Here is a 57,226-nt window from a genome sequence, read left to right as displayed (position 1 = left end):
TTGCCAATGCAAAGCATTGTTCTCCTGATGTGGCTTGCCTTGTGCACCGAACAAGATGTCCGTGAACGGCAGATTTCCAACGCCCTCACCCTGGGTGTCGCAACCTGCGCCCTGGCCTGGCTGTTCGCCACCGGCCGCACCTGGATCGGCGCCGATGCCAGCGAGGCCGGCTGGGCCCTGGCCATCGTGATGCTGCTGACACTGCCCGGCTACATGCTCGGCCGTTTCGGTGCCGGCGACGTCAAGCTGATGGCCGCCCTGGCCCTGGCCACCAGCCCGCAGTATGTGCTGGGTACCTTCATCGGCGCCGGCATCACCGTGCTGGCCTGGCTGCTGGGCCGGCGCCGGCTGTGGACCCTGCTCAACCCGAAACTGAAAAAACGCCTGCAGAAACTCGCTGAAGAAGTCGGCGACAAGCAGCCCTTTGCGCCATATGTACTGGCCGGCTTTCTCCTGACGGCAGTTTGGATCCAATGAAGACTGAACGTTCGGATAAGGTGTACAGTCCATGTACTTGATTGCAAAGTGCGACTACTTTCTTGTTGCCGGTGCCCACGGCCCGGCCGCAAGACCGATACGACAGGGAGTTGATCGTGAACAAGTCCGTCAGTGAAGTGAAAGTGCTGGTTGTCGATGACCAGCCGTTGATTGTCGAAGAATTGTGCGACTGGCTGGAAAGTGAAGGCTATCGCTGCGTCCCGGCCCATTCCACGGACCAGGCCATCGAGCAGTACATCGCCGACGAAGCCATCGGCCTGGTGCTCTGCGACCTGCATATGCCCGAGCGCGATGGCATCGAGCTGGTCCGGGCGCTGAAACAGATCTCCGGCAACCAGCGGCTGTTCGAGGCGATCATGCTGACCGGCCGCGCCGAAAAGCAGGATGTGATCCGCGCCCTGCGTGAAGGCTTCGCCGACTACTACCAGAAGCCCATGGACCTGACCGAGCTGCTCGAAGGCGTGCGGCGCCAGGAGCTCGCCTTGCTGGAGCGCCAGCGCAACTTCCGCGAACTGGGCAACCTCAACCAGCGCTTGCAGGGCCTGGCCGAGTCCATCGACGAGCTCTACCAGGACCTGGAAAAAGCCCGCGGCCAGGGCGTGCATCGCCGCGCCACGGACGTCGAGGAGGCCGAGCCGGAACTGCCGTCGGCATTCGAGAAGCTGTCCCCGCGCCAGATGGAAGTGGCAAAACTGGTGAGCAAGGGCAAGACCAACTACCAGATCGCCTGCGAGCTGGGCATCACCGAGAACACCGTCAAGCTCTATGTGTCACAGGTATTGCGCCTGACCCACATGCACAACCGCACGCAGCTGGCACTGGCGCTGGCGCCCCGCTCGTCGCCGCTGCACCAGCGCTTCACCACCCATTGACGGCCATCAGCCGCCATTGTTCGACGAGCTGATCTTGGTCCAGCGATAGAAGTCCGGAATCTCGTACTTGTAGCTGTCCAGCCAGCGCTGCATGGACTGGTCGCGCTCCTTGTCGGTCTGCTGCTGGCGCACCGGCGAGGCCTGCCGATTGCTCGCCTGCACCTGCAGCAGCGCCTCGGTGGCGGTTTCTGCCCGCGCTTGGCGTACCGGCTCCTCGGCCTGCGCCAGCAGCGGTGTGGCCAGGCAGGCCAGGGCTATCCAGGGCTTGAACATACTCACCTCCCGTTCAATTGATGGCCGCCGTCGGCGTGGCGCGGGCGGCAAGCGGGCCGCGCCCAGTAGCTCTGAGCTGCTGGGCCCGGGCCTGGGCTTCGGCGAACTGCTCAGGCTTGAGCCGCAGGCGCTTGACCAGGTCCTCGGCCTGGTTCCAGTTGTCCTGCACCAGTGACAGGGTCACCAGGTTGACCGCCGGCAATGGGTTGTCATCCTTCAGCTCAAGGGCCGTGAGAAATTCGAAGCGCGCCTGCTCATCGTTGCCCAGTTTCATCTGCACCAGGCCCAGGTCGTTGCGCACTTTTTCATCGGTCGGCGCCAGGCGCGCCGCGCGCTGCAGGTTGCGCAGGGCCTGTGTGTCGTCGCCCCGCGCCGCGGCTATCTGCCCCAGGCCATGCTCGCCCTCTGCCGCCAGGCAGCCCCCCAGCAGGCTGCGGTACAGCGGTTCGGCCTCGCTGCGGCCCAGCAGGCGCAGTACCTTGGCCTTGCGCAGGCGCACCTGGTCAAGGGTGTCCGGTAACTGCTCCAGGTGCGCCAACCCCGCATGCGGGCGGCCTTCGCCGATCATCTGGTCGGCCATGTCCAGGCTCAACTGCTGGTCGGCTGCGGGCTTGCCACAACTGCCGCCACCAAACAGCTGGGCCAGGCCTTCGGGCGGTTGCCCGGCACAACCGGTCAGCAGCAACAGGCCCGTCATCAGCACGATCGCTTTCATCCCTCTCCCCCTCAGGATCCCAATGCCCGCGCCAAGGCGGAAAATCCCGGCCCGGCCAGGACGATAAGCAAGGCCGGGAACAGGAACACCATCATTACCGCCGACATCTTTGCCGACATCTTCGACACCCGCTCCTGCAGGCCGGTCAGGCGCCGGTCATCCAGCAGTTCCTTGAGCGCCAGCAACGACTTCATCGAACCGCTGCCTTGCACCAGCAACTGCTGGAGGATCACGCAGGTGTCGATGAACTCGTCCACCGCCAGCAGCCGTGCGGTCTTTTCCAGCTCCGGCCCCAGCGCCAGGCCCGAGTCGACCCGCTGCAACACCAGCTGCAACTCGTCGCAGATGTTCGGCACCAGGCTGCGCCCCTCCAGGGCCAGCACGCGCAACGCCTGCTCCACCGCAAGGCCGGTCTCGAACAGAATGCGCAGCAACGGGATCATCAGGCTGACTTCCTGGGCGATCTTGCGTTGGCGCCGCGCCGCCGCCGCGGCAAGCAGGCGCTTGGGCACCAGGTAGCCGACACCCAGCGCACACAGCACCAGCACCATCCAGTTGCCCCGACGCTCACCCGGCAAGCCATGCACCATCACCAGCACCAGGCCGGTGGCCAGCAACGGCAGCCCGAGCTGCAGCGCGGCGAACAACGCCCGCTGCCGGCTGCGCCGCCAGCCCAGCCGATCCAACAGCACCTGGGCCTCGCCGTCGAGCCGCTGCAGGCGCCGCCCCAGCGGGCTGCTGCCCAGCCAGTGCAGCCAGTCACCCAGCCGTTCGTCAGGGGCCAAGCGCCCCTGCAGGCGACGCGCCACCCGCTGACGGGCGCGCAGCTGTCGCGCAGCCTGCAGCGCCAGCAGGGCAAAGCCGGCCAGCAGGCACAGGACGCTGAACAGCAAGGCAGCGTTCACAGGCGCCTCATCATGCGCCACAGCACCAGGCAACCGATGGCCTGCAGGGCGAAGGCCAGCAGCAACATCGTCTGCCCATGGCTGTCGCGCCACATGCCCAGCAGGTAACCGGGGTTGGCGAGCAGAAAGTAACCGACCATGCCCAACGGCAACGCCCCCAGGATCCACGCGGTGATTCGCGTTTCACCGGTCATCGCGCGCAACTGGCGGTCACCCTGCTCGTGCTCGCGGATCAGCTTGATCAGGTTCTCCATCAATTCGCTGGCATTGCCGCCATGGCGCTGGTTGATGCGCAGGCCAAGGGCAAACAGGCGCAGCTCGTCCTGGCGGTACAGCTCGGCCAGCTCACTGACCGCATCCTCCAGCGGCACGCCCATGCGCACGTTGCGCCGCACTCGCAGCATTGCCGAGTGCAGAGGCTCGCGCGTGCCATCGATACCCCCGAGCACCGCGTCGTTCAAGGTACGCCCAGCCTTCAGGCTGCGCACGCTGTAGTCCAGCAGGCCAGGCAGTTGCTCGACGATCTGCCGCACCCGTCGGCGGCAGCGCCAATTGAGGTAGGCATGACCAAGCAAAGGCAGGCCGAACAGCATCAGTAATGCCGCCACCCAGCCTCCGGCCAGGCCGGCGACCAGCACCAGGCCCAGCCAGGCCAGCAACCCGTAGTGCAGGCCACGCTCGCCCGGCGCCAGGCCGGCACGCTGCAGCAGCGGGTCGAGCCAGTCACGCCTGGCACTGGCACCTCGCACCGCGCGGTAGGCCCGCCCCAGGCGCTGCAGGATGCGCTCCTCACCACGCTTGTGCAGGGCCACACGCCACAGCAGCAACGCCATGCCCAGGCACAGCGGCGCCAGGGCCAGCAGCAGCGGGCCGATCACAGCAGGCCCTCGTGGCGCAGCTTGGCCCCTGCCGGGTGCGGCGCCTCGCTGAGGAACACATCGCCGCCGCGCCGGTCGAGGCGGAACAAGGTATTGGTCACGTACACGTCGTCACGCACGCCGACCACTTCCAGCACTTCGCTCACACAACGGCGGCCATCGGCCAGGCGGGTCAGCTGGATCACCACATCCAGCGCCGCGCAGATCATCTGGCGCAAGGTCTTCTCGGCCACCTGGCGGCCCGTCAGGCCAACCAGGGTTTCCAGACGCAGCAGGGCATCCTGCGCACTGTTGGCGTGCACGGTGCTCATCGAGCCATCGTGGCCGGTGTTCATCGCCGTCATCACATCGACCACTTCGGCGCCACGGATCTCGCCGAGGATGATGCGGTCGGGGCGCATGCGCAGGGCATTGCGGATCAACTCGCTGGCCTTGATCTCGCCATGGCCTTCGGCGTTGGGCGGGCGGGTTTCCAGGCGCACCACATGCGGGTGGTGCAGTTGCAGCTCGGCGACATCCTCGATGGTCACCAGCCGCTCCTGGGGCGCGATCATCTGACTGAGGATATTGAGCAAGGTGGTTTTGCCGGTACCGGTGCCGCCACTGACGAGGATGTTGCAGCGCCGGCCCACGGCGCGTTCGAGGAAGTCGTAGATGGCCTGGTCGATGGCCCGGGTGGCCAGCAGGTCGGCACTCTTGAGCATGTCCTGGCGAAACTTGCGGATCGACAGGCACGGCCCGTCCAGCGCCACCGGTGGGATGATCGCGTTAACCCGGCTGCCGTCGGGCATGCGCGCATCGACCATCGGCGACGACTCGTCCAGGCGCCGCCCCAGGGGCGCCAGGATGCGCTGCATCACCCGTTGCACATGGTGTGCGTCGATAAAACGCAAGTCGGTATGCTGCAGCAACCCGCCCCGTTCGACGAACACCCGGAACGGGCCATTGACCAGGATCTCGGTGACACTCGGGTCGCGCAACAGCACTTCCAGCGGGCCGTAGCCGGTCAGCTCGTCGACGATCTCTTCGGCCAGGCGCTCCATCTCGTAACGCGACAGGGCCAGGCGCAGGCGCGCCACATAGTCGCCCACCTGCTCCAGGACGAACTGCGCCAGGGCCGGGCGCGCGCCTTCGAGCAGGTTGCGGCCAGTGTCTTCGATGGCATCGATGACATGCCGGTGCAGGGCACGCTTGAGCACCTGCGGGTCGTTTGCCGCCTGCCGCGGCCCGCCAAAGGGTTCTTCGCTGCTCATCGGTTGCTCCACAGGCGGCGCAGCCAGGTGTGGGTGGGGGGCGCCAGGTTTTCCGAGCGCCGCGCCAGGCGCTCGCCGAGTTCTCGCAGTGCCTGGCTCAGCGCTTCGCGTGGGGCCAGCTCGAACAGGCTCAGGCCCTGATTCTTGGCATTCAGGCGCAGCTCCGGGCTGTAGGGCATGACCTTGAGCAGCTTCAAGCCATAGCGCTTGGCCAGGGCCTCGGCATCCGGCGCCACATGGCGCATGAAGCGGTCGACCAGCAGGCTGGCATGGTCGAGCTTGATGCCGCGATCACGCCACTGCTCGAGCAGCTCCAGGTTACGCCGGCAATCGAGGATGTTCTGGTCGGTGTACAGGATCAGCTTGTCGCAATGGCTGACCAGGGTGCGCAACGCTTCGCTGTCGGCCTGCCCGGTGAGGTTCAGCACGATGTGCTGGAAATGCTGGCGCAAGGCACTGAGCAGCATGTACAGCTCGGCGGCGCTGGTCTGCTCCAGCGCCTCGTCGGTGGCGGCATAGGCAAGAATGCGCAGGCCCCCTTTGTCGCGGGTGAAGGCGCTGTCGATCAGGGTGGCGTCGAGCCGGCGCAGATGGCGCAAGGCATCGCCAAAGTGGAACGACGCCTCCAGCCCCAGCAGCGCCAGGCTGTCGCCACGAGGCAGGCCCAGGTCGAGCAGCAGAGTCTGCTGGCCACTGTCCTGCACCACCCGCGCCAGGTGGGTGGTCAGCAACGCACCGTCGGCCCCGCGCTGGGCACCGTAGAGCACGCTGAGCCCACCCAGGCTGGGGTTGCTGGCCACGGTCGGCAGGCGTTTGCCCAGGCGCCGTACCAGCCCGGCCACTTCGCTGGCCCGCGAACCATAGGCGACGAAGTCGCGGGCGCCAGCGCGCATGGCATGCAGTACCAGCTGGTTGTCCATGCCATCGCCAAGCGCGACGATGGCCAGCATCGGCTTGGCCTCCAGCACCCCTTCGATCAGCGCGCACTGGGCGATCAACTGCTCGCGGTCGAGGCCGATGAACACCAGGTTGCTGAAGGTCATGTCGACCAGCGCCAGCAACTCGTCGAGGCTCGGGCCATTGGCGCCGATCACCTGCCCCAACGGCGCCAGGGCGCCCTGCAGCCAGTGCAGGTCGTCCTGGTTGCGGGTCAGGGCCAGGTAGGTCTGGTTATGGCTTTCGTTCATCGGGACAACCCGCCTTGGCCTTCGAAACTGCCGTTTTCCATGAAGAACAGGCGACCCCAGCTGGGGTCGTAGGTGCGCAGCGCCTCGCCCGGCAGCTCCGGCAGGCGCGCGTCGGCGGCCAGCGGCTGGACCAGGTGCGGGGTGACGATCATCAGCAGCTCGGTCTCTTCACGGTTGAGCGCCGACTGGCGGAAGAACGCGCCGATGATCGGCAGGCTGCCCAACCCCGGCAGCTTGTCCACGGAAGAGCGGACGTTGCTGCTGACCAGCCCGCTGATGATGAAACTCTCGCCATCGGCCAGGGAAATACTGGTGTCGGTGCGCCGTACGCTGAGGGCCGGCACCTGGGTGCCGGCGATGGTCACCGCGTTGCTGTAGTCCAGCTCGCTGACTTCGGGGGCCACCTTGAGGGTGATGCGGTTGCGGCTGACCACCGTGGGGGTCAGTGCCAGGCGCACGCCGAACTCCTTGTATTCGATCGAGACGTTGTCGCTGCCACTGCTGGGCACCGGAATGGGCACCTCGCCGCCGGCCAGGAAGCTTGCAGTCAGGCCGCTGAGCACGGTCAGGCTGGGGCGCGCCAGGGTGTAGGCGAAACCGCTGTTCTCGAGTGCGTTGATCATCGCCAGGAAACGGCTGCTGCCGCCGCCCCAGACGATGTTGAAGACGTTGTCGTTGAGGGGGATGCCTGGCCGCACATCAGCGTAGGTCACCGGGTTGGTGCCGTTCTGGATGCCCGGCACGTAGTCGGGGCGCACGAAGGTGTTGGGCACCGTGCCGGGCGAACCGAACAGGCTGTTGTTGGAGCCTTTGAAGAACAGCCTGGCGCCGGCTTCCTTGTATTTTTGCCGGCGCACTTCGACGAAACGGATATCGGCCTGCACCTGGATCGGCAGGGCGTCCTCCCCGGCGGCCGGTTGCGTCACCTCGGCCATGTCAGCGCTGGCCCGGCCCTTGACGAACAGCATGGCCCGGTGCGGTCGCGGGGCGCAGTCTGTCCACAGCATCACGCTGGTATTGCCCTGCCCCACCGAGGTCAACAGCACGGCACGTTCGCCGCTGGGCTGCACATCGGCCACCTTGGGGTCACCCACTGCGGCACGGATGATGGCCACCGGCAGGCGCAGCTCCTGCTGCAGGCCCTGGTCCATCTCGATCACCGAAGGCAGCTGGTCGAAGGCTGCACAGCCCTTGCCAGCCGCTTGCGCCACCGGCATCAACAACCACAGGGCCAGGCACAACAGCCAGGGCCGCTGCGCGGAGCGACGCCGCGTGCGACGCCAGGAACTATGCAAAGAACTACGCATGAAATGCATCCTTGCCGGGTCAGGGGGTCTGGTTCGTGTCGGCGGCCTGGGCAGCGCCACGAATGATCTGCATGGTGGGCACTGCCGCAACCGCGGCCGGGCCGGCCAGCGGCACCTGCGACAGCTGGCTGAAGCGGTAGAGTTCCCGGTTGGCGGCGTCCACTTGAGCGCCTGCGTCCTGGCCGGACCAGTAACGCGCCAGCAACTGTTCGTCGGCGCTGCGCACTGCCAGGCGCAAGGTGCCGGCCTGGGCGGCCAGCATCAGGCGGCTGGCCAGGGCCTGGGGCACAGCCAGGCCTACGGTGCGGGTAACGGCGCCGCCCGTCATCATCTGCTGGTCACGGCGGGCCTTCTGCTCTTCGGCGGTCTGCGCCGGGCGGCCGTCATTGGCCAGGCCCGTCTGCTGGTCGACGCTGAGCACACGCAGGGCCGGCAGCACCACCTGGGCAGAGGATTGCGGGTTGTTGGTCTCTTCGCGCAGGAACAGCAGCACATCGACATAGTCGCCTGGCCGCAGTTGCCCGGCGGCGCCCACCACATCGTCCACCGCCACCGCCACCGCGCGCTCGTGGCTACGGATCATCCGCGCCAGCGGGCCGCCTACCTGGAAGCTCGACTCGTCGAGCCAACTGCCGGCCTCAAGTGGCCGCGAACTGCTGCGCCCCAGCACCTGTTCAGGCTGCTGGAAAGCCCCGGCGGGCACCACCTGCAAGCGCTCGACCAGCACGTCCTCAGCGGTCAACGGAGTATTGGCCGGCACAGCCCTGCGCAGCACCAGGATGGGTGTGCGTGGCGGTTCCGGAGGTTGTACGGGAGCCGGGGCAAGCGCGGGGGTCGATGCCTCGGTGGGGGCAACAACGGCAGGCGTTGGCGCGGTCTGCGCCGGGCGGCTCAGGCGCAGGCCCCAATAGCCGGCCAGCAATGCAGCCAACAAAAACAGGCCAGCGAGGACCATGGTCAAGCGACTGCTCATTTCCGCACTCCCTGCGCCGGGGACCAATGCTGGCAAAAAGTAACTATTTCGCTATTGCAAGTTAGCGCAGCCCTGTCGAATCGCCATTTGTCGGGCTAGGTTTTTTAAGCCATGAAATTGACGCATAAAGAAAACAGGAACTTAGCCTCGCTGATTAAAGCTAATACTTTCGAATTAATGCTTTGTTACATTTGCAGGCCGCCACGGCTTGGCAATCCTGTGATGGCAAAGGGGTGTCACATTTCAAGCCCCGTGACCGGCGCCGACCGTGCGCAAGGAGACGTGCCATGCTGCTGAACCTGATCATCCTCCACTGCAAGAACTTCATTCAGCGCAAGGACGGCGCCTCCGGTATCGAATACGCGGTGATCGCGGCCATGGTCGCGGTCGTGCTGGCCGGGTTCGTCACCCCCATCTCGGGCGAGGTGAAAGCCATCATGACCACCATCCAGACCGCGATCACCCAGTAACCCTGCGCTGCGTGCATGCCGATTGATCCAGACCTTCGGGAGCCGACCATGCCGACCTCTTCCTTGCGTCAACAGATACTGCTGGTCGATGACGAGGAGGAGGCCCTGCTGGAGCTGGCCGAACTGCTGGAAAACCAGGGGTTCTGCTGCCATACCGCCGGCTCGGTGAAGACCGCCCTGCAACTGCTCACCCGCCACCCGGATGTCGCCCTGGTCATCACCGACCTGCGCATGCCGGAAGAGAGCGGCATCGGCCTGATCAAGCGCCTGCGCGACCATACTGCCCGCCAGCACCTGCCCGTGATCGTCATGTCCGGGCACGCCGACATGGACGACTGCAGCGACCTGCTGCGCCTGCAGGTGCTGGACCTGTTTCGCAAGCCGATTTACCACGCCAGGTTGCTGGAGACGCTGGATAACCTGTTTCCCAAGGCACTGCTGCATGCGGTGAACTAAGTTCGCCGCAAGGTTTGTGGCGCTCGATCTCATGGGCGCCACAAAACCTTCGGCGAACACCTGTCAGCCCCCCAGCCCACCTCACAATTGAAAACCGAAGCTCACCATCAGCCTCGGCCGCCGACTGAGACTGTCCAACGCAATGTCCGACATCGGCTTGGCCACCTCGACGGCAATGCTGTAACCCCGCCCATCACCAAAGCGCAGGCCAAGCGCCGCAGAGGACATACGCGCCGACTGCACCTCCAGCTTGTTGAACCAGGCCCGCGCAGCATCCAGCACGGCATACGGCTGCAGCACTCGAAACCAATCCCCCTCACGCCTGAAGCTGTAGTTGAGCTCGTAAGCCAGCCCCCAGCCCTTGTCACCGCTGGCCTGGTCACGAGGGTAGCCACGCCCGAAATTCTGCCCACCGAACACCACCCGTTCACTGTCGGGCAGGCTGTCATTGCTCCAGTAACCCGCCGCCGAGGCCACGCCCTGCCAATGCTCGGTGAAGTCGTCGCTCTGCAGGCCAGACAGGCGCAAGCGCAGAAAGTCCAGGTCGTCGCCGCCGTTGCTGCGCGCACCGAAATGGTCCAGGCCCTGGTACACCCCGCCACTCACAATGCGCAGGCGCCGGGCCTCTGCCTTGCGCCAGTCGACCTCGAACGACAGCGCACGGACATTGGTCTCGCTGTCCATCTGCCGGGGCGCGCCCACCCACTGGTAGTCGATGCGGTCCTTGACCATGTAGATGCGCCCCACCGCCTCCAGCCACTCGTTCGCAGAAACGATCAGCGGCTGGCTCAGGCCAACCGAATAGCGCTCACTGTCCCGCTGCTGGAGCAAGTCATCGCCATTGGCCAGGCGAATCCGCGTGCGCGGTTCACTGCGATAGCGCGAGGCCGACAGCAGCAACTGCGAGCCTTCATCGTCGACGAACTGGGCATAGTCCAGGCGATAGTAGTGCGCCTTGTCCTCACCCGGCGGCAGCAGCACGCTGGCGCTCAGTTGCTCGGCGTAACGGGTCTGGGCATTGCTGCTGGCTCCCAGCAGTGCCTGCAGGTCATCGCGGCTGCCGTCGTTGAGCTGGGCAGTACCGGTGAACGGTTTGCGCAGGGCCCGGACAACCATCCGGGCGCGCCCGTCGGCAGTGCCCGGCGCAAGGACCTGCGCCTGGGCAGTGACACCGGGGATACGGCCGATCAGGCCGGTATAGCGCTCCAGGCTCGCCCGGGTCAGTGGCCGCTCGGTCATCAGTTTGTCCATCAACTGAGCCAGGTAGCCGCGCGCCGGGCCGATGTCGCCCTCGATCTGGTAATCGCCAATGTAGCCTTCCACCAGCACCACCCGCACTCGCCCCTCGCTGAAGTCCTGGGGCGGCAGCAAGGCGTATGAAAGCAGATAGCCGTCCTGCCGATAGCGCTGGGTAAGTCTGTCGGTCAGCCCGACCAGTTCGCCCAGGCTGACCTGCCGGCCGATCAACGGCTGGTAGTGTTCGCGCAAGTCGCTCAAGGGGTAGACGGTGCCCCCTTCGAAACGCACCTTGTGCACCTGCACCGGCGTGCTCGTCGCCAGCGCTGGCTGCTGCAGCGCACTCGGCGCGGGCAATTGCAGGGCCGGCGCAGCGGGGCGGTAGGCATCCATCGGCAGGTTCGGCGTGGGCAGGTGTGCTTCGATCCGACTGCTGTCGAGGAAACCCGGCAGCGGGGCAGCGCGGACCAGGCAGCCCCAGCACACCAGTAACATCACCAGCAGTGGACGCATGCGGACGCTCCCTGATCCCGAAGGTGCGAGAGTGCCCGTTGCTCACCCCCGCCACAGCAAGCGTAGGTGCCGCGATTGCAATCAGCCACCAGGCCAGGCCCCGCTGGATCACTCGCTGACCTGGAACTCCACACGCGCGGTTTCGCCGCTCTCGTCCAGCGCACTGAGCTCGATGCGCCCGGCCTGTTCGAAGCGCACCAGCAAGCTGTCCTGCCCGCGCGTTTCGCCCAGCGGCTGGCCATTCATGAACCACCAGCGCTGCCCGCCACCGCCCAGCGCCGACACCCGCACCTGCAGCGGCTCGCTGTTGGTGGCCGGGCGGCGCAGGTTGTCACCCGGGCGCACACCAACGATCGACAGCGGCGGTGCGCTGGCCGCCACCTGCGGTGGGCAGCTCGTGTCCACGGCCGGCAGCCGCGCCGCACGCTGTTCGATGCGCGGCAGCCAGGGCTCAAGCGGTGCCGGCCACAGGGCAATGTCACGGGCCTTGGCGCCCGGGCAACCGACATCGACGCGCAGCCCCTGGTCGTTGACCCATACCCTGTCGCGCAGGCCCAGGCCCAGCGGCTGGTCGGCGGCCTGCAAGGTGGGTGGCGTGGTGTTGTCGAGGGTCCAGGCGAAGCGCTGGCGGCGGCAGTTTGGGTCCTGGCGGTTCATCGGCTGGCCCAGCGGCCAGCAGATCGCCGCAACGCCCACCGAGTCCGGCACGGCTTCCACCGGCAGGCGGATGCCGCGCTGGGTATCACGGTTGCTCAGCAGGTCGTGCACCTGCAGCATCAGCGGCGCCGCCGAGGCCAGGCCGAACTGGCCCGGTACCGGCGTGCCGTCGGGGCGGCCGATCCACACGCCGATCAGGTAGCGCGGGCCGACGCCCACCGACCAGGCATCACGAAAGCCATAGCTGGTCCCGGTCTTCCAGGCCAGTTGCGGGCGCTGCACCAGCTCGGCGTGGGGGTCGCGGTCAGGGCGTGCCAGGCCGCTGAGAATACGCCGGGTGATCCATGCCGAACCCGGTGACAGCAGGCGCTGCTCCAGCAGCGGGTCCTGCGGTTGCAGGCGGATCTTCGCGCTGCGCCCCTCACGGGCGAAGGCGGCATAGCCGCCGACCAGGTCTTCCAGCCGGCTGCCGGCCCCCCCGAGGATCAACGACAGGTTCGGCTCGGCCAAGGGTGGCAATACCAATGGCACGCCGCCCATGCGCATCTGTGCGGCGAAGCGTTTCGGCCCGTAGGCTTCGAGCAACTGCACCGCCGGCAGGTTGAGCGACAGCGCCAGCGCCGAGCTGGCCGACACCGGGCCACTGAAGCCCATGGAGAAGTTACCCGGGCGGTAATCGCCATAGCGCCGCGGCACATCCTGCAGCAGCGACTCGGAGTGGATCAGGCCATCGTCCATGGCCATGGCATAGAGGAAGGGTTTGAGGGTCGAGCCGGGCGAACGCAGGGCATGGATCATGTCGACATGCCCGAAGCGGCGCTCGTCGCCGATGTCGATCGAGCCAAGATAGGCACGTACCGCCATGCTCTGCGTCTCCACCACCAGCAGCGCCGCCGAGGTGCGCTCGGGCAGGCGCGCACGCCAGCCCAGCAGCAGGTCTTCCAGGCGCCGCTGCAGGGCGGCGTCGAGGGTGGTGCGGATCAATGGCGGGCTGTCCGGCGTGTTCAGGCGCCGGGCCAGCAGCGGCGCCAGCGCCGGTTCCTGGCGCGGGGCGAGCAGCAAGGGCTCCTCACGCGCCTCGGCAATGCGCTGTGCCGGCCACACCTGGTATTCGTCCAGGCGCTGCAGCACCTTGTCGCGGGCACGTTGGGCGCGCTGCGGATGGCGGTCGGGGCGCAACCGGCTCGGCGCCTGGGGCAACACCGCGAGCAACGCGGCTTCGGCCGGCGTCAAGTGTTTCGGTGATTTGCCCAGGTAAGCCCAACTGGCGGCCGCCACCCCCTGCAAGGTACCGCCGAAGGGTGCGCGGTTGAGGTAGATCTGCAGGATGTCGCGCTTGGACAGGTGCCACTCCAGCTGCGCCGTGCGCCACAGCTGGCGCAGCTTGCCCGCCAGGGTACGGTCATGTGGGTCGAGCAGGCGCGCCACCTGCATCGACAAGGTGCTGCCGCCGGACACCACGCGCCCGCCGCGCAGGTTGAGCCAGGCCGCACGGGCCAGGGCCATGGGGTTGACCCCTGGATGGTGATAGAACCAACGGTCCTCGTAGCCGAGCAAAGCCTCCAGGTACAGCGGCGAAACCTCGTCCGGGCTGACCGGATAGCGCCATACGCCATCGGCATCGGCGAAGCGCCACAGCGGTGTACCATCCTCGGCCAGCACCACCCGCGCCAGGTCGTCGCCCGGCATCGGCAGCGGCCAGATGCGGTCGGCCAACCACAACAGGGCGATGACCAGCAACAGGCCGACGGCGCCGCGCCGCAGGACGCTCATCAGGCGTGGCCGGGCTAAGCTTGGCATCGGGAACCGACCGGGCCGGGTGATGGCCAAAGGCTTGGAACCACCGATTCGTTCATCAGGAAGCAACTATGCATGTAGAAGGTTTTTTCGAGTGGCTGGGCCAGGTACTGGGGTCGGTGATCCGTTTCATCGTCGATGGCCTGAGCGGGTTATTCAACCTGCTGGCCAATGCCGGTGGCAACTTCATCGATGGCCTGGCACGCACCTTGGGCATGGACACTTCGCTGGTCAGCATCCTTGCCCTGATCGTTGGCCTGATGCTGCTGTACTCGGCGGTGCGCGCGTTCATGCGGGCATCGATCATTCTCGGGATCATCTGGGCGTTGCTGGGGTTGTGGGTGTTGAGTTGGGTGGTGCACTAGCGATACGCCTGTGAGTGCGGGCCTAGGTGGGAGCGGGCTTGCCCCGCGATAGCGTAAGCAGGAACGGCATCGTCGCCTGATATCACGCTATCGCGGGGCAAGCCCGCTCCCACGAGTTATTTCCTGTGCTGCCTCAGCGAGCGCGCACCACCATTTCGCCCTGGCTCTCGCCTACTGCCTGCACGTTCGGCCGGTACATCGACTCCACTTGCGGCGGCGGGATGCGGTAGCTGCCCGGGGTCACCGCACGCGCCAGGTACAGCAGGTGGGTGGTGCCGTAGCTGTCGAGCTTGAGCGCCGCCACGTAGCGGTCGTCGCGGTACTCCTGGTGCACTACGCTGGCGTTCTGCATCGACTCGCGCCACTGCTTCACCGCGCTGCTGGCGTTGTCCAGGCTGGCGGCGCTCTGCGCCAGGTTCTGGTTCTCAAGCTCCAGCCCCGCCGGCAGCAGGTCCACCACCAGAGCATCCGGCACGCGGTCCTGGGCCTTGAGCGCCAGGTGCACCAGCACCAGGTCGCCACTGCGCAGGCTGCGTACATCCAGCGCTTGGCCATTCATGCCCAGGTACTCGCGGCGGATTTCCAGGCCGTTGCCGCTGGCGGCCGGGGCCTGGCGCGGGTAGCCCGACAGTGTCAGCTGCTGGTACAGGGTGTCGCTGCCTTCGTTCTGCACCGTCAGTGGCGAGGCCAGCAGCGGGCCTTCGAGCTTCATGCCCGAATCGCTGTTGCTGAACTCACGCACCTCGCCGGCGCTGTCCAGGCGGGCCTTCCAGCTGCCCTCCGGCTTGCCCAGCAGGCCACGGCCGGCGAGGAACAGGGCATTGCGCTCCTGGGTCGACAGCCAGCGGTTGGCCGCCAGCTCGTCAGACAGCGCGAACAAACGCTGGTCGACCTGGTTACCCGCCAGGTTGTTCTCCTGCAACAAGGCGAGGATCAGCGCCTGGTCACGCAGCGCGCTGCCATAGTCGGCCATCCAGCCCTTGCTGCGGCTGACCGCCAAGCCCGCCTGCAACGCCTGCTGCGAACGCGGCTTGTCACCCATCTTGTCCAGCGCCACTGCCAGTTGCACCAACGGCAGGCCGGAGCGGGCATCGCTGCGCCGGTCGAACAGGCTGCGCAAGGCACCCAGCGGCGCCTGTTGGCTGCCCGCCAGCACCAGTGCGGCGTAGGCCTGCACGGCAAAGCGGGTGTGTTCGGCGTTCTGGCTGTAGTCGACCTCGATCAGGTTGCGCTCCTGCACATAACGCAGCAGGCGCTCGCTGGCCTTCTTCAGGACTTCGGCCGGCACCCCGTAGCCTTGCTCGCGGGCGCGCAGCAGGAAGTCGGTGACGTAGGCGGTCAGCCAGTACTCTTCCTCGCTGTCCGAACTCCACAGGCCGAAGCTACCGTTGTAGCGCTGCATGCCCAGCAGGTGCTCGATGCCCATTTCGATCTTGCGCTTGCGCACATCGGCCGGCTCGCCCTTGATGCCCAGGCGCTTGAGGCTGTCGGCATCGGCGTACAGCGAGGGGTACAGGCCACTGGTGGTCTGCTCCAGGCAGCCATAGGGGTAGGCTTCCAGGGCGCGGATCTGCTCGGCCAGGTTCAGCGGCGGGCGGCTCGACAAGGCCAGCGTGGCCTCCAGGCCCGCGGGCTCGAACTCGGCCAGGTCGCTGCCCGGCAGGCTCCACGGCTGGTCCTTGAGGGCCACGCGGTAGTGCTTGAGCATCGCCGGGTAGGCCGGGCGGATGCCCAGGGTCCATTCACGCTCGAAGGCGTTGGCCGGCTCGCCCGGCAGTTGCAGGCCATTGACCTGCACCCGCACCTTGCCCTGGCCGAGGCCGCCCTGGGCCTGTACCGGGATCATCAAGATGGTGCGCTGGCCTTCGCCGAGCGTGACGTTTTGCTGGGCCCCGCCCAGCAGATTCAACTGGCCTTCACCGATCACCTGCACCGCCAATTGCTGCGGGCGGCCAGACAGGTTGGCCAGGTCCAGCGCCAGGCTGGTGCGGTCACCACCGGCAAGGAAGCGCGGCGCCGACAGCTCGGCAATCAGCGGCGCGGCCACCACCGTCTTGCCTTCGGCCATGCCGAAGTGCTCCTCGGTCCAGGCCTGGGCCATCAGGCGCAGTTCGCCGTTGAAGTCGGGGATGTCGACCGTGGCCTGGCCTTCGCCCTTTTCATCCAGCGTCACCGGCAGGCTCTGCTGGGCAACGATGGTCACCGTGGTGTTGGGGCGCTTGCCGCCCTTGGCCATGGCCGCGTCACCACCGAATGCCAGGCTGGCCAGGCGGCCCTGGCCGGCTTCGATCAGCTGGCCGTAGATGTCCAGCTGGTCGGCGCCGTAGGCCTTGCGGCCGAACAGGCTGGCGAACGGGTCGGGGGTCTTGAAGTCGGTGATGTTGAGAATGCCCACGTCCACCGCGGACAGCAGCACATGCACCTGCTTGGGCACGCTGCCGTCGGCGTTGACGGCCTTGAACTTCACGGTCAGCGGCTGTTTAGGGCGCATCTTCTCCGGCGCCTGCAGGCTCACCGCGAGCTTGCGCTCGGCGCGGTCCAGCGGCAGGTGCAGCACACCTACGGCGCGCTTGGGGGTGGCATTGGCCTTGCGCTCGCCCGGGCGAATCACCAGGGCGCTGATGTACAGGTCATGGCGTGCCCACTTCTTGTCCAGCTCGACCTCGAAGGTCTTGCCTTCGGCCGGCACGTCGATTTCCTGCCACCACAGCGGGCCGTCGGCGGACTCGATCATCAGGTAGCCGGAGCCTGCGGCCGGTGGAGTGACGGTGACCTTGGCAGTACCCCCTTCCTTGTACGCAGGCTTGTCCAGGGCGATCTTCACCTGGTCGGGGCGCACCGCGCCGCCTTCGGCGTTGTCCTGGGCGCGGTAGCCCGCCCAGAAACGCGCACTCGACACCAGGCCGGTCTGCGGGTCTTCCACCTCGACGCGGTACGGGCCCCACTCCACCTGGAAGTTCAGCTTGGCGGTGGAGCCGGCCTTGACGCTGATGGTCTCCTCGTTCTGGGTGAGGAATTTTTCGTTGTAGTTGTAGCTCCAGCCGTCGCTCTGGGAGTAGTTCCAGTAGTAGTCGCGGCGCTCACGGATCAGGCGCACCTTGAGGTCGTTGGCGGCGAGCTTGTTACCGTTCTGGTCGGCGACCAGGAACTCGAACTCCACCGGGCCGTCGCCGTCGGTCTCTTCACCGTCGAACAAGCCACGCAGGCCCGGCAGGCGCTCGGCGGGCCAGATCGGCTGTTCCAGGCGGCGGGTGATCGGCCGGCCTCCGGACTCCTGCAGGCTGGCCTGCACGGTCAGTTGCAGTGGCGAACGCGCTTCGCTCCAGCGGCTTTCGATATCGATACGGGCCTTGCCGGCCTGGTCGAGGGTGACTTCGTCCAGCTCCAGGTCCTGGTTCAGCTCGGTCTCGGTGACCGCGCCGAACTGGTAGCCCGGCAGCGCCTTCACCGCTTCGCGCAGCGGGCGCACGTAGGCCTGGCCACTGAGGCGGTTGCCGGCCGCCGGGGCGCCGTAGAGGTAACGGCCATTGACCTGGATGGTGGCGGTCTGCTCGGGCGACAGCGGTTTGCCGCTGCCCTTGAGCTCCAGCGCCAGGCGCTCGGGGAGGAAGTCCTCGACGAGGAATTCGTAGACCTGTTTGCGGCCACCCCCTAAGTCCAGCAGCAGTTGCCAGCGGCCGGTTGGGGCTTCCGTGGCCAGTTGCAGCTGGTACTGGAACAGGCCGTTCTGGTCGGCCTCCCAGACGAACTTGCGGCTCACCTGCTCATCCGGGCGACGCACTTCGACGCTGACCGGCTGGGCCTTGACCGGCTTGCCGTCCTGGTCGCGCAACAGGCCGTTGAGCAACACGGTTTCGCCTGGGCGATACAGGTCGCGCGGGCCGAAGATGAAGAACTGCAGCGGGTTGGCCTGGGGGCCGGTGATGTCGAATTCGGCCAGGTCCAGCGCAGCGGTGTTCAGGCGCAGCAGGGTGGTGTGCACGCCCTGGGTGGCGATCAGGGTGTCGGCCTTGGCGGTGATCGGCAGTTGCGCGTGGCCGTCGCCGTCGGTCTTGGCCTGCGCCAGCAGCTTGCCCTTGTCGTCGTGCAGTTCGAGGGTCACGTCCTTGAGGGCCTTGCCGCCTTCCAGGGCCTGGGTGAAGACGTCCAGGCGGTCGCGGTAGCGGTGGGCAGAGACGCCGATGTCACTCAGGGTGAACAGGGTCGCCGGCTGCGAATAGTCGTAGGTGCCCGAGGCACGCATCACGGCGAGGTACACCCCCGGCTCCTGCAACGGCTTGATCCCGGCGATCGGCAGCAGCACGGTCTCGCGGGTGTTGCGCGCAGGGTTGAGGTCGAAGCGGCCGCCGTAGACCAGCTCGGCCATGTCCAGGGTTTCCTTGGACTGGTAGTAGTACAGGCTGCTGTTACGGCCCCAGTTGGCCAGGAAGGTCGAGAGCATCTCGGGCTTGACCCGGAAGAACTCGACATCGACCTTGGGCACGTTCAGGGCAATCACCGGCAGGCCTTCGGCCAGGCGGGTCGGCAACAGCGAGCCACGGCTGGCGAAGCCCACGGTGGGCTGCATGTCGCGGGTTTCGAAGCGGCTGACCGATTCGCTGGCGAGCGCATTGCCGTTGACCGCCAGCAGGCCCTTGTCGATGGTCAGGACCATCTTGCGCTGCGGTTCCAGGTGGCGCAGGCGCAGCTCCATCTGGTTGTCGGAGAGCTCCCAGGCGCCGTCGACCTTGCCCTTGACAGTGTCGACCAGGTGCAGCTTGGCGGCGAAGTCCTGGTTGGCGTCCAGCGGCGCGGACAGGCTGACCGACAGGGTGCTGGCACCGTCGAGCTGCACTTCCGAGACATCCAGCACGTTGAGTTCACGGCCGGCGTAGCGCTTGGCGAGCACCGCCGGGTCTTCGCGCTTGGCCGCCTTGGTTTCGGCGGGCGCGGCAGCAGTGGCGGCTTCGGTAGGCGCCTGTGGTTTCTCCGGTGTGGAGGAATCACAGGCACTGAGCAGGGCCAGCGCGCAGGCCAGCAACAATCCTTTGTTGAGCATTTGAGAGTGAACTCTTCGGCAGCGTGTACGTGAGGGGGGCAACTATAGCGCAACGCTGCCGGGGTTACCCGACCGCGCGCGGCAAGTGAGACCCTGTTCGCGCCGATTGGTTGCCGGGCCGGTACAATCCGTTCGGCAATCGCGGGGCAAGCCCGCTCCCACGCCATGCTGATGTCACTCGTGGGAGCGGGCTTGCCCCGCGATTGCAATACCGCACTCACGCAGGAGCCCGCATGCCCCCTCTGTCCACCGCCTGGCACCACCGCCCCACCCACCGCAAGATCTGGGGCCTGGCCGCGCCGATGATCCTGTCCAACATCTCGGTGCCACTGGTGGCGCTGGTCGACAGCACGGTGATCGGCCACCTGCCCCATGCCCATCAGCTGGGCGCGGTGGCCGTCGGCGCCACGCTGTTCACCTTCATGGTCGGCCTGATGGGTTTCCTGCGCATGGGCTCCACCGGCTTCGCCGCCCAGGCTGCCGGCCGTGCCGACGGCGCTGCGCTGCGCCAGGTGCTGGTGCAGGGGTTGTTGCTGGCACTGGCGTTCGCCGTGCTGATCGGCCTGCTGGCCCTGCCCTTCAGCCAGTTGGCGCTACAGGCGATACAGCCCAGTGCCGCCTTGCACGAGTCCACCGAAGCCTTCTTCCACACCCGCCTGTTCGGCCTGCCGGCAGCCCTGGCCAGCTACGCCCTGGTCGGCTGGTTCCTCGGCACCCAGAACGCCCGGGCGCCGCTGGCGATCCTGCTGACTACCAACCTGCTCAACATCGCCCTGAACCTGTGGTTCGTGCTGGGCCTGGACTGGGGCGTGATCGGCTCGGCCCGGGCCTCGGTGATCGCCGAATGGAGCGGTGCGCTGCTGGGCCTGGCCCTCACCCGCCCGGCGCTGCGCGCCTACCCCGGGCACATTGCCTGGGCCGCGCTGCAACGCTGGCAGGCCTGGCGGCCGCTGCTGGCGGTCAACCGCGATATCTTCCTGCGCAGCCTGGCACTGCAACTGGTGTTCCTGCTGCTGACCTTGCAGGGCGCGCGCCTGGGTGAGGCGACGGTGGCGGCCAATGCCCTGCTGCTCAACGGCCTTTTGCTCACCGCCTATGCCCTCGACGGCCTGGCCCATGCGGTGGAGGCTCTGTGCGGCCATGCCATTGGCGCGCGCGACCGCGACAGCCTGCGCCGTGCACTGGTGGTGGCCTGCGGCTGGTCGCTGATCGTCAGCCTGGGCTTTGCCGTGCTGTTCCTGTTGGGCGGGCATTTGTTCATCGACCTGCAAACCGATATCGCCAGCGTGCGTGAGGCGGCGTATCCGTACTTGCCGTATCTGGCGCTGCTGCCGCTGATCGCGGTGTGGAGTTACTTGCTGGATGGGTTGTTCATTGGCGCCACGCGGGCGCGGGAGATGCGCAATGCGATGCTGGTGTCGGTGCTGCTCGCCCTGCCCTTTGCGCTGGGGTTGAGCGGGTTGGGCAACCATGGGTTGTGGTTGGCCTTCTTGCTGTTCATGGCGTTGCGGGCGGTGACGCTGGGATGGGTGGGGTGGCGGTTGATGCTCAAGAAACAGTGGGTGTAAAAGCAAACAAATTGCAAAGTATATGGTATTGACTCAGACGTCCAAGAAGCTCAAAACGCAAGTCCCACGGAGGGGATCACCTATAAAACATTGAGCAAGGAGCCAACATGTACCCTCCTCCAGCCCCGCCAGGGGTATCCATTACCAGTAATCTTCACTCGGCCAGCATGGAAAGGCATTACTTCAAAAACGGTGGCACTGCATTTCTCTTGTCGTGGTTCTATAGCAAAGTACGCAACCGCGGCGAATGGGATTACAAGCAACACGGCCGCAAGTACGAAGCATTCGGAAATTTCAATTACGGTGCATGCGGGACGGCTGCTGGAATTTCACCAGAGACCTTGTTGAGGGGAGCGGGATGGGCCCAAGGACGTGCGGGAACAAGTAATCCAGCTTTCGGTAATTGGTGGGGAGACGTGCCGTATGGCGATGACCCGAGCGACCAAGAGTGGATCCAGGCAGGTATCGACTATGCAAAATCGTTGGGCTATTAAATGGCTGACTGGAGTGTTGGGAGGGGTAGCACTGGCACAAGCCCTATGGATCTGGATCCCGACAGCAGAACCACGGTTGGACAAGCTGATTCGCTCAACCCCCATCGGCACCCATAGCGCTATCTATGAAGTACTGAGCGATAGCAGTGGCGCGACAGTACCGCTAACTTACCTGTATTTCATTGCCAACCGCCAAGAAAACGAGCATCTGATACTCGAAGAGCTTCGGAAACGCTCTCCTTTCCTGATCACAAAACAAGCAGACGCAGTTAAAAAAGTCGAGGGTCTGAAAGTACAAGCTCGAACCCATGACACTGTTTATCGATACACGAGCATTGCCCTTCTCAAGGAAGGTGAAAAAGCGCTTCCCGTCATCATTGAGCTCACCGCTACAGCCGATACTGAGCAATAAAACCAAGGGGCCGCTATGCGGCCCCTTGGTTCATATCAGGAGGACAAGTACGAAGACCGGGTCAGCCCCAGGCGCAACGCATCCAGGAACTGGGTCCGCTCGCGCGCACTGATCTTGGCGCTGGCCACCTTGTCGCGGTAGTGAGTCATCAACTCCTCCGGCGACAGGTGCACGTAGCGCAGCATGTCCTCGATGGTGTCGTGGGTCTCGATACCGGCGTGGTACACGCTGCCATCGGCATTCTGGTAGATGTTCACCGAGTCGGTGTCACCGAACAGGTTGTGCATGTCACCCAGGATCTCCTGGTAGGCACCGACCAGGAACACGCCCAGCAGATAGTCCTCGCCCTCCTTGACCGCATGCACCGGCATGCTGGTCTCGATGCTCTGCTCGTCGACGTACTGGTTGATCTTGCCGTCGGAGTCACAGGTCAGGTCCTGCAGCACCGCGCGGCGCAGCGGCTCTTCGTCCAGGCGGTGCAGCGGGATGATCGGCAGCACCTGGCCGATGGCCCAGGTGTCCGGCAGGCTCTGGAACACCGAGAAGTTGCAGATGTACTTGTCGGCCAGCTTGTCGTTCAGTTCGTCCAGCACCTGGCGGTGCGAGCGCTGGCGGGCCTTGAGCGAGTTGTGCAGGCGGCGGCACACGGCGAAGTAGCACTGCTCGGCCAGGGCTTTCTCGGCCAGGGTCAGCTTGCCGTCAGCGTACTGCGCAGCCACGTCGCCCATGTAGTGGGTGGCGCGCCAGTAGGTCTCGGTGACCATCTCGATGTCGGTCGGGCCCAGCAGGTCGGCCAGCCACTGCACGGTCTCGGGCAGGCTTTCCTTGTTCTCGATGCGCGGCACTTCGTCGTTGTGGCTCTCGACGTCGGTCACCTGGATCACCAGCATGGCGTGGTGCGCGGTCAGCGAACGGCCACTCTCGGAGAAGATGTGCGGGTGCGGCAAGCCCTGCGCGTCGCAGAACTCCTTGAGCATGCCGACCACCACGCCGGCATAGTCGTCCATGTCGTAGTTGATCGAGCTGGCGTTGCGCGAGTGGGTGCCGTCGTAGTCGACGCCCAGGCCACCGCCGACGTCGATATGGTCCACCGGCAGGCCCAGGGCGCGCAGTTCGCCGTAGTAGCGAATCGCTTCCTTGAAACCGTGCTGGTAGTCGGCCAGGTTGGCGATCTGCGAGCCCATGTGGAAGTGCAGCAGGCGGATGCCCTGGTCCAGCTTGGCCTCACGGAAGCGCTGCACCACCGAGATCAGCTGAGCGGCGGACAGGCCGAACTTGGACTTCTCGCCACCGGTGTCGGCCCACTTGCTCGACGCCAGCGACGACAGGCGCACGCGCAGGCCGACCTGCGGCTTCACCTTGAGCTCGGCGGCCTCTTCGATCACCAGGGCGACCTCGGATTCCTTCTCGATCACGATGAACACGTTGTGGCCGAGCTTCTGGCCCATCAGTGCCAGGCGAATGAACTCACGGTCCTTGTAACCATTGCAGACGATGGTGCCGCCTTTCGGCGCCAGCGCCAGCACCGCCAGCAACTCGGGCTTGGAGCCGGCTTCCAGGCCGATGGAAACGTTCTGGGTGGCGATGATGTTCTCGACCACCGCCTCCTGCTGGTTGACCTTGATCGGGTACAGCGCGGTGTACTGGCTCTGGTATTCCAGGCGCGCGATGTTGGCGTCGAACGCACCGGTCAGCTGGCGCACGCGGTCCTGCAGGATGTCCGGGAAGCGCACCAGCAGCGGCAGCGACAAGCCGCTCTGGCGCAGTTCATCGACCTGTTCGAACAGGTCGATCGGGGCGCTGCCCGGGCCGTTGGGGCGCACTTCGACGCGCCCGGCTTCATTGATGGCGAAATAACCCGCGCCCCAATGGCGGATGCCGTAAACACTGCGGCTGTCCGCCACGGTCCATTGGCTACCATCGTCTTTGCGTGTGCGTCGTACGGACATTCAAGTCCCCTATGGATAAGTCGAAGACACTGCCCCGCAAGGGGCGGGCGCAGTGTAGAAGCTGAAAATGACGATTCGTCCGTGCCCGCAGGTAGACCGCGCGCACAGAACCGAGTTTAGAAAGCCTTGGGCAAAAATCCCGTGACGGCCTCAGCCGCCGGACTTTTTCGCCTTGAAACCCTGCTTGGTCAGCTCGCCGAGCAACAGCTCGACGTGGTCGCCCTGGATCTCGATGACCCCGTCCTTGAGCGCGCCGCCGGTGCCACAGCGGCGCTTGAGGGCGGTGGCGAGCTCCTTGAGCTGGTCCAGGGGCAGCGGCACACCAGTGATCGTGGTGACGGTCTTGCCACCGCGGCCTTTGCTTTCGCGGCGTACGCGGGCGATACCATCGCCTTCGGGGATGACGTGCTGGCTGCAGATGCAGGCGTCCACCGGCTTGCCACAGTCAGGGCAGTGCCGACCGGCATCGGTGGAGTAAACGAGACCGCCAAGGGCGGCGAAGGAAGAAGCTTTCTTGGTCACTTTTGTGCCTCTGTGCTGAGGACAAAAACTGGCCGACGGGAGCCGACCGCGAAGCCCCACTCTGGCAGGGGCGGCGCTACTGCCGCAAGGTTGTGCGGCAGCCCGAAAAGGGCGCGCAGTGTAACGATAAATCAGGCGCTTGCTAAGTACAGGATTGCGCCAATTTACGAATGTTTTGCGACCTCATCGCGGGGCAAGCCCGCTCCCACGTGGTCAAGCCACGACGTGGGAGCGGGCTTGCCCCGCGATCGGTCAGATCAGGCCAGCCTTGTAGCGCTGCAACGCCGCCAGCGAGTCCGGGCAATAGGGCAGTGACGCACTTTCCAGCTCGGCCTGTTCGACCGGGATGAACCGCGCCTCGCTCACCTCTTCGGGCTGCAAGCGCAGCGCCCCGTCCCACACCGCCGAAAACACCGCGCACCACAGCCGGTTGCCCGGCTGGTCGAAGTAGAACTTCTCGTGGAAGCGCAACGCAACGCCGCTCACCCCCAGCTCTTCTTCCAGTTCTCGGGCAGCCGACTCGGCATAGTTTTCATCAGCCCCGACCATCCCCCCCGCCGCCACATCCCAATACCCGGGATACAGTGCCTTGCTCAGGGTACGCCGGTGCACGCACAAGTCGCCGGCACTGTTGAACAGCAGGATGAAGGTACAGCGCCCGATCAGGCCGCGCTCACGCAGCTCGGCCCGCGGCAAGGCGCCGAGCGGCTGGTCGTGGTCATCCACCCAGGCCACTCGTTCGGCGTCGGAGGCCGCGCGGTGCGCGACCTCTTCAGGGCTGATGGTCATGTCAGCCCTGGGACAGCAGCTGGCGCAGGTCGATGACCGCGGCGTTAGCCCGGGAAATGTAGTTGGCCATGACCAGCGAGTGGTTGGCCCACATGCCGAAGCCGCTGCCGTTGAGCACCATCGGGCTCCACAGCGCTTCCTGGGACGCTTCCAGCTCACGGATGATCTGGCGCACGCTGACCGTGGCGTTCTTCTTCGCCAGCACGTCGGCAAAGTCGACCTCGATGGCGCGCAGCAGGTGCGACAGCGCCCACGCCTGGCCACGGGCCTCGTAGAACACGTTGTCGATCTGCAGCCACGGGGTTTCGACCACTTCTTCATCGACCTGGGGCGCCTGGCCCGGGGCCACCGACTCGGTCTTCAGGGTGTTGTTGAGCTTGACCCGGCCAACGCTGGCCGACAGCCGTTGCGACAGCGAACCCAGGCGGGTGGCGACGTCACCCAGCCAGTTGTTGAGGTTGTCGGCACGGGTATAGAAGATCGCGCCCTGGTCGCCCTTGGCCAGACGGTTCTGGTAGCGGCCAAGCGACTTGATGCCCTCTTCGAACTCCGACTCGCTCGACGGCAGGATCCAGCTCTTGTTGTCGAAGTTGAAGCGCGGCTCGGCCTTGGCCAGGTCGGCGTCTTCGGTGGACTGCGACTGCGAACGGGCGAAGTCCTTGCGCAAGGCGCGGGACAAATCGCGAACCTGGACCAGCACGCCATATTCCCAGCTCGGCATGTTGTCCATCCACAGCCCTGGCGGGAAGCGGTCGTTGGAGATGTAGCCACCCGGCTTGTCGAGCAGGGTGCCGGCCACGGTCTTGAGGGTTTCGACGGTGGTGTAGCCGACCACCATCTGCTGGCCGTTGCGCTCGGCAGCGGCCTGGGCATTCTGCTGCACCGGGAACAGTGCCGGCTCCTCGCTCCAGTACCAGCCCAGGCCCAGGCAGACCAGCAGGTACAGACCGATCAGGGTCCCCAAGGCGCGGCTCCAGAGGCCGCCAAGATAGCTACGGGTGGCCGAGCCACGGGCTTGCACCCGCTCGCGAGGCTCGGCTTTGGCCTCGCGGTTTTTCCAATCCAGCATGGCATTGTCCTTGATCAGTGAAGACGGTACAGGGCTTGGACCTCTGGTTGGCGCCAGGGTGCCACGGCAAGCCCGCGTGGCAGCACTATAAAGCAGACGCCGCCATTCGTATAAGCGACCAACGGGTCGGCAACTGAATAATCGTCCCCAAACACTTTGTTGACCCTGGGCACTCGCTTGTCGGAAAAGCGGTGCTAGCATAGAGCCATCACTGAACCTGCACCTCCTCTACTAACAAGCAGTCAGGACATGACCCAGCCAGCCGACCCGAGCCACGAGCGCCTCAAGCAGCATTTTGCCCAGCGGGTCATCCACCAGGCCCGGCAGATCCTCGAAATCTGGCAGCGCCTGCAGCGTGGGGAATGGTCGAGCGCCGGCCTGGGCGAGCTGGGCGAAGCCAACCTGCGGCTGCAGCGCTACGCCGAACGCTTCGAACAACCCGAGCACGGCAACCTGTCCACGGCCATCGGCCAGACGCTGCGGGCGATCGAAGCCAACAGCGCACGGCTCAACTCCGAACTGATCGCTGAACTCAACCGCTTGATGCAGCGCCTGTCGCGCACCGGCCTGCGCAAGGGCGACCAGCTCGACAATGTGCCGCTGCCGCCCCTGCGCAAACCGGTGTACATCGTCCTGCAGGACCATGAGCGCGCCGAGCGTCTGGCCCAGCAGCTGGAGTTCTTCGGCCTGACCGTGCAGGCCCTGTTCAGCGCCAACGCCTTCCAGGCGTCGATGAGCGAGCGCCTGCCGGCGGCCATCATCATGGACGTGGACTTCACCGGCCCCGGCGCCGGCCTGCAACTGGCGGCCCAGGCCCAGCAAGGGTTGGAGCAGCACATTCCGCTGCTGTTCTTCAGCCTGCACGAAACCGACACCCCCACCCGCCTGGCCGCCGTGCGCGCCGGCGGCCAGGAATTCCTCACCGGCACCCTGGAAGCTTCCAGCCTGCTGGAAAAAGTCGAACTGCTGACCAGCGCCACCCAGTACGACCCGTTCCGGGTGCTGGTGATAGACGACTCACGCGCCCAGGCCCTGCACACCGAGCGCCTGCTCAACAGCGCCGGGATCATCACCCGCACGCTCACCGAGCCGATCCGCACCATGAGCGAGCTGGCCGACTTCCAGCCCGACCTGATCATCCTCGACCTGTACATGCCCGCCTGCACCGGCCCGGAGCTGGCCAAGGTGATCCGCCACAACGACCGCTATGTCAGCGTGCCGATCATCTACCTGTCGGCCGAGGACGACCTGGACAAGCAGCTCGACGCCATGAGCGAAGGCGGCGACGACTTCCTCACCAAGCCGATCCGCTCACGCCAGCTGATCACCACCGTGCGCAACCGCGCCGCCCGTGCCCGCCACCTCAAGGCGCGCATGGTCCGCGACAGCCTCACAGGGCTGTACAACCACACCCACATCCTGCAATTGCTCGAAGACTGCAGCTTCCGCGCCCGGCGCGAGGAGCAGCCGCTGTGCTTCGCCATGCTCGACATCGACCATTTCAAGAAAATCAACGACCGCCATGGCCACCCCATGGGCGACCGGGTGATCAAGAGCCTGGCGCTGTTCCTCAAGCAACGCCTGCGCAAGACCGACTTCATCGGCCGTTATGGCGGCGAGGAGTTCGCCATCGTCATGCCCAACACCGGGCTGGCTGCCGCGCACAAGGTGCTCGACGACATCCGCCGGCGCTTTGCCGAAATCCATTACCCGGCGCAGCCCCACGACCTGCAGTGCACCTTCAGCGGCGGTGTGGTGCAGCTGGATGACCGCCTCGATGCGCTGACCATGGCCAGCGCGGCGGACGAAGCGCTGTACCGGGCCAAGCATGCCGGGCGCAATTGCGTGGTGCGGGTCGAGCCGTAAGCCGCGCCACCGACCCGTACCGGCACTGTGCCACTTATTTTTGGCGCCAACCCCGCGTCGTCATCACCTCGTCATAAAACCGCAATAACTTCAGGCACCTACCTCCACTCCCCGCAGGAAGTCCGCGGCTATGCGCCTGAAGTGGCTGACCAATTTCAACACCCTGTTGCTGGTAACCGTGTGCATCGCCCTGGGCGCGACCCTGTGGTGGTCGCAGCGTGCACTGGAGCGCCCCTATCAACTGATGGAGCGCTACCTGGGCCTGTCGCAGCAGTTCCAGAACGACGCCGCGCGCAACACCCAGGCCTACCTGGCCAGCGGTGACGCCCTGCGCCATGCCGCCGCCGTGGAAGCCAACCAGCAACTGCAAGCCGCCCTGGCCGACTGGCCCGAGGAGTTGTCGGGCACACTGCGCCCGAGCCTCGACAGCCTGCAGGCCTTCACCGCCAACGAACTGCTGGCCGCCGGCAAGCTGGCCGGCGACCCGCAGGCCCTGCTGTTGCAGGCCGAGCGCGAACTGGGGGCCAACCTTGAGCAACTGGCAGGCTACGCCCGCGACAGCGGCAGCGCCGAGGCCGGCCGCTACCTTGCTCCGCTGATGGACGCCACCCTGCACCTGGGCCGGCTGTCACTGGCACGCGACAAGCTGGTCAGCAGTGGCCGCGCGGAACTGGCCGATGAAGTGCAGCGCGAACTGCAGTTGATCGCCGCCCAGGCCCAGACCCTCGACGGCCTGCCGCTGCTGGGGGTGACCCGCGCCGCCGAATCCAACGCCGACGACTTCGCCGCCATGATGGGCCTGGACGCGCAAACCAGCGCCCAGCAGGAAGACATCGCGGTTGGCCTCAAGCGCGAGCTGCAAAGCCTGCTCAACCGTTACCCCGCCGAGCTGCAACGCACTCGCGAGCAGATCGAGCGGCGCGCCGCCCTCGCCGCCAGCACCGGCGAGCGTCTTGACGCCGTGCAGCAGGCCATCGCCGGGCTGGAGCCACAAGTGCGCGCCCAGCACGGCAAGATCGCCGGCGAAGTGCGTATCCTCCAGGGCCTGATGATCGGCCTGATCCTGCTCATCGCCCTGCTGATCGACACCCTGCAACGGCGCCTGGCACGCACCCTGACCGGGCTGGCGCCAGCCCTGTCGCGCTGGGCCGAGGGCGACTTCGCCCAGGCCATCGAGCTGGGCAAGACCAACCGCGAACTGCACGATATCCAGGAATCGTTGAACCGCCTGCGCCAGTATCTGGTGGAGTTGGTCGGCACCATCCGCCACAACGCCGAGCAGGTGGCCGGCAGCAGCCACGCCCTGGCCGGCATGAGCAGCGCCCTGCACGACGGCGCCGAACGCCAGGCCGGCGACACCGCGCAGATCCGCGATGCCCTGAGCGAGCTGGAGGCGACCATCCAGCAGGTGGCCGGCGATGCCAGCGCCGCCGCCGAGGCCAGCCACCACGCCGGGCGTGCCGTGGAACAGGGCCAGACGGTGATCGGCCAGAGCCTGTCCGGGCTGCGTTCGCTGGTCGATGAGGTACAGGGCAACGCCCGCATGATCGAACAACTGGCCGAGGAGTCGGCCACCATCGGCGGTGTGCTCACGGTGATCCGCGCGATTGCCGAACAGACCAACCTGCTGGCCCTCAACGCCGCCATCGAAGCCGCCCGGGCCGGTGAAATGGGCCGTGGGTTTGCCGTGGTGGCCGACGAAGTGCGCTCGCTGGCCCAGCGCACCACCGGCGCCACCGGCGAGATTCAGGCGCTGATCGACCGCCTGCAGCAGGCCGCCCGCGATTCGGTGGATGGCATGCGTGCCCAGCTGGAGCATGCCGAGGCCACCGCCAACCAGGCGCAATCGGCCGATGGCGCGCTGGACGAGATCGTCAGCGCCATCCGTACCATTGCCGACACCGCCGTGCGGATTGCCGATGTGACCGCGCAGCAGACCGGCGCGGTGAGCGAGATTCGCGGGCACAGCGAGCGGATTCACGAGCTGGGTGAGGACAACCTGCAGCGCATTGGCGAAGGGCGCGAGCAGGGGGAGCAGTTGCTCAAGCTGGGTGGCGAGTTGAATACGGCGGTGCGCCGATGCGACTTGCCCCGCGATGGCCCATAGCCTCGCCAACTCCGCTATGATGCCCGCCAAGTTCCACCTCGCGAGTCCGCCATGCGCCGCCTGTTTTTCCTGCTGTTCCTGCTGCTGGCCAGCCCCGCCTTCGCCAGCGGCCTGCTCGACAACCGCCCCAGCGCCACCCTCGGCGCCGCCTCGCTGTCCAACAGCGCCGACTTCCTGCCGGTACACGAAGCCTTCAAGCTCAGCCTGGTCCAGGCAGACGCGCAGACCATCAAGCTGCGTTTCGTCGCCACCGACGGCTACTACCTGTACCGCCACCGCTTCCAGTTTCGCACCGAACCTGCCGACATCACCCTGGGCGCACCGAACATCCCCAAGGGCGAGGCCAAGCACGACGAGTTCTTCGGCGACGTCGAGGTGTACCACGGCGTCCTCGACATCGAGCTGCCACGCACCGATCAACGTGCCTTCACCCTGCTGGTGGGCTACCAGGGTTGCGCCGACAAGGGCCTGTGCTACCCGCCGGAAACCGCACGGCTGAGCATCGAGGGTGAGGGCGGCACGCTGCCGGCCACCGCTGAAGCGGGCTGGAACTGGAAGTCCCTCGCGCTGTTCTTCCTGGCCGGCCTGGGCCTGACCTTCACCCCCTGCGTGCTGCCGATGCTGCCGATCCTGTCCGGGGTGGTGCTGCGCGGCCAGGTTGGCGGCCTGCGCGGCCTGTCGCTGTCGCTGGCGTATGTGCTGCCGATGGCGGCCAGTTTCGCCGTGCTGGGGGCGCTGATGGGCCTGTTCGGCGCCGGCCTCAATCTGCAGGCACGCCTGCAGTCGGCCTGGGTGCTGGTGCCGTTTGCCGGGTTCTTCGTGTTGTTCGCCCTGGCCATGTTCGGCCTGTTCGAGATCAAGCTGCCACAGGCGCTGGGTAACCGCCTGGAGAACGTCGCCAACCACACCCGCGGCGGCTCGCTGCTGGGTGCGGCGGTGCTGGGCGTGCTGTCGAGCCTGCTGGTTTCCCCCTGTGTTTCGGCGCCGTTGGCCGGTGCGCTGCTGTACATCAGCGCCAGCGGCGACGCCGTGGGTGGCGCGCTGAAACTGTTCGCCCTGGGCCTGGGCATGGGCGCCCCGCTGCTGCTGGTGGCCACCGGCGGCGCGGCCTGGCTGCCGAAAAGCGGGCCGTGGATGAACACCGTCAAGAACGCCATTGGCGTTCTGCTGCTGGGCCTGGCCATCGGCCTGCTCAGCCGCGTACTGCCGGGGCCGCTGACCCTGCTGCTGGTCGGCCTGCTGGCCGCTGGCGTGGCGCTGTTCCTGGGCGCCCTGGAGTTCGTGGTCAAGTCACCGCGCCAACGCCTGGCGCAACTGCTCGGCCTGGCGCTGCTGGTGTACGCACTGGCCTGCTGGTACGGCGCCCTGAACGGCCAGGGCGACCCGCTGCGCCCGCTGCCGGCACCGGTCGCGGCCACTGCCGCAACCCAGGCCAAGGCCGATGCCTGGCAGACCGTCACCACCCCGGCCGCCCTCGACGCGGCCCTGGCCGAGGCCAAGGCTGCAGGCCAACCAGTGCTGCTCGACTGGTACGCCGACTGGTGCATCAGTTGCAAGGTGATCGAGCACGAAGTACTCAACGCCGAGCCTGTGCTCAAACAATTGGGCGCGTTCCGCCTGCTGCGCTTCGATATCACCCAGAGCAACGCCGAACAGCGCGCCCTGCTCGACCGCTACCGCCTGTTCGGCCCGCCCGCGCTGATGTTCTTTGCGGCGAACGGCAGCGAAATAACCGCTGATCGGGTGATCGGCGAGATAAACGCCGGCGATTTTGCACAGGTTTTGGCGCGCGTGCGCGGCCAACTCGGTCTATAACTTCCCGCGACCGGTGAAAAACCGGTAACAAGTGACCAGAGTTAATCATCTGGTCACATACTTTGCGCGAATCTCGGTCATCGTGCTGGCTATTGCCGGGAACTGGACACTCATCGCTGCTTGCGGCATAGTCGCCGCGCTATGTCGAATTGCCCTACAAAATCAAGGAATCGCAGATGGCAACCCTACTGGTGCTGCACGGCCCCAACCTGAACCTGCTCGGCACCCGCGAACCGGGCCACTATGGCGCAGCCACGCTGGCGCAGATCAATCAGGACCTGGAGCAGCGCGCCCGCGCCGCCGGCCACCATCTGCAATACCTGCAGAGCAATGCCGAATATGAATTGATCGACCGTATCCACGCCGCGCGCAACGAAGGCGTGGACTTCATCCTGATCAATCCGGCCGCTTTTACCCACACCAGCGTCGCATTACGTGACGCATTGCTCGCGGTGAGCATCCCATTCATCGAAGTGCACTTGTCCAACGTGCACAAACGCGAGCCGTTCCGTCATCACTCCTACTTCTCCGATGTTGCCGTAGGGGTGATCTGCGGCCTGGGCGCCACCGGTTACCGGCTGGCCCTGGAGTCTGCGCTGGAACACCTGGCTGCCAACGCACAGCCCTGATGACACAAGGCCTTGGCCCACCGGCCAAGGCTCAGAAGAAACGTTTTCGACACGTTTTCAAATTAAGTCCCCGACCGAACCTTGGGAGTTGCTGATTAATGGATATCCGTAAAGTCAAAAAGCTGATCGAACTGCTGGAAGAGTCCGGCATCGACGAACTGGAGATCAAGGAAGGCGAAGAGTCCGTTCGCATCAGCCGTAACAGCAAGACCCCGGCCGCTCAACAGTACTACGCACCTGCTCCGGTAGCCGCGCCTGTCGCCGCCCCGGTTGCCGCTGCTGCCGCTCCAGCTGCCGAAGCCGCCGCTGCCGCCCCGGCCCTGAAAGGCACCGTGGTGCGCTCGCCGATGGTCGGCACCTTCTACCGCAAGCCTTCGCCGACCTCGCCGAACTACGCCGAAGTGGGCCAGACCGTGAAGAAGGGCGACACCCTGTGCATCGTCGAAGCCATGAAGATGATGAACCACATCGAATGCGAAATCGGCGGTGTGATCGACGCCATCCTGGTAGAAGACGGTCAGCCGGTTGAATACGACCAGCCGCTGTTCACCATCGTTTGAACCGCGGAGAGCCAACGATGTCTGGGAAGCTCGAAAAAGTCCTGATCGCCAACCGCGGGGAAATTGCCCTGCGGATCCTGCGTGCCTGCAAAGAACAGGGCATCAAGACCGTCGCCGTCTACTCCAAGGCCGACGTTGAACTGATGCACCTGGGCCTGGCCGACGAGACGGTCTGCATCGGCCCTGCGCCGTCCAAGGAATCCTACCTGCACATCCCGGCGATCATCGCCGCTGCTGAAGTGACAGGCGCCACTGCCATCCACCCGGGTTACGGCTTCCTCGCGGAAAACGCCGATTTCGCCGAACAGGTGGAAAACTCCGGCTACATCTTCATCGGCCCGAAAGCCGACACCATCCGCCTGATGGGCGACAAGGTGTCGGCCAAGGACGCCATGATCAAGTCGGGCGTACCGACCGTTCCGGGCTCCGACGGCCCGCTGCCGGAAGACGAAGAAACCGCGCTGGCAATCGCCCGCGAGGTGGGTTACCCGGTGATCATCAAGGCCGCCGGTGGCGGTGGTGGTCGCGGCATGCGCGTGGTGCACAAGGAAGAAGACCTGATCGAATCGGCCAAGCTGACCCGCACCGAAGCCGGTGCTGCGTTCGGCAACCCGATGGTCTACCTGGAGAAGTTCCTGACCAACCCACGTCACGTGGAAGTGCAGGTACTGTCCGACGGCCAGGGCAACGCCGTGCACCTGGGCGACCGTGACTGCTCGCTGCAGCGCCGTCACCAGAAGGTTCTCGAAGAAGCGCCGGCCCCGGGCATCGACGAGAAAGCCCGCCAGGAAGTGTTCAAGCGTTGCGTCGACGCGTGCATCGAGATCGGCTACCGCGGTGCCGGTACCTTCGAGTTCCTGTACGAGAACGGGCGCTTCTACTTCATCGAGATGAACACCCGCGTCCAGGTCGAGCACCCGGTTTCGGAAATGGTCACCGGCATCGACATCGTCAAGGAGATGCTCAGCATCGCCGCTGGCAACAAGCTGTCGTTCCGCCAGGAAGACGTGGTGATCCGTGGCCACTCGCTGGAGTGCCGGATCAACGCCGAAGACCCGAAGAAGTTCATCCCGAGCCCAGGCAAGGTCAAGCACTTCCACGCCCCGGGTGGCAACGGCGTGCGCGTCGATTCGCACCTGTACAGCGGTTATTCGGTTCCGCCGAACTACGACTCGCTGATCGGCAAGCTGATCACCTACGGCAAGGACCGCGACGAAGCCATGGCGCGCATGCGCAATGCCCTGGACGAGATCGTCGTCGACGGCATCAAGACCAACATCCCGCTGCACCGCGACCTGGTGCGTGATGAAGGTTTCTGCAAAGGCGGCATCAACATCCACTACCTCGAGCACAAACTGGCCAACCAGGAGTGATCGCGTTAGCGAGATGAAAGAACCCCGGCCCAGTGCCGGGGTTTTTTATTGCCTGCGAAAACCTGGGGCCGCTGCGCGTCCCAATCGCCGGCAAGCCGGCTCCCACAGGGACAGCACATGTCTCAGGCCTTGCACGCCCTGTGTGGGAGCTGGCTTGCCAGCGATGGAATGCGCAGCAGCCTCCTGATCCGTCTGCTAGGCCAGCAGTAGCGAGGGTGCCTGGTCGGACCAAGCCTGCTGGTAAGCCTGGATATACCCATGCAGGGCATCACCGGCATGACCCTGCTCCAGCAGTGCCTGCAGGTCCATCACATGATCGAACAGCACCTCGCGCAGGCGCTGCACATAAAGCGTCGAATCCAGCAGCTCGGCAGGGCGTTGCGACCAGTGGCGCCGCAGCGTGTCGTCATAGGCAGTGACGAAACGCACGCTGACACTTTCGATCACGATCTCCACGCTTTCATGCAGGCCTTCCGGCACCTGCTCCCGCCACGGCTGCTCGGCGCCAGTCGCAGCCTCTGCAAACAACCCGCTGGCACGCACGAGCGAGGCCTGGTAAAGCGCAGACAGCAGTTCCGGAGTGAGCGCCACTTCTGGCACCAGAAACTGGAATTCGACCGCAATCTGCTCTTCGATCACCGCCTGCAGCGGCATCTGCGTAGCCAGGCGCTCCTCGACGATTTCGCCCCATTGAGTCATCCGCGCGGCCAGTGTTTCGTTGGTCATCATCAGTACCTCACCGTGAAAGTGGCTGCAGTCTGACGCTGACCAGAAACGAATCCGCGGTATCTATTGCTATGCCCCGCTCGCTGCCTCACTCCCTTTTAGCGGCCGCCTGACGTAAACTGGCGCCCTTTCGCGCAGCCTCGGGCTGCCCCTGTCGATTTACCAAAGGTGCCCGCCATGCCCTGGCTGCAAGTACGCCTGGCCATCAGCCCGGAACAAGCCGAAACCTACGAAGACGCCCTGCTGGAAGTGGGTGCGGTGTCGGTGACCTTCATGGACGCCGAAGACCAGCCGATCTTCGAACCGGACCTCAACACCACCCCGCTGTGGTCGCACACTCACCTGCTGGCGCTGTTCGAGGCCGACACCCAGCCCGATGCGGTATTCGCCCACCTGACCCTGCTGACCGGCGCCGCATTGCCCGAGCACCAGGCCGAGGTGATCGAGGACCAGGACTGGGAACGCAGCTGGATGGACGGCTTCCAGCCAATGCGCTTCGGCCAGCGCCTGTGGATCGTGCCGAGCTGGCACGAGGCGCCGGAACAGGACGCGGTCAACCTGCTGCTCGACCCGGGCCTGGCGTTCGGCACCGGCACCCACCCGACCACCGCACTGTGCCTGGAATGGCTCGACGGCCAACAGCTGCAAGGCACCCAGGTACTGGACTTCGGCTGCGGCTCGGGCATCCTCGCCATCGCCGCGCTGCTGCTCGGCGCCCGTGAAGCGGTCGGCACCGACATCGACGTGCAGGCGCTGGAAGCCTCGCGCGACAATGCCCAGCGCAATGGCATCGCCGACGACAGGTTCCCCCTGTACCTGCCTGAGCACATGCCGGCCATGCAGGCCGATGTGCTGGTCGCCAACATCCTGGCCGGCCCGCTGGTGGCGCTGGCGCCGCAACTGTCCGGCCTGGTTCGCCCCGGCGGCTTGCTGGCGCTGTCGGGCATCCTTGCCGAACAGGGTGAGGAAGTGGCCGCGGCCTACGCCGCCGACTTCGACTTGGACCCGATTGTCGTGCGCGACGGCTGGGTACGGATCAGTGGTCGCCGCCGTTAAGCGCGCCTAGACTCAATACCTGCACAGCCCCCGGACCGCCGCATGACCGACAGTTTCGTCACCCAGTGCCCACATTGCCAGACCAGCTTTCGCGTCACCCATCACCAGTTGAGCGTGGCGCGTGGCGTGGTGCGCTGCGGCAACTGCCTGCAGGTGTTCAACGCCGCCAAGCAGTTGCTGGAGCAGAATCGCGCGGCCACGGGGCAGCCAGCCGCTCCGGCCGCCGAGCCTGAGCAGCCGGTCGAGCCTGAGCAGCCGGTCATGGCGCCGGCCATCGAGCCGGTGCCGCCGGTCAAGCAGGACTGGGCCAGCACCGCCGAGGCGCTGGAGGACTTCGACCTCGATCAGGAACTGGCTCGCCTCGAACGGCGCAGCCCAGGCGACCGGCGGGCCGCCACACCAGCACCCACCTTGCATGCCAGCCGTGACGAGCACGGCGTCGACGAACTCAGCGACGAGCCATTCGGCACCGCCACCGACGCCCCTGTCGAGCCTGTGGCGCAGCACACCGAGGCACCGGTACTGGTCGAACAGGAGCCGCTGGACCTGGAACCGGCTGCCGATGAACGCACCGAACCGACCCTGGGCAGCGCCAAGCTCGAGCTGGACGACGAACCGGCCGTCAGCCGCCCGCCACTCGATGATGACCTGGACGCGCCGGTCGAGCGCTTGTCCAGCCACGACGAGCCGCTCCCCGAGCCAGGCCTGTCGGCACTGGACGACGACCTGCGCAGCGAACGCCTGTCGGCCCGCGATGCCGACGAACTGGACGAACTGCCCGAAGAGCGCGTGGAGCCGAGCCTGGCGCTCAAACCCGAGCGCGCGCGCAAGGAACCGCTGGTCGATGTGGTCGACGATCCCTTGCAGCTGGGCTGGGAGAAACCCGCTCCGAACTGGGGCAAGCGCCTGTTATGGGGGCTGCTGACGCTGCTGGCGGCCGGTTTGCTGGCGTTCCAGTACATCTGGTACCACTTCGACGAAATGGCTCGCCAGGACCAGTACCGCCCGTGGTTCCAGCAGCTGTGCCCGATGCTCGGCTGCCAGGTGCCGACCCGCGTCGACATCTCACGGATCAAGAGCAGCAACCTGGTGGTGCGCAGCCACCCTGACTTCAAAGGCGCGCTGATCGTCGATGCGATCATCTACAACCGCGCGCCCTTCGCCCAGCCTTTCCCGCTGCTGGAACTGCGTTTCGCCGACCTCAATGGCCAGTTGATCGCCAGCCGGCGCTTCAAGCCCAGCGAGTACCTCTCGGGGGAGTTGGCAGGCCGTGGCGAGATGCCCAGCCAGACACCGATCCACATCGCCCTGGACATCCTCGACCCAGGGCCCAAGGCGGTGAACTACAGCCTGAGCTTCCGCTCGCCGGAGTGATCACCAAACCTGTGGCAGGTCATGCATTGGGCACGTGGGAGCGGGCTTGCCCCGCGATGGATGGTACCGGCTACGCCGGCATCGCGGGGCAAGCCCGCTCCCACGGGGTCCGCACCAACCCACACAAATGTCATAAGCCGACAACTGTTCAGATTTTATCCAAATCCTTCTTTATCCAGTCATCGAGAGCGGGTATCATGCCCACCCTTTTTCGACTCCAATGATTCGGCCCCACAACAGGGAACACCTATGTCGGCGGTACGCATCGGCCCATACACACTGCACAACAACCTGATCCTTGCACCAATGGCCGGGGTCACGGACCAACCTTTCCGTACGTTGTGCAAACGCCTGGGGGCGGGCATGGTGGTGTCGGAAATGGTGTCCAGCGACATGAGCCTGTGGAACAGCCGCAAGTCGAGCCTGCGCCGCATCCACGAAGGTGATCCCGAGCCGCGCTCGGTACAGATCGCCGGTGGTGATGCGCAGATGATGGCAGCCGCTGCACGGGCCAACGTCGAAGCTGGCGCCCAGATCATCGACATCAACATGGGTTGCCCGGCGAAAAAAGTCTGCAACAAGGCCGCCGGCTCTGCTTTATTGAGAGACGAAGCCTTGGTCAGCGAGATCCTCCACGCCGTGGTCGGCGCTGTCGAGGTACCGGTGACCCTGAAGATCCGCACCGGCTGGGACCGGGCGAACAAGAACGGCCTGAACGTGGCGAAGATCGCCGAACAGGCCGGAATCCAGGCGCTGGCGGTGCATGGCCGCACACGCGCCGACCTGTACACCGGTGACGCCGAGTACGACACCATCGCCGCTATCAAGCAGGCGGTGTCGATCCCGGTATTCGCCAACGGCGACATCACCTCGCCGGAAAAGGCCCGGGCGGTGCTGGACGCCACCGGGGTCGACGGCCTGCTGATCGGCCGTGCCGCCCAGGGGCGGCCGTGGATTTTCCGCGAGATCGAGCATTACCTGCGCACCGGCGAGCACCTGCCCGCCCCTGCGCTGGACGAAGTGGAACGTATTCTGCTGGAACACCTGGCCGCGTTGCATGCCTTCTACGGCGATGTGATGGGTGTGCGGATCGCCCGCAAGCACGTTGGCTGGTACCTGGCAACCCGACCTGGCGGCAAGGAGTTCCGCAGCCAGTTCAACGCTTTGCAAGACACACAAGCGCAGTGCGCCAACGTTCAGGCTTATTTCGCCGAACGTCGACAGAGCCTTGGGACAGAGGACGAACAAGGGGTGGCCGCATGACGATGATGACCGAGACATTAGTGAGTGGAACAACGCCCGTGAGCGATAACGCCAACCTCAAGCAGCACCTGAACACGCCGAGCGAGGAGGGCCAGACCCTGCGCGACAGCGTCGAGAAGGCGCTGCACAACTACTTCGCCCACCTGGAAGGCGCTACCGTCACGGACGTGTACAACCTGGTGCTCTCCGAAGTCGAGGCGCCCCTGCTCGAAAGCGTGATGAACTACGTCAAGGGCAACCAGACCAAGGCCAGCGAGATGCTCGGGCTCAACCGAGGCACGCTGCGCAAGAAGCTCAAGCAGTACGATCTGTTGTAAGGCCAGAACCCCAACCAAAAAGGCGCTCGTAACGAGGCGCCTTTTTTGCTGACTCCACCGCGTTATGGAATCTGAAATGACCGACCAGACTACCCGCCTGCCGATCCGCCGCGCTTTGATCAGCGTCTCCGACAAGACCGGGATCCTCGAATTCGCCCGTGAGCTGCAACAGCTCGGTGTCGAGATCCTGTCCACCGGCGGCACCTACAAGCTGCTCAAGGACAACGGCGTCAACGCGGTGGAAGTGGCCGACTACACCGGCTTCGCCGAAATGATGGACGGCCGGGTCAAGACCCTGCATCCGAAGATCCACGGCGGCATCCTCGGCCGTCGCGGCACCGACGACGCCATCATGAACGAGCACGGCATCAAGCCGATCGACCTGGTCGCGGTCAACCTGTACCCGTTCGAAGCCACCATCAGCAAACCGGGCTGCGATCTGCCGACCGCCATCGAGAACATCGACATCGGCGGCCCGACCATGGTCCGTTCGGCAGCCAAGAACCACAAAGACGTGGCCATCGTGGTCAACGCCAGCGACTACGCCGGTATCGTCGAAGGCCTGAAGGCCGGCGGCCTGACCTACGCCCAACGCTTCGACCTGATGCTCAAGGCGTTCGAGCACACCGCCGCCTACGACGGCATGATCGCCAACTACATGGGCACCATCAACCAGGCCAAGGACACCCTGAGCACCGAAGATCGCAGCGAGTTCCCGCGCACCTTCAACAGCCAGTTCGTCAAGGCCCAGGAAATGCGCTACGGCGAGAACCCGCACCAGAGCGCGGCGTTCTACGTTGAAGCCAAGAAAGGCGAAGCCAGCATCTCCACCGCCATCCAGCTGCAAGGCAAGGAGCTGTCGTTCAACAACGTGGCCGACACCGACGCCGCGCTGGAATGCGTGAAGAGCTTCGTCAAGCCGGCCTGCGTCATCGTCAAGCACGCCAACCCGTGCGGCGTCGCAGTAGTGCCGGAAAACGAAGGCGGCATCCGCAAGGCCTACGACCTGGCCTACGCCACCGACACCGAATCGGCCTTCGGCGGCATCATCGCCTTCAACCGCGAGCTGGATGGCGAAACCGCCCAAGCCATCGTCGACCGCCAGTTCGTCGAAGTGATCATCGCCCCGAAAATCTCCCAGGCCGCCCGCGACGTCGTGGCCGCCAAGCAGAACGTGCGTCTGCTGGAGTGCGGCGAGTGGCCAGCTGAGCGTGCCGCCGGTTGGGACTTCAAGCGCGTCAACGGTGGCCTGCTGGTGCAGAGCCGCGATATCGGCATGATCACTGCCGATGACCTGAAGATCGTCACCAAGCGTGCGCCGACCGAGCAAGAGATCCACGACCTGGTGTTCGCCTGGAAAGTAGCCAAGTTCGTCAAGTCCAACGCCATCGTCTACGCCAAGCAGCGCCAGACCATCGGTGTCGGCGCCGGCCAGATGAGCCGCGTCAACTCGGCGCGCATCGCTGCCATCAAGGCCGAGCATGCCGGCCTGCAGGTACAGGGTGCGGTCATGGCCTCGGATGCGTTCTTCCCGTTCCGTGACGGCATCGACAACGCGGCTAAAGTGGGTATCAGCGCCGTGATCCAGCCAGGTGGCTCGATGCGCGATGCCGAAGTCATCGCCGCTGCCGACGAAGCCGGTATCGCCATGGTCTTCACCGGCATGCGCCACTTCCGCCACTAAACAGATGCCTGGCTGACCCCCACCCCCTGTGGGAGCGGGTTTACCCGCGAATGCGATGCTGGGTTCACCGCCGTATTCGCGGGTGAACCCGCTCCCACAGGCCGGGGTCGCCGACAAACAGAGGTTTTGACATGAAAGTTTTGATCATCGGCAGCGGCGGCCGTGAGCACGCCCTGGCCTGGAAAGTCGCCCAGGACCCACGCGTCGAGAAAGTCTTCGTGGCGCCAGGCAACGCCGGCACCGCCACCGAAGCCAAGTGCGAAAACGTTGCCATCGACGTGACCGCCCTGGAGCAACTGGCCGACTTCGCCGAGAAGAACGTCGACCTGACCATCGTCGGCCCCGAGGCCCCGCTGGTCATCGGCGTTGTCGACCTGTTCCGCAGCCGCGGCCTGGACTGCTTCGGCCCGACCAAGGGCGCCGCCCAGCTGGAAGGTTCCAAGGCCTTCACCAAGGACTTCCTGGCCCGCCACAAGATCCCGACCGCCGACTACCAGAACTTCACCGAGATCGAGCCGGCCCTGGCTTATCTGCGTGAAAAAGGCGCACCAATCGTGATCAAGGCCGACGGCCTGGCCGCCGGCAAAGGCGTGATCGTCGCCATGACCCTGCAGGAAGCCGAAGACGCCGTGCGTGACATGCTCGCCGGCAATGCCTTCGGTGAAGCCGGCTCGCGCGTGGTGATCGAAGAGTTCCTCGACGGCGAGGAAGCCAGCTTCATCGTCATGGTCGACGGCCACAACGTGCTGCCGATGGCCACCAGCCAGGACCACAAGCGCGTCGGCGACCAGGACACCGGCCCGAACACCGGTGGCATGGGCGCCTACTCCCCGGCCCCGGTGGTCACCGCCGAGGTGCACCAGCGCGTGATGGACCAGGTGATCTGGCCGACCGTGCGCGGCATGGCCGAGGAAGGCAACGTCTACACCGGCTTCCTCTACGCAGGCCTGATGATCGACAAGGCGGGCAACCCCAAGGTCATCGAATTCAACTGCCGCTTCGGCGACCCGGAAACCCAGCCAGTCATGCTGCGCCTGGAGTCGAGCCTGGTGCTGCTGATCGAAGCCGCCTTCGCCAAGGCCCTGGACAAAGTCGAAGCGCAGTGGGACCCGCGCCCGAGCCTGGGCGTGGTACTGGCTGCCGGCGGCTATCCGGGCGACTACGCCAAGGGCGCTGCGATCAGCGGCCTGGACGCTGCCGCCAAGCTCGAAGGCAAGGTATTCCACGCCGGTACCGCGTTGAAGGATGACCAGGTGGTCACCGCTGGCGGTCGCGTGCTCTGCGCCACCGCCATGGGCGATACCGTCGAGGCCGCCCAGCAACAGGCCTACCGCCTGGCCAAGGAGGTCAAGTGGGAAGGCAGCTTCTACCGCAGCGACATCGGCTACCGGGCCATTGCCCGCGAGCGCGGTGAACACCAGCAGTAATGCTCAAGCCCAGGGCCGTCGCGCACGGCCCTCGGCTCGTCGGCAAGGCCCCCACGGGGCCTTGCCTTCGCCTTGGCGCGCCGCGCATAGTTGCTATCCGGCACATTAGCTAAGAAGGGATTTCGTCGTGCGTCGGCTTCGGATTGCCACAGCCCTGATCATCAGCCTGCTGACCCTGTTCTGCCTGTTCCCGGCTGCGGCCGAAGACGCTGGCGGCTGGTCGGTGCTGCTCGACGAACAGGCCAATCTGCAGCTTTCCGACGTGCGCTCCGAGCGTTACCGCAACCAGTTCAGCCCCCTGCCGCTCGACGAACTGGACGCCGCCCTCCCCGACCAGGCCCTGTGGCTGCACTACCGCCTTGAACCTGGCGAGCAGGAGCAGTTGCTGCGCATCTTCGCCCCCGACCTGTCACGCATCGACCTCTACGCCCTCGAAGGCGGCAAGTTGCTGCGCCAGCTGCACCACGGGCGCCAGGGCGAAACCAGCACCCTGTCGGTCAATGGCAGCGACCACGTGTTGCCACTGCCACGCAGCAGCCAGGCGGTGGATGTGTACCTGCGACTGGTGTCGGAACACCAGTTACGCCCGGCCATCAGCCTGGAACCTGCCGCCGTGGCCGCCGCAGACCAGCGCCAGCCGCTGCTGTTCGGCCTGCTGTTTGGTGGCCTGGTGATGCTGATCCTGCACAACCTGATCCGCTTCGCCTACAGCCGCTCCAGCACCACCCTGCTGCTGGCGCTCTACCACGCCCTGATGCTGCTCAGCGCACTCATTCTGCTCAACCTCAGCGGCCCCTGGTGGCACCTGTGGTACAGCGCCCAGACCCCAGCCGCCTACCTGACCCTGGTGCTGGCCGGGCTTTCCGGCCTCTACTTCACCCTGCATTTCTTCGCGCCCTGCAGCTCGGCACGCGTAAACCGCCTGCTGCACGCAGAGATGCTGGTGGCCGCGGTCAGTGGCCTGGTACTGCTGTTCGTCGACACCCTGCCGCTGAACCTGATGACCTACGCCCTGATGGCCCTGGGCAGCCTGAGCATGCTGCTGGTCAGCAGCTATCACTGGTACAAGGGCTACGGGCCGGCGCGGCTATTTGCCCTGGCCATGCTGGTGTACAACATCGGCGGCCTGGTGCTGCTGCCGGCCCTGCTCGGCCTCACGCGCACCTCCACACCCTGGCTGCTGTGCATCCTGATGGTGCTGACGGTGGTCAGCGGCCTGCTGCTCAACCTGGCCGTCAGCGAGCGCCTGCGGCGCATCAGCGAGGAGCGCTTCCGTGCCAGCCGTGCCCTGGCCGCCAGCGACGCCGAGATCAATGCCAAGGCCGAGTTCCTGGCCAAGATCAGCCACGAGATCCGCACCCCCATGAACGGCGTGCTGGGCATGACCGAGCTGCTGCTGGGCACGCCTCTGTCGGTCAAGCAGCGCGACTACGTGCAGACCATCCACAGCGCTGGCAACGAACTGCTCACGCTAATCAACGAAATCCTCGACATCTCCAAGCTCGAATCGCGGCAGATCGAACTGGACGACGTGCAGTTCGACCTCAACGCCTTGATCGAAGACTGCCTCAACATCTTCCGGGCCAAGGCCGAGCAGCAGAACATCGAGCTGATCAGTTTCACCCAGCCGCAAGTGCCACGGGTGGTCAGCGGCGACCCGACCCGCCTGCGCCAGGCCCTGTCGAGCCTGCTCGACAACGCCTTGAAGAACACCGAACAGGGCGAGATCCTGCTGGTGGTGGCCCTCGACCAGCGCGGCGACACCCCGCGCCTGCGCATTGCCGTGCAGGACAGCGGCGCCCCCATGGCGCCGGCCGAGCGCGACGCCCTGCTGCAGGCCGAACTGCACAGCCGCCACTTCCTCTCCAGCAACAAGCTCGGCGGCCACCTCGGGCTGGTGATCGCCAAGCAGCTGATCGGCCTGATGCAGGGTGAGTTCGGCATCAAGACCAGCACCAGCATGGGCAACACCCTGTGGCTGACGCTGCCGCTGGACCCGCACCGCCTGGAGCAACCGCCGACCGACCTCGACAGCCCGCTGCGCGACGCGCGGGTGCTGGTGGTCGACGACAACGACACCTGCCGCAAGGTCCTGGTGCAGCAATGCAGCGCCTGGGGCATGAACGTCAGCGCCGTGCCTTCCGGCAAGGAGGCGCTGGCCCTGCTGCGCACCAAGGCGCACCTGCGCGACTATTTCGACGTGGTGCTGCTCGACCAGAACATGCCCGGCATGACCGGCATGCAACTGGCGGCGAAGATCAAGGAAGACCCAAGCCTGAACCACGACATCCTGGTGGTCATGCTCACCGGCATCAGCAACGCGCCGAGCAAGGTCATCGCCCGCAATGCCGGGGTCAAGCGCATCCTGGCCAAGCCCGTGGCCGGCTACACGCTCAAGACCACCCTGGCCGAAGAGCTGGCCCTGCGCGGCCGCGAACAGGCCGCACTGCCATTGCCTGCGGGCATCCAGCAGCCGCTGGACCTGCCGCACGACTTCCGCGTACTGGTGGCCGAGGACAACAGCATCTCGACCAAGGTCATCCGCGGCATGCTCGGCAAGCTCAACCTCGAACCGGACACCGCCAGCAATGGTGAAGAGGCCCTGCAGGCGATGAAAGCCAAGCGCTACGACCTGGTGCTGATGGACTGCGAAATGCCGGTGCTCGACGGGTTCTCCGCCACGCAACAGCTGCGGGCCTGGGAAACCGCCAACCGGCGTCCGCGCACCCCGGTGGTGGCGCTGACCGCGCACATCCTTGCCGAACACAAGGAGCGCGCACGCCTGGCCGGCATGGACGGGCACATGGCCAAGCCGGTGGAGCTGTCGCAGCTGCGTGAGCTGATCCAGTTCTGGGCGGGGCAGCGCCAGGTGGTCACCGCGCCGCTGGAGTGATGCGACTGGCCCTATCGCCGGCAAGCCGGCTCCCACACCGGCCGCACTGACCTCAGGCCTTGTGCTGTCCCTGTGGGAGCCGGCTTGCCGGCGATAGGGGCGCGAAGCGGCCCCAACAACCGTCAAACCTGCTGATACACTTGCCCGCACCCACTCCCGCCGCGGACCCTCCCCCATGCTCCATGAGTTGTTCAGCGTCTACCTGAAAATGCTCGTGCTCTACAGCCCGTTCTTCGTGCTGTCGTGCTTCATCAGCCTGACCCGTGGCCACTCCAGCAAGGAGCGCAAGCAGCTGGCCTGGCGCGTGGCCATCGCCACGCTCATCGCCAGCGTGCTCTTGTACCTGTTCGGGCGAGTGATCTTCGGCGTGTTCGGCATCACCGCCGACGCCTTCCGTATCGGCGCGGGTTCGGTGCTGTTCATCTCGGCGCTGGCCATGGCCCAGGGCAAGTCGGCGATCCAGACCGACAACGTGCAGCAGGACGTAACCATCGTGCCGCTGACCATCCCGCTGACCGTCGGCCCGGGCACCATCGGTGCGCTGTTGGTGATGGGGGTGGGCCAGCCGCATTGGGACGACAAGCTGCTGGCTATCGTCAGTATTGCCCTGGCCAGCTTCACCGTCGGCCTGGTGCTGTACCTCTCGCACCGCATTGAACGCCTGCTCGGCGACCAGGGCCTGCAAATCGTCAGCCGGCTGATGGGCCTGTTCGTCTGCGCCCTGGCGGCGCAGATCATCTTCACCGGGATCAAGGGCTACATGGTGCCGTAACGCGCCTCAGATCTCGAAGGACAGGATCTGCTGCCGGACGATCTTTTCCAGGCGTTGTTCCACCAAGCTGCGATACGACTGGTCGAACAAACGCGTATTGAAGCGCACCAGCTCAGCCTGCACCCGCGTCGCTTCACGACTGCGAAGCAAAAAACCGGTGTTGAGCATGTCGCGTTCGCAGTGTTCGCGGTAGAGCACCAGATCCACATATCCCGGCTTGCTGGGTGCACACGGCAACAGCTGGAAAACCCCGCGTTCCCGGGTACGTTGCTCGAAGTTGAGCAACGCCCATTCGCTCTCGGCCAACCCCGTCATCGCCAGCCCCAGCGCAGTCGAGTAATGCTCGCCAGCCGTGGCTTCAATCCGTCGCAGCGCAGCATTGACGATGCCGGGGCGCTCGAGCCCAGGCCAGTGCTCCTGCTCGGCCGACAAGGCATCCCATCCGTAATACTGCAGCTGTCTGCGGTAATGGCTGAACCAGTCGGTCACCAACCCTTGGTCATGGTCGGTGCGCGTCACGCGCTCGGCCATCAACGCCGCCAGCTGCACCGCGCTACGCTGCGCGGCGGTAACCCCAGGCAAGAACGCGACCAGGCTGCTGCCCGCCACTGCCGCTCTATGCTTGTCCATGCTGCATGACCTCTTGTCAGCACCCGGCCCTTGCCTGCCGGGCAGGCCTGGCCACCACCACAGCGGACGGCGACCAAGGTTCATGGATCAGAAATCGTATTGCAGCACGTTCTCGAAACGACGTTCACCCAAGCGCTGCTCCACATGCTCGCGCACGCGGGCGTAGTGATCATTGTTGAAGGTGAGCAACGCAGTGCCCGAGTAGTGGTAGGTGTCGGTGTTTTTCCATTCGAAGGCCACGGTATCCAGGTCGCGGCTCATACCCTTGGTGCTGACCGCGGTCTGCACCATCATCAGTTGCCCCTCTTCATTTTCAAGGCAAGCCGCCAGGCCAATGGTCCCGACCAGCTTCTCCCTGAAGTTGTGCTTGAAGATGTCCTGGGCTTCGGTCACTTGCCCCAGGCCTTCGAGGGCAGCCTCGGCCAATTTGCCGATGGCCTCGGACACCGGCCCACCGAACGCGGCCTGACCAACAACGCGCATGGCCTTGAAGGCGACGGCGCCCAAGGTGAGGGACTGCGAGTCGGAGTGTTCGCGCTCGTAGGTACGACGCACCGTCAGCCAGCCCAGGTCCTCCATCACTTTCAGGTTCTGCTTGTACCAGGCCTCGCTCTGGTTCTCGCTGTCATAAAGCCTGGAAGCCACCAGCGAGGCAAACTGGTACGAATTCATGACATCGGTACGATTCTGCAGGCTCATACCGGCGGCGAAGGCCACCAGCGACTGCTCGACGATGGCAGCGGAGTGGGTATCGGAGATCAGGTTTTTGCTCATCATGCATATCCTTGAGTCAGAACCCGGCGGATGCCGGGTGAGACTCGAAGACTATGCAGGTGAGAATGTGCCGTTCAGCAGGCCAGCCTTCCTCGCTGGTCAGACTTTCGCGGGGTACCAGCGCGGCGTGTAGACCCACTGGCTGCCGTCGGCACGGGGGAAGGTGCAGGTGGTCGAGGAGCCGACCAGCACCATGGTGCGCATGTCGACCATCTCGGGCACCAGCTCGCCCAGCGTGACCGTCCTGAGGGTCTGCCCCGGGCGCCCGATGTCGCGCCCCAGCACTACCGGCGTATGCGCCTGGCGATGGCGGCGCACCACTTCCAGTGCATGGCCCAGCTGATGCGGCCGCGACTTGGAGATCGGGTTGTAGAACGCCAGCACCAGGTCGGCCTGGGCCGCGAGGTCGAGGCGTTTCTCGATGATCGACCACGGCTTGAGGTTGTCCGACAGCGACATCACGCAGAAGTCGTGGCCCAAGGGTGCCCCGGCCTGTGCGGCGGTGGCCAGGGAGGCAGAGACGCCCGGCAGGATCTCAAGGTCGACCCGCTGCCAGGCCGGGTCGGTGGATTCGTGCAGCGCTTCGAGCACCGCAGCGGCCATGGCGAACACGCCCGGGTCGCCCGACGACACCACCACCACCGAGCGTCCTTGCGCCGCCAGTTCGAACGCATGGCGGGCACGCTGCATCTCTTCGCGGTTGTCGGTGCAGTGCAGCACCTGGTCGTCGCGGAACGGGCCGGCCATGCGCACGTAGGTTTCATAGCCCAGTACATCCTGGGCCCGCGCCAGTTCGGCCTTGACCGCCGGCACCATCAACTCGGCGGCGCCAGGGCCCAGGCCGATCACGGCCAGGCGGCCACGTCGGCGACCCAGTTGCGCGCTGTCGACCGGCAGTGCGGCAACCGCCACAGCCAACCCGGCATGGGTTTCGACCCGAGCCTGCCCCAACGTATCGGCCAGCATCTGCTCAGGGCTGCTGGCAGCAGGGGCGAAGCGCAGGGCAACGTTCAGGGTTTGCGCAGCCTCCTGCAAGGCCGGCGCGGCCATGTCGGCTTCGCTTGCCAGCAAACAGGCCAGCGCCGCTTCGGCGATACCTGCCGCCTGCAAGGCTTCACGCACTTGCCGGGCCAGGTCGGCGCCACCAGCTGCAACCGCCACCACCACGCAACGGGCATGGATCACCAGCTCATCGCGGTTGGCCGGTCGCGCAGCACTGCCCACATGGAGGATGCGCTGGGCGTTGTCGCTGACCGGCAGTTGGGCATGCTCGAGCCAGGGTGCATCGCCTTCGATGCGCAGCGTTTCCCCGGCCAGCAGGTCGCTGACAAAGCGCTTGCCCTGCTCCAGGTCCGCCAAGGCATAGCCCTCTGGCGGGTTGAGCAGGCAGGTGCCGAAGCGCAGCTCACCGCTGGTGGTGATCGCGGCATTCACGCCCAGTGCCTCGGCGATTGCCCGGGCCATCACATTGACCCCGCCCAGCCCACCGAGCAACGGCACCACGGCGCTGCCGTCCTCGGCCACGGCCAGCACCGGCGGCTCGCTGCCTTTCTCGTCGAGCAGCGGCGCCAGGGTGCGAATCACGATACCGGCCGCGCACAGGGCGATGATCGGGGTGTCCTGCCGATACAGGGCCCGCAGGGTGTCGCCGAATGCGCTGTAGTAACGGTCGGCCCCCTCCACGCGCCCTTGCAGGCCATGGATCACGGCCTGTGGATAACGTTGCTGGATGCGCTGCGCGGTCGCCAGGCTGCCGGGGCCGAGAATGACGATGGCCGGTACGTTGTTCATCCCTGCCATTTTTCACCCGGCACGATGATCAGCGAGAAGTACGGCGAAGACTGTGGGTCGACTTCATCCAGCGGCACGATCTTCTGGTTGGCCATGGTCGCACGCTCGACGTACAGCGCGCGGCCATCCATACCCAGTTCGGTGAGCGCCTGGCGAACCTTGGGGAAGTTGCGCCCCAGCTTCATGATCACCGCCGCATCGGCATCGGCCAGGCGACGCTTGAGCTCGTCGGCAGGCAGCACGCCGGAGAGCACGGTCAGGGTCTGATTGCGATACACCAGCGGCGCGCCCAGCACCGAGGCCCCCCCGAGCATCGAGCAGACACCTGGGATCACCTGGGCCTCGTAGCGCGACGCCAGGCGGTCATGCAGGTACATGTAGGAGCCGTAGAAGAACGGGTCGCCCTCGCAGATCACCGCCACATCGCGGCCGGCGTCGAGGTGTTCGGCCACCTGCACGCTGGCTTCGTCGTAGAAGTCGCTGATCACCTGCTCGTAGGACAGCGGCGCCGGCAGCGCTTCGGTGGTCACCGGGTACACCAGCGGCAGCAGGGTCTGCTCGGCCTGCAGGTGCGCCTCGATGATGCCGAAGGCGTTGCCACGCTTGCCCTTGGCCACGAAGTACGCCACCACCGGCGCTTCACGCAGCAGGCGCAGGGCCTTGACCGTGATCAGTTCAGGGTCGCCCGGGCCCACGCCCAGGCCCAGCAGTCGTCCGCGTGCCTGCATCATTCCACCTCCGTGGCGAGGGCATTGACCGCTGCGGCGGCCATGGCGCTGCCGCCCAGGCGGCCCTGCATGATCACGAAGGGCACGCCGCGGCTGTCGGCGGCGAGCATGGCCTTGGACTCGGCTGCACCGACAAAGCCGACCGGGAAGCCAAGGATCAGCGCAGGCTTGGGTGCTCCGGCATCGATCATTTCCAGCAGGTAGAACAACGCGGTCGGCGCGTTGCCGATCACCACCACGCTGCCTTCCAGGTGCGGGCGCCACAGCTCCAGGGCCACCGCAGAGCGGGTATTGCCTTCGGCCTTGGCCAGGTCCGGCACGCTGGGGTCGCGCAGGGTGCAGATCACCGGGTTGTTCGCCGGCAGGCGCGCGCGGGTGATGCCTTCGGCGACCATGTGTGCGTCACACAGGATCGGCGCGCCCTTGGCCAGGGCTTCACGCCCGGCGGTGCCGGCACCCTCGGAGAACTGCAGGCCGTCAATGGCCTCGACCATGCCGCAGGCATGGATCACGCGCACGGCGAGCTTCTCCAGGTCGGCGGGAATGCGCTCGAGCCGGGCCTCCTCGCGGATGATGCGGAAAGAATTGCGATAGATCTCCTGACCATCGCGGATGTAGTCAATCATCAAGGTGCTCCGTCGGCAGGTCGAGCATGGCGCCTGCTTCTTCTGGGGTGAGGTTGGCGGCGCGCAGCCGGCCGAAACCCGGCAGGCGCGCATCGCGCAGGTAAAGGTCGTAGCGGCCCGGGGCGCAGGCCAGCAAGGTGGCCGGGGCGACATGGGCCACGGCGCAGGAACGGGGGCAGGCGGACAGGTGCACGCTGGCGGGGGCGCCATGCTGCAGCCGGGCAGCCAGGGTAACGGCGTCGGCCTTGGTGTCGGCCAGGGCCTTGGCACAGCCGCTGGAGCCGGTGCAGGCGGCGACACGGGCCAGCGGCTGGTCCGGGGCGCAGAGCAGGCCCAGCGCCGCGAGCTGATCGCGGGCCTGGCCGATGGATTCCTGGGCGACCGACGTCAGCACCAGGCTCTGCCAGGGGCTCAGGCGCAAGCTGCCGTCACCCCACTGCCGGGCGATGTGCGCAGCGCCACGCAGCATGGCCGGGGTCAGGCGGCCCAACGGCGGGGCCACACCGAGGGCCACACCTTGACCTTGCGCCAACACGCCCAGCCAGGCGCCCGGTGCCTTGGCACGCCGCCAGTTCAACACGGCATCGTCGCGGCGGATGGCCAGCCCGTCGATGAACTGCTCGACGCTGCAGGTCGCCAACAACTGACGCATGCGCGACTGCTCGGGCGTGGCCAGGTCGAGAAAGCGCGCAAGCACCGCCCTGACCAGCGCCAACCCCTGCTCCACCGGCACCGCGCCCACTGGCTGGTCGGCCGGGCAGCCGGCCAGGCCGAACATCAGCCAGGTGCGCTGCTCGAACTGCGCGGCGGACAGCCACAGGTCATGGGGGTGTTCGAGCATCGCCAGCCCTTCACCGCCATCGAGTTGCACGGCGAACTTGGCCGACAGCTCATGGAAGCGTGGCGTGCCTTCAAGCAGGTCGAGGATCTGCCCGGCCAACGGCCGGGTATCGAGCAGCATGCTCGGGTCGAGCCCCGCCAGCGGGCTGAGCATCAGGTTGCGCACATCGTCGCCGGCCGCCTCGCGCGGCCCCAGGCCCGCCGCCAGCAGGCATTCGACCAGCCCGCGGTGGTCGTTGCCGATGCCACGGATCTGCAGATTGGCGCGGTTGGTCGCCTCGATCACGCCGCCAGCGAAGCGCTCGGCGGCGTCGGCCACGGCCTCGGCCTGGTCGGCCAGCAGCAGGCCGCCGGGCAGCTTGATCCGGCAGATGCCGCCATCGCGCGCAGCGACGACGCGCCACAACCCCGGGCAGGCCGAGGGACGAGGCGTAATGTTGGGGGGCTGGGCCTGCTTCAAAGGGGCATCCGGCAATCGTGAAGGTGCGCTTCAGTGTAGAAGGCGCGGTATTATGCCTGCTTTGTCCGGCGGCATGAAAAGCCGGTGGTCGAGCATCTACTGCGATTGAGTAGAAATTCTGAACCGCGTCGCCTTCTTCGCGGGTAAACCCGCTCCCACAGAATCACGCTGCCCCTGTTGGCGGTGCTGTACCTGTGGGAGCGGGTTTACCCGCGAAGAGGCGCGAGCGGCTCCAACATTGGCGGAACGAAACACATGGCCCCCTGGCTCACAGTAATAGGCATCGGCGAAGACGGCTTCAGCGGCCTGGGCAAGCAGGCCCGACGCGCCCTGCTGGCGGCCACGCACATCGTCGGCAGCCCGCGCCAGCTGGCCCTGCTGCCCCACTGCGCGAGCGCCGAGCAGATCCACTGGCCCAGCCCGTTTTCGCTGGAGCCGCTGCTGGCCCTGCGCGGTCAGCCGGTGTGCGTGCTGGCCAGCGGCGACCCGATGTTCTACGGCGTCGGCGCCAGTCTGGCGCGCCAGTTCCCCGCCAGCGAGATGCAGGTGCTGCCGATGCCCTCCTCCTGTGCCCTCGCCGCCGCCCGCCTGGGCTGGCCGTTGCAGGACGTGCAGGTGGTCTCGGTGGTCGCCCGCCCGCTGGCCGCGCTCAATGCCCACCTGTTCAGCGGCCTGCGCCTGCTGGTGCTGAGCAACGACCAGCACAGCCCGGCCGCCATCGCCGCACAACTGTGCGAACGTGGCTTTGGCCCCAGCCGTCTCCAGGTGTTCGAACACCTCGGCGGGCCACTGGAGCGCCAACTGAGCGGTACGGCCGAAGACTGGCCGCACGCCGATATCGCTGCGCTGAACCTGGTCGCCATCGACTGCCAGGCCAGCGTCGATACCCTACGCCTGCCACGTGTCGCCGGCCTGCCGGACAGTGCCTTCCGTCATGACGGCCAGCTGACCAAGCGCGATGTGCGCGCCATCACCCTGGCCCGCCTGGCACCGCAACCGGGCGAGCTGCTGTGGGACGTGGGCGCCGGCTGCGGCTCGATCGGGATCGAGTGGATGCGAGCCCACCCCAGCTGCCGCACCCTGGCCATCGAGGCCGACGAAGGCCGCCAGGGCTTCATCGAACACAACCGCGATGCCCTGGGCGTGCCCGGCCTGCAGCTGATTCGCGGCAAGGCCCCGCAGGCGCTTGACGACCTGGAGCGCCCCGATGCGATCTTCATCGGCGGCGGCGTCACCCGCGAAGGCGTGCTCGACCTGTGCTGGGACCGTCTGCTGCCGGGCGGACGCCTTGTTGCCAACGCCGTCACGCTGCAAAGCGAAGTTGCCTTGGCGCAGTTCCGCGAGCAGCATGGCGGCGAACTGACCCGCATCCATATCGCCCACACCCAGCCGTTGGGCAGCTTCGACACCTGGCGCCAGGCGCTGCCGATCACCCTGCTCGACGTGGTCAAACCCCTCGATGCGTGAAGAAACTCGCGAACAGCCAGCGCCCCTGCGCAGCGGCCTGACCACCGGCAGCTGCGCCACCGCCACCAGCCTGGCGGCGGCGCGTCTGCTGCTGACCGGCCAGCATCACGACGCGGTGCACATCACCCTGCCCAAGGGCAAGGTGGTAGAGATGCGCCTGGAGTTCTGCCGAACCACTGCAGAGGGCGCCGAGGCCGGCACGCTCAAGGATGCCGGCGACGATCCGGATGTCACCCATGGCGCGCTGCTCTACAGCCAGGTGCGCCTGCTGGCCGAACCCGGCATCCGCTTTGTCGCCGGGCAAGGCGTGGGCACAGTGACCCGCCCCGGGCTGGTGCTGGGCGTGGGTGAGCCTGCGATCAACCCGGTGCCCCGGCGGATGATCAGCGAGCACTTGCAGCAGTTGGCAAACGAATGCGCCTACGCCGGTGGTTTCGAAGTCACGGTCAATGTCCGCGACGGTGAAGCCCTGGCCCTGAAGACCATGAACCCGCGCCTGGGTATCCTCGGCGGGCTGTCGATCCTCGGCACCAGCGGCATCGTCCGGCCGTTCTCCTGCGCGGCCTATATCGCCTCGATCCACCAAGGCATCGATGTTGCCCACACCAACGGCTACACCCACATCGCCGCCTGCACCGGCAATGCCAGCGAAGACACCATGCGCCGGGTGTATGGCCTGCCGGAAATCGCCCTGATCGAGATGGGCGACTTCGTCGGCGCCGTGCTCAAGCACCTGCGCAAGGTGCCGGTGCCGCGTCTGAGCCTGTGCGGCGGCTTTGGCAAGATCAGCAAGCTGGCCGCCGGGCACATGGACCTGCACAGCCGCCATTCGAGCATCGACCTTCCACAGCTGGCCGGCTGGGCCGCCGACATTGGCGCCGATGCGCCGCTGCAAGCAGCGATCATCGGCGCCAACACCAGTCAACAGGCCCTGGCCCTGGCCCACGCCGCCGGTATCGCCTTGGGCGACGAAGTCTGCCGCCATGCGCTGGCCTTCGCCCGCAGCGTGGTGCCGGCCCAGGTGCAGGTGGAGGTGTTCGCCATCGACCGCCAGGGCGGCATCGTCGGTAAGGCGGGTGTGCTATGAACGGACGCATCCTGCTGCTGGGTGGAGTGACCGAGGCCCTGGCCATTGCCCGTACACTCGGGCCGCAGCATGTCTATAGCCTTGCAGGCATTGGCCGGGTGCCCCAGGACCTGGCCTGCCAGGTGCGGGTTGGCGGCTACGGTGGCGCCGAAGGCCTGGCGCGCTATCTGCGTGAGGAAGGTATCGAGCTGCTGATCGACGCCACCCACCCCTACGCCGCGCAGATCAGCGCCAACGCTGCCCAGGCTGCGCGCAGTGCCGGGGTTGCCTGCTGGGCCCTGCGCCGGCCGGCCTGGAAGGCGCAGGACGGTGACGACTGGCGCGAGGTGGCGGACTGGGATGAGTTGATCGAGGCGCTGGCGCCGTTCCAGCGACCGCTGTTCACCCTGGGCCGTGAGCCGTTGCAGCACCTGGACGAAATCCCGCCGCACCAGTTCTGGACCCTTCGTGCCCTTGAGGCTTGCCCGGGCAATGAGCGCTGCGAGGTGATCGGTGCGCGTGGGCCATTCAACATTGACGATGAGCGCGCGTTGTTTGAACGCCGGCAGATCGATGTGCTGGTGAGCAAGAACAGTGGTAGTACGGCGACTGAGCCGAAGCTTGAGGTGGCGCGAGAGCGGGGGGTGCCGGTGTTGGTGCTCAGGCGGCCGGTGTTGCCGGAGGTGGAGCGGGTTTTCGAAAGTCCTGCGGTGCTGCTGGAGGCGCTGGAGGCAGATCGCGTCAGGGCTGACAGGTGTTCGCCGAAGGTTTTATAGCGCCTGTGAGATCGAGCGCCGCCCGCGCGGCGCATCGCTGGCAAGTCGCAGCGGCGAACCGCAGCTCCCACATCTGTTTCGGGCCAGTCTCTCCTGTGCCATTTCCTGGTCCGCCTTGTTGGCTCGACACAATTTCAGCGTGGGCGTTGCTGCCGCCCCACCTGACTCAAGGCATGCGCCAAGGCGCGCAGCGGTACTTTCACAGGACTCATTGGCCCGAAACAAACTGTGGGAGCTGGCTTGCCAGCGATGCGCCGCGCGGGCGGCGCTCGATCTCAAGAACACTGCAAATCCTTCGGCGAACACCTGCCAGCCCTAACGCAACCCCCATGAAACCCAAAGCCACACTCAACCAATGGCCCTATGCCTTGATCTTGCCGTAAAATCCCCTCCCCTCTACTGGAAGGCTCCACCCATATGGAAATGCAATGGTGGATCTGGCTCGTCTTCGGCGTGGCCCTGATCCTGCTGGAACTGGTGCTCCCCACCTTCTTCATTCTCTGGTTCGGCATCGGCGCCGTGCTGGTATCGCTCATCGCCCTGCTCGCCCCCAGCCTGCAACTGGATATGCAAGGGCTGCTGTGGGTAGTGTTCTCGTCCATCACCACCGTGCTCTGGTTCAAAGTGTTCCGCCGCAAGAAAGCAGACGTACGCTGGACCGCCGACAGCGTGATCGGCGAGGTCGGCTTGCTGACCGCCAGCGTCTCGCAGTTCCAGAAAGGCCGCGTGCGCTTCCAGAAGCCAATCCTCGGCAACGAGGAATGGACCTGCGTCGCCGACAGCGACATCCCCGCCGGCGAGCGCGTGCGCCTGGCCGCCATCGAAGGCAATACCGCCCGGGTCACCCGGGCTTGAATCAGTACTAAAAGGAAGTTCGCAAACATGACCAGCCTCATCGTCGTCGCCACCCTCGCCGCATTCGTCCTGATCACCGTGTTCAAGGGGGTGCGCATCGTGCCCCAGGGCGAGGAATGGATCGTCGAGCGCCTGGGCCGCTACCACAGCACCCTCAAGCCCGGCCTGAACATCGTCATCCCGTACATGGACGTGGTTGCCTACCGCCTGCCGACCAAGGACATCATCCTCGACGTGCAGCAGCAGGAGATCATCACCAAGGACAACGCGGTGATCGTCGCCAACGCCCTGTGCTTCGCCAAGGTCGTGGACCCACAGAAAGCGTCCTACGGTGTGCAGAACTTTTCGTTCGCCGTCACCAGCCTGACCATGACTTCGCTGCGTGCCATCGTCGGCGCCATGGACCTGGACGAAGCGCTGTCCAGCCGCGAGCAGATCAAGGCGCGCCTGCGTGAGGCGATGTCCGAGCAGACCGAAGACTGGGGCGTGACCGTGCGCTCGGTAGAGATCCAGGACATCAAGCCATCGCCGAGCATGCAAACCGCCATGGAGCGCCAGGCCGCCGCCGAGCGTGAGCGTAAAGCCGACGTGACCCGCGCCGAAGGCAACAAGCAGGCCGCCATTCTGGAAGCCGAGGCGCGCTTGCAGGCGGCCAAGCTGGATGCCGAAGCCCAGGTCAACCTGGCCGAAGCGTCGGCACGGGCGATCACCCTGGTGAAGGACGCGGTGGGCAGCGAGACGGTGCCGGCCATGTACCTGCTGGGTGAGCGCTACATCGGCGCGATGGAGAACCTGGCGAGCAGCGACAATTCGAAAGTCGTGGTGCTGCCTGCCGACCTGCAAGAGACCGTGCGCGGTTTGATGGGGCGCGGTAAAGCCTGAGCCCCCCAGCCCTGGGGGTACGACCATTGTGGGTGCGGATTCGTGGGAGCGGGCTTGCCCCGCGATGAGGCCTGCCCAGGCAACCTCGTTTCCAGGCCCGGCCCCATCGCGGGGCAAGCCCGCTCCCACGAAGTTGCGCCCTTGACGCGAGGTGCCCTACCCCAGGTGCGGCACTTCACCGCACCCCGGCATTTTTACCTATACTCCGCCGTACAATAGCCACCACGATTCCTGACCGGATCTCTCCATGCCCCCACGTCGGCACATCGCCTG

49 protein-coding genes are annotated in these 57,226 nt (G+C 65.9%); 27 read left to right on the top strand and 22 right to left on the bottom strand.

Features of this window, described 5'->3' with window-relative positions:
- Nucleotides 1–6 precede the first annotated feature (6 nt).
- Nucleotides 7–477, top strand: coding sequence for a prepilin peptidase (locus F6X61_RS05920; RefSeq protein ID WP_153785808.1), 471 nt, complete (start codon nt 7–9; stop codon nt 475–477).
- A 110-nt stretch (nt 478–587) separates the two neighbouring features.
- Entirely contained in the window at nt 588–1,370 is a 783-nt protein-coding gene (locus tag F6X61_RS05915) for a response regulator (protein ID WP_371923658.1), read from the top strand.
- Nucleotides 1,371–1,376: 6 nt separating this feature from the next.
- Here F6X61_RS05915 and F6X61_RS05910 read toward each other — a convergent pair whose 3' ends face one another.
- From F6X61_RS05910 to cpaB, 8 genes are all read right to left on the bottom strand, one after another.
- Nucleotides 1,377–1,643, bottom strand: a complete 267-nt coding sequence (locus tag F6X61_RS05910; protein ID WP_153785806.1) for a DUF3613 domain-containing protein — start codon at nt 1,641–1,643, stop codon at nt 1,377–1,379.
- 13 nt (nt 1,644–1,656) lie between these two features.
- Complete coding sequence (locus F6X61_RS05905) at nt 1,657–2,358, bottom strand: tetratricopeptide repeat protein (RefSeq protein ID WP_153785805.1); 702 nt, start codon at nt 2,356–2,358, stop codon at nt 1,657–1,659.
- 11 nt (nt 2,359–2,369) lie between these two features.
- Nucleotides 2,370–3,263, bottom strand: coding sequence for a type II secretion system F family protein (locus F6X61_RS05900; RefSeq protein ID WP_178125780.1), 894 nt, complete (start codon nt 3,261–3,263; stop codon nt 2,370–2,372).
- Nucleotides 3,260–4,141: a type II secretion system F family protein gene (locus F6X61_RS05895; protein WP_153785804.1), complete on the bottom strand. Its 882-nt coding sequence runs from the start codon at nt 4,139–4,141 to the stop codon at nt 3,260–3,262. The genes F6X61_RS05900 and F6X61_RS05895 overlap by 4 nt, the downstream gene beginning before the upstream one ends.
- A complete protein-coding gene (locus tag F6X61_RS05890; RefSeq protein ID WP_153785803.1) occupies nt 4,138–5,394 on the bottom strand; it encodes a CpaF family protein in 1,257 nt (418 codons plus the stop codon). The genes F6X61_RS05895 and F6X61_RS05890 overlap by 4 nt, the downstream gene beginning before the upstream one ends.
- Nucleotides 5,391–6,581, bottom strand: a complete 1,191-nt coding sequence (locus F6X61_RS05885) for a pilus assembly protein (RefSeq protein ID WP_153785802.1) — start codon at nt 6,579–6,581, stop codon at nt 5,391–5,393. The genes F6X61_RS05890 and F6X61_RS05885 overlap by 4 nt, the downstream gene beginning before the upstream one ends.
- Entirely contained in the window at nt 6,578–7,798 is a 1,221-nt protein-coding gene (locus F6X61_RS05880) for a type II and III secretion system protein family protein (RefSeq protein WP_256671307.1), read from the bottom strand. Before F6X61_RS05880 ends, F6X61_RS05885 begins: the two co-directional genes overlap by 4 nt.
- A gap of 109 nt (nt 7,799–7,907) precedes the next feature.
- Nucleotides 7,908–8,861, bottom strand: coding sequence for a Flp pilus assembly protein CpaB (gene cpaB, locus F6X61_RS05875; RefSeq protein ID WP_153785800.1), 954 nt, complete (start codon nt 8,859–8,861; stop codon nt 7,908–7,910).
- Between the two features lie 287 nt (nt 8,862–9,148).
- On the opposite strand from cpaB, the gene F6X61_RS05870 reads away from it, so the two are divergent.
- Nucleotides 9,149–9,331 carry a Flp family type IVb pilin gene (locus F6X61_RS05870; protein WP_153785799.1) on the top strand — a complete coding sequence of 61 codons (183 nt, stop codon included), beginning with the start codon at nt 9,149–9,151 and terminating at the stop codon, nt 9,329–9,331.
- 48 nt (nt 9,332–9,379) lie between these two features.
- Nucleotides 9,380–9,787, top strand: coding sequence for a response regulator (locus F6X61_RS05865; protein WP_153785798.1), 408 nt, complete (start codon nt 9,380–9,382; stop codon nt 9,785–9,787).
- A gap of 81 nt (nt 9,788–9,868) precedes the next feature.
- On the opposite strand, the gene F6X61_RS05860 is transcribed toward F6X61_RS05865, so the two are convergent.
- Both F6X61_RS05860 and pbpC read right to left on the bottom strand, forming a co-directional pair.
- On the bottom strand, nt 9,869–11,536 hold the full coding sequence (locus tag F6X61_RS05860; protein ID WP_153785797.1) for a ShlB/FhaC/HecB family hemolysin secretion/activation protein: 1,668 nt from the start codon (nt 11,534–11,536) through the stop codon (nt 9,869–9,871).
- 108 nt (nt 11,537–11,644) lie between these two features.
- Nucleotides 11,645–13,993 (bottom strand): peptidoglycan glycosyltransferase PbpC, encoded by a 2,349-nt coding sequence (gene pbpC / locus F6X61_RS05855; protein ID WP_153785796.1) that lies wholly within the window; start codon nt 13,991–13,993, stop codon nt 11,645–11,647.
- Between the two features lie 68 nt (nt 13,994–14,061).
- Between pbpC and F6X61_RS05850 the strand changes: the two genes are divergently transcribed.
- Nucleotides 14,062–14,355 carry a hypothetical protein gene (locus tag F6X61_RS05850; RefSeq protein ID WP_110735938.1) on the top strand — a complete coding sequence of 98 codons (294 nt, stop codon included), beginning with the start codon at nt 14,062–14,064 and terminating at the stop codon, nt 14,353–14,355.
- A 133-nt stretch (nt 14,356–14,488) separates the two neighbouring features.
- On the opposite strand, the gene F6X61_RS05845 is transcribed toward F6X61_RS05850, so the two are convergent.
- Nucleotides 14,489–19,393 carry an alpha-2-macroglobulin gene (locus F6X61_RS05845; RefSeq protein ID WP_153785795.1) on the bottom strand — a complete coding sequence of 1,635 codons (4,905 nt, stop codon included), beginning with the start codon at nt 19,391–19,393 and terminating at the stop codon, nt 14,489–14,491.
- Between the two features lie 233 nt (nt 19,394–19,626).
- Between F6X61_RS05845 and F6X61_RS05840 the strand changes: the two genes are divergently transcribed.
- From F6X61_RS05840 to F6X61_RS05830, 3 genes are all read left to right on the top strand, one after another.
- Complete coding sequence (locus F6X61_RS05840) at nt 19,627–20,961, top strand: MATE family efflux transporter (protein WP_153785794.1); 1,335 nt, start codon at nt 19,627–19,629, stop codon at nt 20,959–20,961.
- Between the two features lie 107 nt (nt 20,962–21,068).
- Complete coding sequence (locus tag F6X61_RS05835) at nt 21,069–21,455, top strand: polymorphic toxin type 44 domain-containing protein (protein ID WP_153785793.1); 387 nt, start codon at nt 21,069–21,071, stop codon at nt 21,453–21,455.
- Nucleotides 21,433–21,867 (top strand): hypothetical protein, encoded by a 435-nt coding sequence (locus tag F6X61_RS05830; RefSeq protein WP_153785792.1) that lies wholly within the window; start codon nt 21,433–21,435, stop codon nt 21,865–21,867. The genes F6X61_RS05835 and F6X61_RS05830 overlap by 23 nt, the downstream gene beginning before the upstream one ends.
- 35 nt (nt 21,868–21,902) lie before the next feature.
- Here the strand turns inward: F6X61_RS05830 and speA are convergent, their stop codons facing one another.
- From speA to F6X61_RS05810, 4 genes are all read right to left on the bottom strand, one after another.
- Complete coding sequence (speA, locus tag F6X61_RS05825; RefSeq protein ID WP_153785791.1) at nt 21,903–23,816, bottom strand: arginine decarboxylase; 1,914 nt, start codon at nt 23,814–23,816, stop codon at nt 21,903–21,905.
- A gap of 150 nt (nt 23,817–23,966) precedes the next feature.
- Entirely contained in the window at nt 23,967–24,338 is a 372-nt protein-coding gene (locus F6X61_RS05820; protein WP_153785790.1) for a translation initiation factor Sui1, read from the bottom strand.
- 252 nt (nt 24,339–24,590) lie between these two features.
- Nucleotides 24,591–25,127, bottom strand: a complete 537-nt coding sequence (locus F6X61_RS05815; protein ID WP_153785789.1) for an NUDIX hydrolase — start codon at nt 25,125–25,127, stop codon at nt 24,591–24,593.
- A gap of 1 nt (nt 25,128) precedes the next feature.
- Nucleotides 25,129–26,196: a DUF2333 family protein gene (locus tag F6X61_RS05810; protein WP_153785788.1), complete on the bottom strand. Its 1,068-nt coding sequence runs from the start codon at nt 26,194–26,196 to the stop codon at nt 25,129–25,131.
- A gap of 249 nt (nt 26,197–26,445) precedes the next feature.
- On the opposite strand from F6X61_RS05810, the gene F6X61_RS05805 reads away from it, so the two are divergent.
- The 6 genes from F6X61_RS05805 (at nt 26,446) to accC (ending at nt 34,546) form a co-directional block, all read left to right on the top strand.
- Entirely contained in the window at nt 26,446–28,062 is a 1,617-nt protein-coding gene (locus F6X61_RS05805; protein ID WP_153785787.1) for a PleD family two-component system response regulator, read from the top strand.
- Between the two features lie 130 nt (nt 28,063–28,192).
- Complete coding sequence (locus F6X61_RS05800; protein ID WP_153785786.1) at nt 28,193–30,169, top strand: methyl-accepting chemotaxis protein; 1,977 nt, start codon at nt 28,193–28,195, stop codon at nt 30,167–30,169.
- Between the two features lie 51 nt (nt 30,170–30,220).
- Nucleotides 30,221–31,984, top strand: a complete 1,764-nt coding sequence (locus F6X61_RS05795) for a protein-disulfide reductase DsbD (RefSeq protein ID WP_153785785.1) — start codon at nt 30,221–30,223, stop codon at nt 31,982–31,984.
- Nucleotides 31,985–32,160: 176 nt separating this feature from the next.
- Nucleotides 32,161–32,613, top strand: coding sequence for a type II 3-dehydroquinate dehydratase (aroQ, locus tag F6X61_RS05790; RefSeq protein ID WP_011535870.1), 453 nt, complete (start codon nt 32,161–32,163; stop codon nt 32,611–32,613).
- A gap of 98 nt (nt 32,614–32,711) precedes the next feature.
- Nucleotides 32,712–33,173 (top strand): acetyl-CoA carboxylase biotin carboxyl carrier protein, encoded by a 462-nt coding sequence (gene accB / locus F6X61_RS05785; RefSeq protein ID WP_153785784.1) that lies wholly within the window; start codon nt 32,712–32,714, stop codon nt 33,171–33,173.
- 17 nt (nt 33,174–33,190) lie between these two features.
- Entirely contained in the window at nt 33,191–34,546 is a 1,356-nt protein-coding gene (accC, locus tag F6X61_RS05780; protein WP_153785783.1) for an acetyl-CoA carboxylase biotin carboxylase subunit, read from the top strand.
- 195 nt (nt 34,547–34,741) lie between these two features.
- Here the strand turns inward: accC and F6X61_RS05775 are convergent, their stop codons facing one another.
- Entirely contained in the window at nt 34,742–35,275 is a 534-nt protein-coding gene (locus F6X61_RS05775; protein ID WP_153785782.1) for a hypothetical protein, read from the bottom strand.
- 174 nt (nt 35,276–35,449) lie between these two features.
- On the opposite strand from F6X61_RS05775, the gene prmA reads away from it, so the two are divergent.
- The 8 genes from prmA (at nt 35,450) to F6X61_RS05735 (ending at nt 46,058) form a co-directional block, all read left to right on the top strand.
- Nucleotides 35,450–36,328, top strand: coding sequence for a 50S ribosomal protein L11 methyltransferase (prmA, locus tag F6X61_RS05770; RefSeq protein WP_153785781.1), 879 nt, complete (start codon nt 35,450–35,452; stop codon nt 36,326–36,328).
- A 42-nt stretch (nt 36,329–36,370) separates the two neighbouring features.
- Nucleotides 36,371–37,702, top strand: coding sequence for a DUF3426 domain-containing protein (locus F6X61_RS05765; protein ID WP_153785780.1), 1,332 nt, complete (start codon nt 36,371–36,373; stop codon nt 37,700–37,702).
- A gap of 249 nt (nt 37,703–37,951) precedes the next feature.
- On the top strand, nt 37,952–38,965 hold the full coding sequence (gene dusB / locus F6X61_RS05760; protein WP_110992941.1) for a tRNA dihydrouridine synthase DusB: 1,014 nt from the start codon (nt 37,952–37,954) through the stop codon (nt 38,963–38,965).
- Nucleotides 38,962–39,282: a DNA-binding transcriptional regulator Fis gene (gene fis, locus F6X61_RS05755; protein WP_008093076.1), complete on the top strand. Its 321-nt coding sequence runs from the start codon at nt 38,962–38,964 to the stop codon at nt 39,280–39,282. The genes dusB and fis overlap by 4 nt, the downstream gene beginning before the upstream one ends.
- 76 nt (nt 39,283–39,358) lie before the next feature.
- Entirely contained in the window at nt 39,359–40,966 is a 1,608-nt protein-coding gene (gene purH, locus F6X61_RS05750) for a bifunctional phosphoribosylaminoimidazolecarboxamide formyltransferase/IMP cyclohydrolase (RefSeq protein ID WP_153785779.1), read from the top strand.
- A 131-nt stretch (nt 40,967–41,097) separates the two neighbouring features.
- Nucleotides 41,098–42,393, top strand: coding sequence for a phosphoribosylamine--glycine ligase (purD, locus tag F6X61_RS05745; RefSeq protein ID WP_153785778.1), 1,296 nt, complete (start codon nt 41,098–41,100; stop codon nt 42,391–42,393).
- Nucleotides 42,394–42,520: 127 nt separating this feature from the next.
- Nucleotides 42,521–45,286, top strand: a complete 2,766-nt coding sequence (locus F6X61_RS05740; protein ID WP_153785777.1) for a hybrid sensor histidine kinase/response regulator — start codon at nt 42,521–42,523, stop codon at nt 45,284–45,286.
- A gap of 175 nt (nt 45,287–45,461) precedes the next feature.
- On the top strand, nt 45,462–46,058 hold the full coding sequence (locus F6X61_RS05735; protein ID WP_125860584.1) for a MarC family protein: 597 nt from the start codon (nt 45,462–45,464) through the stop codon (nt 46,056–46,058).
- A gap of 6 nt (nt 46,059–46,064) precedes the next feature.
- On the opposite strand, the gene F6X61_RS05730 is transcribed toward F6X61_RS05735, so the two are convergent.
- The 6 genes from F6X61_RS05730 to cobG form a co-directional block, all read right to left on the bottom strand.
- Entirely contained in the window at nt 46,065–46,688 is a 624-nt protein-coding gene (locus F6X61_RS05730; protein ID WP_153785776.1) for a hypothetical protein, read from the bottom strand.
- Nucleotides 46,689–46,775: 87 nt separating this feature from the next.
- Nucleotides 46,776–47,465, bottom strand: coding sequence for a hypothetical protein (locus F6X61_RS05725; protein ID WP_178125779.1), 690 nt, complete (start codon nt 47,463–47,465; stop codon nt 46,776–46,778).
- Between the two features lie 96 nt (nt 47,466–47,561).
- Nucleotides 47,562–49,253 carry a precorrin-3B C(17)-methyltransferase gene (gene cobJ, locus F6X61_RS05720; RefSeq protein ID WP_153785774.1) on the bottom strand — a complete coding sequence of 564 codons (1,692 nt, stop codon included), beginning with the start codon at nt 49,251–49,253 and terminating at the stop codon, nt 47,562–47,564.
- Entirely contained in the window at nt 49,250–49,984 is a 735-nt protein-coding gene (locus tag F6X61_RS05715) for a precorrin-2 C(20)-methyltransferase (protein ID WP_153785773.1), read from the bottom strand. Before F6X61_RS05715 ends, cobJ begins: the two co-directional genes overlap by 4 nt.
- Complete coding sequence (locus F6X61_RS05710) at nt 49,981–50,607, bottom strand: precorrin-8X methylmutase (RefSeq protein WP_153785772.1); 627 nt, start codon at nt 50,605–50,607, stop codon at nt 49,981–49,983. Before F6X61_RS05710 ends, F6X61_RS05715 begins: the two co-directional genes overlap by 4 nt.
- Nucleotides 50,600–51,922, bottom strand: a complete 1,323-nt coding sequence (gene cobG / locus F6X61_RS05705) for a precorrin-3B synthase (protein WP_153785771.1) — start codon at nt 51,920–51,922, stop codon at nt 50,600–50,602. The genes F6X61_RS05710 and cobG overlap by 8 nt, the downstream gene beginning before the upstream one ends.
- A gap of 240 nt (nt 51,923–52,162) precedes the next feature.
- Between cobG and cbiE the strand changes: the two genes are divergently transcribed.
- The 5 genes from cbiE (at nt 52,163) to F6X61_RS05680 (ending at nt 56,953) form a co-directional block, all read left to right on the top strand.
- Nucleotides 52,163–53,374, top strand: a complete 1,212-nt coding sequence (gene cbiE / locus F6X61_RS05700; RefSeq protein WP_153785770.1) for a precorrin-6y C5,15-methyltransferase (decarboxylating) subunit CbiE — start codon at nt 52,163–52,165, stop codon at nt 53,372–53,374.
- Complete coding sequence (locus tag F6X61_RS05695) at nt 53,367–54,461, top strand: cobalt-precorrin-5B (C(1))-methyltransferase (protein WP_153785769.1); 1,095 nt, start codon at nt 53,367–53,369, stop codon at nt 54,459–54,461. Before cbiE ends, F6X61_RS05695 begins: the two co-directional genes overlap by 8 nt.
- Nucleotides 54,458–55,216, top strand: coding sequence for a cobalt-precorrin-6A reductase (locus F6X61_RS05690; protein WP_153785768.1), 759 nt, complete (start codon nt 54,458–54,460; stop codon nt 55,214–55,216). The genes F6X61_RS05695 and F6X61_RS05690 overlap by 4 nt, the downstream gene beginning before the upstream one ends.
- Before the next feature lie 417 nt (nt 55,217–55,633).
- Nucleotides 55,634–56,071 carry an NfeD family protein gene (locus tag F6X61_RS05685; RefSeq protein WP_153785767.1) on the top strand — a complete coding sequence of 146 codons (438 nt, stop codon included), beginning with the start codon at nt 55,634–55,636 and terminating at the stop codon, nt 56,069–56,071.
- Between the two features lie 27 nt (nt 56,072–56,098).
- Nucleotides 56,099–56,953: an SPFH domain-containing protein gene (locus F6X61_RS05680; RefSeq protein WP_153785766.1), complete on the top strand. Its 855-nt coding sequence runs from the start codon at nt 56,099–56,101 to the stop codon at nt 56,951–56,953.
- The last annotated feature ends 273 nt before the right edge of the window (nt 56,954–57,226 follow it).

The organism is Pseudomonas sp. EMN2 (assembly GCF_009650555.1).
Taxonomy (GTDB): Bacteria; Pseudomonadota; Gammaproteobacteria; order Pseudomonadales; family Pseudomonadaceae; genus Aquipseudomonas; species Aquipseudomonas sichuanensis.
Note: the sequence above shows the minus strand (reverse complement) of the source record. Positions and strands in the feature narration are given on the sequence as shown.

Coding starts and splice junctions, on each gene's coding strand:
- F6X61_RS05920 (WP_153785808.1), top strand. CDS start 7: ATGCAAAGCATTGTTCTCCTGATGTGGCTTGCCTTGTGCACCGAACAA.
- F6X61_RS05910 (WP_153785806.1), bottom strand. CDS start 1,643: ATGTTCAAGCCCTGGATAGCCCTGGCCTGCCTGGCCACACCGCTGCTG.
- F6X61_RS05905 (WP_153785805.1), bottom strand. CDS start 2,358: ATGAAAGCGATCGTGCTGATGACGGGCCTGTTGCTGCTGACCGGTTGT.
- F6X61_RS05890 (WP_153785803.1), bottom strand. CDS start 5,394: ATGAGCAGCGAAGAACCCTTTGGCGGGCCGCGGCAGGCGGCAAACGAC.
- F6X61_RS05885 (WP_153785802.1), bottom strand. CDS start 6,581: ATGAACGAAAGCCATAACCAGACCTACCTGGCCCTGACCCGCAACCAG.
- F6X61_RS05880 (WP_256671307.1), bottom strand. CDS start 7,798: ATGCCGGTGGCGCAAGCGGCTGGCAAGGGCTGTGCAGCCTTCGACCAG.
- cpaB (WP_153785800.1), bottom strand. CDS start 8,861: ATGAGCAGTCGCTTGACCATGGTCCTCGCTGGCCTGTTTTTGTTGGCT.
- F6X61_RS05870 (WP_153785799.1), top strand. CDS start 9,149: ATGCTGCTGAACCTGATCATCCTCCACTGCAAGAACTTCATTCAGCGC.
- F6X61_RS05865 (WP_153785798.1), top strand. CDS start 9,380: ATGCCGACCTCTTCCTTGCGTCAACAGATACTGCTGGTCGATGACGAG.
- F6X61_RS05860 (WP_153785797.1), bottom strand. CDS start 11,536: ATGCGTCCACTGCTGGTGATGTTACTGGTGTGCTGGGGCTGCCTGGTC.
- pbpC (WP_153785796.1), bottom strand. CDS start 13,993: ATGCCAAGCTTAGCCCGGCCACGCCTGATGAGCGTCCTGCGGCGCGGC.
- F6X61_RS05850 (WP_110735938.1), top strand. CDS start 14,062: ATGCATGTAGAAGGTTTTTTCGAGTGGCTGGGCCAGGTACTGGGGTCG.
- F6X61_RS05845 (WP_153785795.1), bottom strand. CDS start 19,393: ATGCTCAACAAAGGATTGTTGCTGGCCTGCGCGCTGGCCCTGCTCAGT.
- F6X61_RS05840 (WP_153785794.1), top strand. CDS start 19,627: ATGCCCCCTCTGTCCACCGCCTGGCACCACCGCCCCACCCACCGCAAG.
- F6X61_RS05835 (WP_153785793.1), top strand. CDS start 21,069: ATGTACCCTCCTCCAGCCCCGCCAGGGGTATCCATTACCAGTAATCTT.
- F6X61_RS05830 (WP_153785792.1), top strand. CDS start 21,433: ATGCAAAATCGTTGGGCTATTAAATGGCTGACTGGAGTGTTGGGAGGG.
- speA (WP_153785791.1), bottom strand. CDS start 23,816: ATGTCCGTACGACGCACACGCAAAGACGATGGTAGCCAATGGACCGTG.
- F6X61_RS05815 (WP_153785789.1), bottom strand. CDS start 25,127: ATGACCATCAGCCCTGAAGAGGTCGCGCACCGCGCGGCCTCCGACGCC.
- F6X61_RS05810 (WP_153785788.1), bottom strand. CDS start 26,196: ATGCTGGATTGGAAAAACCGCGAGGCCAAAGCCGAGCCTCGCGAGCGG.
- F6X61_RS05805 (WP_153785787.1), top strand. CDS start 26,446: ATGACCCAGCCAGCCGACCCGAGCCACGAGCGCCTCAAGCAGCATTTT.
- F6X61_RS05800 (WP_153785786.1), top strand. CDS start 28,193: ATGCGCCTGAAGTGGCTGACCAATTTCAACACCCTGTTGCTGGTAACC.
- F6X61_RS05795 (WP_153785785.1), top strand. CDS start 30,221: ATGCGCCGCCTGTTTTTCCTGCTGTTCCTGCTGCTGGCCAGCCCCGCC.
- aroQ (WP_011535870.1), top strand. CDS start 32,161: ATGGCAACCCTACTGGTGCTGCACGGCCCCAACCTGAACCTGCTCGGC.
- accB (WP_153785784.1), top strand. CDS start 32,712: ATGGATATCCGTAAAGTCAAAAAGCTGATCGAACTGCTGGAAGAGTCC.
- accC (WP_153785783.1), top strand. CDS start 33,191: ATGTCTGGGAAGCTCGAAAAAGTCCTGATCGCCAACCGCGGGGAAATT.
- F6X61_RS05775 (WP_153785782.1), bottom strand. CDS start 35,275: ATGATGACCAACGAAACACTGGCCGCGCGGATGACTCAATGGGGCGAA.
- prmA (WP_153785781.1), top strand. CDS start 35,450: ATGCCCTGGCTGCAAGTACGCCTGGCCATCAGCCCGGAACAAGCCGAA.
- F6X61_RS05765 (WP_153785780.1), top strand. CDS start 36,371: ATGACCGACAGTTTCGTCACCCAGTGCCCACATTGCCAGACCAGCTTT.
- dusB (WP_110992941.1), top strand. CDS start 37,952: ATGTCGGCGGTACGCATCGGCCCATACACACTGCACAACAACCTGATC.
- fis (WP_008093076.1), top strand. CDS start 38,962: ATGACGATGATGACCGAGACATTAGTGAGTGGAACAACGCCCGTGAGC.
- purH (WP_153785779.1), top strand. CDS start 39,359: ATGACCGACCAGACTACCCGCCTGCCGATCCGCCGCGCTTTGATCAGC.
- purD (WP_153785778.1), top strand. CDS start 41,098: ATGAAAGTTTTGATCATCGGCAGCGGCGGCCGTGAGCACGCCCTGGCC.
- F6X61_RS05735 (WP_125860584.1), top strand. CDS start 45,462: ATGCTCCATGAGTTGTTCAGCGTCTACCTGAAAATGCTCGTGCTCTAC.
- F6X61_RS05730 (WP_153785776.1), bottom strand. CDS start 46,688: ATGGACAAGCATAGAGCGGCAGTGGCGGGCAGCAGCCTGGTCGCGTTC.
- F6X61_RS05725 (WP_178125779.1), bottom strand. CDS start 47,465: ATGATGAGCAAAAACCTGATCTCCGATACCCACTCCGCTGCCATCGTC.
- cobJ (WP_153785774.1), bottom strand. CDS start 49,253: ATGAACAACGTACCGGCCATCGTCATTCTCGGCCCCGGCAGCCTGGCG.
- F6X61_RS05715 (WP_153785773.1), bottom strand. CDS start 49,984: ATGATGCAGGCACGCGGACGACTGCTGGGCCTGGGCGTGGGCCCGGGC.
- F6X61_RS05710 (WP_153785772.1), bottom strand. CDS start 50,607: ATGATTGACTACATCCGCGATGGTCAGGAGATCTATCGCAATTCTTTC.
- cbiE (WP_153785770.1), top strand. CDS start 52,163: ATGGCCCCCTGGCTCACAGTAATAGGCATCGGCGAAGACGGCTTCAGC.
- F6X61_RS05695 (WP_153785769.1), top strand. CDS start 53,367: ATGCGTGAAGAAACTCGCGAACAGCCAGCGCCCCTGCGCAGCGGCCTG.
- F6X61_RS05690 (WP_153785768.1), top strand. CDS start 54,458: ATGAACGGACGCATCCTGCTGCTGGGTGGAGTGACCGAGGCCCTGGCC.
- F6X61_RS05685 (WP_153785767.1), top strand. CDS start 55,634: ATGGAAATGCAATGGTGGATCTGGCTCGTCTTCGGCGTGGCCCTGATC.
- F6X61_RS05680 (WP_153785766.1), top strand. CDS start 56,099: ATGACCAGCCTCATCGTCGTCGCCACCCTCGCCGCATTCGTCCTGATC.